The following is a 56,517-nucleotide window of genomic DNA, read 5'->3' as shown; positions in this document are numbered from 1 at the left end:
CCCAGGGTGAAATGCGCCTGGCCTCGCCGGTGCTTGAACAGCCTCGAGCCCCGCAACAGTCGTTTTCCAATGGTGGCAGTGGCGCCGGTTACCAGTATCAGTACACCCCACGTCCCTCGCAGCCGCTGCCGGCCGCAGAGGCACAGGCGGTGTATCGCGAGTTCTATAAGCCGCTGGAAACAGGTGCTGCGCCTGCGACGGCACTGCCCGAAAGCCAGGGCGACATTCCCCCGCTAGGCTATGCCCTGGCGCAGCTCAAGGGTATCTACATCCTGGCCGAGAATGCTGTTGGCCTGGTGCTGGTGGACATGCACGCCGCCCACGAGCGGATAATGTACGAGCGCCTCAAGGTGGCCATGGCCAGCGAGGGCCTGAGCGGCCAGCCGCTGCTGGTGCCGGAGACCCTGGCCCTCAGCCAGCGTGAAGCCGACTGTGCCGAAGAGCATGCACAGTGGTTTCAGCGCCTGGGCTTCGAATTGCAGCGCCTGGGCCCCGAGACCTTGGCGATTCGCCAGATCCCGGCCTTGCTCAAGCAGGCTGAAGCCAACCGCCTGGTGCAGGACGTGCTTGCCGACCTTATGGAGTACGGCACCAGTGATCGCATTCAGGCGCACCTCAACGAGCTGCTCGGCACCATGGCTTGCCACGGCGCCGTGCGCGCCAACCGGCGACTGGCAATTCCCGAGATGAACGCCCTGCTGCGCGACATGGAAAACACCGAGCGCAGCGGCCAGTGCAACCATGGCCGTCCTACCTGGACCCAGATGGGCCTGGACGATCTGGACAAACTTTTCCTGCGCGGTCGATGAAATGAGCGGCAAGCCCCCTGCAATATTCCTGATGGGTCCGACGGCGGCCGGCAAGACCGACCTTGCCATCGAACTGACCACAGTGCTGCCGTGTGAACTGATCAGCGTCGATTCGGCACTTGTCTACCGGGGCATGGATATCGGTTCGGCCAAGCCGTCGAAAGAAGTCCTCGCTGCCCACCCGCACCGGCTGATCGACATTCTCGACCCGGCCCAGAGCTATTCCGCCGCGCAGTTCCGTGCCGACGCGCTGGAGGCCATGGCCGAGATCACCGCGCGCGGCAAGATCCCGCTGCTGGTCGGCGGCACCATGCTCTATTACAAGGCGTTGATCGATGGCCTGGCCGACATGCCGGCCGCCGATGCGGCGGTGCGCGCCGAGCTGGAAGCGCAGGCTGAAGCCCTGGGCCTGGTCGAGCTGCACCGCCAGTTGGCCGAAGTCGACCCGGAGTCCGCAGCACGTATCCACCCCAATGACCCGCAGCGGCTGATCCGGGCATTGGAGGTGTACCGGGTGAGCGGCGAGAGCATGACAGCTCATCGTCGGCGTCAATTCGCGGAAAGTCGCGGCGCAGACGCAGGCGCCGGCGGACATTTGCCCTATACTGTCGCCAGTTTGGCGATTGCTCCTACAGATCGTCACATTTTGCATCAGCGAATTGCGTTACGATTTTCGCAGATGCTGGAACAGGGCTTCGTTGACGAGGTCCGATCGCTGCGAGCCAGAAGTGACTTGCACGCCGGGCTGCCGTCTATACGGGCAGTGGGGTATCGGCAAGTCTGGGATTACCTGGATGGCAAGCTGACTGAGAATGAGATGCGTGAACGCGGTATCATCGCTACCCGGCAGCTCGCCAAGCGGCAGTTCACCTGGTTGCGTGGCTGGCCTGAAGTGCACTGGCTTGACAGCCTGGCCTGCGACAATCTGTCCCGCACCTTGAAATACCTTGGGGCCATCTCCATATTGAGCTGAGTCCCTGCTGATTGCCGTCTATTCTTGCGAAGGGGCGGCCTAATTTATCGATTTTATTGATTTTCTATTATTTATCCTTACAGGAGTGCGGCATATGTCAAAAGGGCATTCGCTACAAGACCCTTACTTGAACACCTTGAGAAAAGAAAAGGTCCCGGTATCCATTTACCTGGTCAACGGTATCAAACTGCAGGGCTCGATCGAATCGTTCGACCAGTTCGTGGTATTGCTGAAGAACACCGTCAGCCAGATGGTCTACAAGCACGCCATCTCGACCGTAGTTCCGGCCCGTCCGGTCCGCCTGCCAAGCCCGACCGACAGCGAGCACGGCGACAGCGAGCCAGGCAACGCCTGATAGGAGCCTGCATTGTTCTTTGAGCGCCACGGTGGTGGTGAGCGGGCGTTGCTCGTTCACTTGGAAGGTCAGAACCCTGAGGCGCGCGAAGACCCGCAGGAGTTTCAGGAGTTGGCATTGTCGGCCGGTGCCGACATCGTCTCGCTGGTCACGGTGACAAGGCATCAGCCTTCCGCCAAATACCTGATTGGCAGTGGCAAGGTCGAAGAGCTGCACGACCTGGTCCATGCCGAACAGGTAGACCTGGTGATTTTCAATCACACCCTCACGCCTAGTCAGGAGCGCAACCTTGAACGTGTGTTCGAGTGTCGTGTGCTCGACCGTACCGGGCTGATTCTCGATATCTTCGCCCAACGGGCGCGTACCCATGAAGGCAAGCTGCAGGTCGAACTGGCCCAGCTGGAGCACATGAGCACGCGGCTGGTGCGCGGCTGGACTCACCTTGAGCGACAAAAAGGTGGTATCGGCCTGCGCGGCCCGGGTGAAACCCAGCTGGAAACCGACCGCCGCCTGTTGCGGGTGCGTATACGCCAGATCAAGTCGCGCCTGGAGAAAGTGCGCAGTCAGCGTGAGCAGGCGCGTCGCGGGCGCAAGCGCGCGGATATCCCCTCGGTGTCGCTGGTGGGTTATACCAACGCCGGCAAGTCCACGCTGTTCAACGCCCTGACCGAATCCGAGGTGTATGCCGCGGACCAGTTGTTCGCCACCCTCGACCCGACCCTGCGCCGGCTCGAGCTCAACGACCTGGGGCCGATCGTGCTGGCCGACACCGTAGGCTTCATTCGCCACCTGCCGCACAAGCTGGTCGAGGCATTTCGGGCTACGCTCGAAGAGTCGAGCAACTCCGACCTGTTGCTGCATGTGATCGACGCCCATGAGCCAGAGCGCATGGAGCAGATCGAGCAGGTGCTGGCGGTGTTGGGCGAGATCGGTGCCGAGGGGTTGCCGATACTGGAGGTGTACAACAAACTCGACTTGCTCGAAGATGTCGAGCCACAGATCCAGCGCAATGCCGATGGCAAGCCGGAACGGGTCTGGGTATCGGCACGCGATGGGCGTGGCCTGGAGCTGGTTGGCCAGGCGGTTGCCGAGTTGCTGGGGGATGATCTGTTTGTCGGTACCCTGTGCCTGGAGCAGCGTTTTGCCCGCTTGCGCGCGCAATTCTTTGCCTTGGGTGCCGTGCAGAGTGAAGAGCATGATGAAGAAGGGCGCAGCCTGCTGAGCGTGCGACTGCCCATGGTCGAACTGAATCGCCTGGTCAGCCGCGAAGGCATGGAGCCGCAAGTGTTTGTCGAGCAACACACTTTGCAATAAATGCTCGTCGAGGTCGCCGGGCAGCAGTGACAGGCATTCTGTAGCATTGGACGGCGCGCCGTGGGCGCGTCTTTGCTTTATCAGATGGAGAGCGCTATGGCTTGGAACGAGCCGGGTGGCAACTCGAACAATCAGGATCCCTGGGGCGGCCGCCGTGGTGGCGGTGGCGGCGGTGGTGACAAGAAAGGTCCACCGGATCTGGACGAGGCCTTCCGCAAACTGCAGGACAGCCTGAATGGCATGTTCGGCGGCAGCAAGAAACGTGGCGGCGGTGATCGCAATGTCGGCAAGGGCGGTGGCCTGGGCCTGCTGGGCATCGGCCTGGCGGTGCTGGCTGCAATCTGGCTGTACAGCGCCGTGTATGTGGTCGACGAGCAGGAGCAGGCGGTTGTGCTGCGCCTCGGCAAGTACTATGAGACGGTCGGTCCCGGCCTGAACATCTACTTCCCGCCGCTTGATCGCAAGTTCATGGAAAACGTCACGCGTGAGCGTGCCTACACCAAGCAGGGCCAGATGCTGACCGAAGACGAGAACATCGTCGAGGTGCCGCTGACCGTCCAGTACAAGATCAGCAACCTGCAGGACTTCGTGCTCAACGTCGACCAGCCTGAGGTGAGCTTGCAGCACGCGACCGAGAGTGCACTGCGTCACGTGGTGGGTTCCACTTCGATGGACCAGGTGTTGACCGAGGGGCGTGAGCAGATGGCCGTGGATATCCGCGAACGCCTGCAGCGCTTCCTCGATACCTACCGTACCGGTATCACCGTTACCCAGGTCAACGTACAGAGCGCGGCAGCCCCGCGTGAAGTGCAGGAAGCCTTCGACGACGTGATCCGCGCCCGCGAAGACGAGCAGCGTGCCCGCAACCAGGCCGAGTCCTATGCCAATGGCGTGGTGCCGGAAGCCCGTGGTCAGGCCCAGCGCATCATCGAGGACGCCAATGGTTACCGCGACGAAGTCATCGCCCGCGCCAAGGGTGAGGCAGACCGCTTCACCAAGCTGCTTGCCGAGTACCGCAAGGCACCTGACGTAACCCGTGAGCGTCTGTATCTGGAGACCATGCAAGAGGTCTACAGCAACTCGAGCAAGGTCATGGTGGCAACCAAGGACGGGCAGAGCAACCTGCTCTACCTGCCGCTGGACAAGATGGTCGAGGGCAGCCGCAGGCCGTCCGTGCCAACCACCAGCGTGTCGCCATCGGCCAACGATGCGGCCGCCCGTGCCGCGCAGGACATGCAACAGCAACAGCAGCCGCTGCGTACTAGGGAGAGCCGCTGATGAGCAATAGATCGCTGATCGCCCTGATCGCCGCCGTGGTCCTGGCCATCGTGGCCTGGAACAGCTTCTACATCGTGTCCCAGACCGAGCGTGCGGTACTGCTGCGCTTCGGTAAGGTGGTCGAGGCGGATGTTCAGCCAGGCTTGCACGTGAAGATTCCATACGTTAACCAGGTGCGCAGGTTCGACGCCCGACTGATGACCCTCGACGCTCCGACCCAGCGGTTCCTGACCCTGGAAAAGAAAGCGGTGATGGTCGACGCCTATGCCAAGTGGCGTGTCAAGGACGCTGAACGCTTCTACACCGCCACGTCCGGCATGAAGCAGATCGCCGACGAGCGTCTGTCGCGTCGTCTGGAAAGTGGCCTGCGCGACCAGTTCGGTAAACGGACCCTGCACGAAGTGGTTTCCGGTGAACGTGACGCGCTGATGGCTGACATCACTGCATCGCTGAACCGCATGGCGAGCAAGGAGCTGGGCATCGAGGTGGTCGACGTGCGCGTCAAGGCCATCGACCTGCCGAAGGAAGTCAACCGCAGCGTGTTCGACCGCATGAGCACCGAGCGTGAGCGTGAAGCCCGCGAGCACCGTGCCAAGGGTAACGAGCTGGCTGAAGGTATCCGTGCCGATGCCGACCGTCAGCGCCGTGTGCTGCTGGCCGAGGCTTATCGCGAAGCAGAAGAAACCCGTGGTGATGGTGATGCCCAGGCGGCCGCTATCTATGCCAAGGCCTACAGCCAGGACGCTGATTTCTATGCGTTCCACCGTAGCCTGCAGGCATACCGCGAGAGCTTCTCGAGCAAGAGCGACGTGATGGTCCTGGATCCGAAGAACGAGTTCTTCCGTTACCTGGACAAGAGCAGGCCTTGATGCTCAGGCCCTGATTTTCATGCAGCGGCGCCCCGCCTGGCAGCTAATGCACCAGGCGGGGTGCATCCTGAATGAAAAGGGGTGTATGATGAGGCAGCCGGGAAATTTCCCGGCTTTTTTGCGTCTGCAAGGTTGATTGGCTCAGCGCCGGTTGACGGTTTGGTCAGCTCGCAAGGCAATTTGAGGGTGTCGGGTACGGTGGCTGCGCTGGGATCAGTGCTGCCCGCTGCTGTGCGCGATACCGGCTTTTCTGACGGTTTGCCTGCTGGCAAGCCGCCCGGACCAGAGGGGAAATGGCGTAATGGCAACGGTAGACCGCTGGCTGCTGCCAGATGGCATCGAGGAAGTACTGCCACCTGAGGCTGCGCGCATCGAGATCGCGCGCCGCCAGGTGTTGGACCTGTTCCAGAGTTGGGGCTACGAACTGGTCGTCACCCCGCATATCGAGTACCTGGAGTCGCTGCTTACCGGCGCCGGCCAGGACCTGGATCAGCGCACCTTCAAGGTAGTGGACCCGCAGTCCGGCCGCCTGATGGGCTTCCGCGCCGACTTCACCCCGCAGGTAGCGCGTATCGATGCGCACACACTGCGCCGTGAAGGCCCGAGCCGGCTGTGCTATGCCGGCAGCGTGCTGCACGCCCAGCCGCGTGCCCTGTCCACCTCGCGCAGCCCGATCCAGCTGGGTGCCGAACTGTACGGCGATGCCAGCCCTACCAGCGACGTCGAAGTCATCAGCCTGATGCTCGCCACGCTGCAACTGGCCGATGTGCCGGATGTGCACATGGACCTGGGCCACGTCGGTATTTACCGCGGCCTGGCCCGTGCCGCCGGCCTGTCTGGCGCGGTCGAACAGCAGTTGTTCGACGCCATGCAACGCAAGGCTGTCGATGAAGTGCAGGCGCTGACCGCCGACCTGCCGAAAGACCTGGGCAGCATGCTGCGCGCTCTGGTCGAGCTATGCGGTGGTCGTGAAGTACTGGCTGAAGCCCGCGTGCGCCTCGGTCGCGCCCCGGCCAGCGTGCTGGCGGCGCTGGACGACCTGCTGGCAATCGCTGATCGCCTGGCGTCGCGCTACCCGGACCTGCCGCTGTACTTCGACCTCGGCGAGCTGCGGGGTTACCACTACCACACGGGCGTGGTGTTCGCCGTGTTCGTGCCAGGCGAAGGCCAATCGATCGCCCAGGGCGGTCGCTACGACGATATCGGCGCCGACTTTGGCCGGGCACGCCCGGCTACCGGCTTCTCCACGGATTTGAAGACCCTGGTCACACTGGGGCGAGCGGAGGTCGTATTGCCAACTGGCGGCATCTGGATGCCGGACAGTGGCGATGCGGCCCTCTGGCAGCAAGTCTGCCAGTTGCGCAACGAGGGCCAGCGTGTGGTTCAGGCTCTGCCTGGCCAGCCGTTGAGTGCTGCTCTCGAGGCGGATTGTGATCGGCAATTGATTCAGCAAGACGGGCGCTGGCAGGTTCTGCCGCTGGCCCAGTGAGTTTCTGCGTCGGCAACAGGCCGGCAACCAAGTTTGCGTGAATGAGGACCAATGTAATGGGTAAGAATGTCGTCGTCCTGGGCACCCAGTGGGGTGATGAGGGCAAAGGCAAGATCGTCGATCTGCTGACCGAACATGCTGCCGCCGTAGTGCGCTACCAGGGTGGCCACAATGCGGGTCACACCCTGGTGATCAACGGTGAAAAGACCGTTCTGCACCTGATTCCGTCCGGCATCCTGCGTGAAGGCGTACAGTGCCTGATCGGTAACGGCGTGGTCGTTGCCCCGGATGCACTGATGCGTGAAATCACCAAGCTGGAAGAGAAAGGCGTACCGGTGCGCGAGCGCCTGCGCATTTCCCCGGCTGCGCCGCTGATCCTGTCGTACCATGTGGCCCTGGATCAGGCCCGCGAAAAAGCCCGTGGCGAAGCCAAGATCGGCACCACCGGCCGTGGTATCGGCCCAGCTTACGAAGACAAGGTGGCACGTCGCGGCCTGCGCGTGGGTGATCTGTTCCACCGCGAGCGTTTCGCTGCCAAGCTGGGTGAGCTGCTGGATTACCACAACTTCCAGCTGGTGAACTACTACAAAGAGCCAGCCATCGACTTCCAGCAGACGCTGGACGAGTGCATGGCTTACGCCGAACAGCTCAAGCCGATGATGCTCGACGTCACCGCCGAGCTGCACAACCTGCGTCGCGCCGGCAAGGACATCATGTTCGAAGGCGCCCAGGGCTCGCTGCTGGACATCGACCACGGCACCTACCCGTACGTCACCAGCTCCAACACCACCGCTGGCGGTATTTCCACGGGTTCCGGCGTCGGCCCGATGTACCTGGACTACATCCTGGGTATCACCAAGGCCTACACCACTCGCGTGGGTTCCGGTCCGTTCCCGACCGAACTGTTCGACGAGACCGGTGCTACCTTGGCCAAGCGTGGCCACGAGTTCGGCTCCACCACCGGCCGTGCCCGTCGTTGCGGCTGGTTCGATGCCGTGATCCTGCGTCGCGCTATCGACGTCAACAGCATCTCGGGCATCTGCCTGACCAAGCTGGACGTACTGGACGGCCTGGAAACCATCAACATCTGCGTTGGCTACAAGAACGAGAACGGTGCCGTCATTGACGCGCCTTCCGATGCCGACAGCTACATTGGCCTTGAGCCGGTGTACGAAGAGATGCCAGGCTGGAGCGAGTCGACTCTGGGTGTGAAAACCCTGGAAGAGCTGCCGCAAGCTGCGCGTGACTACATCAAGCGCATCGAAGAGCTGGTTGGCGCGCCGATCGACATCATTTCGACCGGCCCGGACCGCAACGAGACCATCGTGCTGCGTCACCCGTTCGCCTGATCTGCCCTCCAGGCTGATCTGACGCCGCGGCCCTGAGAAGGGCCGCGGCGTTTTCATTTGTGGGCATGTCTGTGCTGGCCAATATCCACCGGCAATCCACCGTTGCCGCCGCTACCGTATTCGCGGGTAAACCCGCTCCTACGTGGGCACAAAACGGTGGTTGGGCGCAGGCCGTTGTAGGAGCGGGTTTACCCGCGAATGGGCCTGCACACGAAACCCTATTGCTAGACCTTGGCGCATTTCCCTGCTGCCTACGGCACAACCCTTGCTGTAAGAAGTTTCTGTAGATGCCATCAAAATAGTGGCGCCAGAAAACACGAGGGTTACACCGTGTCTGCCATCCTCTCACTGTTACGAAGCCGCCTATTGCGGCCTGTGTTTGTTGCCCTTGGTATCGCTCTTTTGGTGCAGGTGCTGGTTGCCGTTGCGCTCACCCGAAGCACGGTCACCGCCCTGGAGGCCGACCTTGGCGAACGGCTGGGTAATGACAGCCGCCAACTCGCAAGCGATCTGGAGCAAGCCGGGCAAGATGTGCGCTCTGGGCTCGACGGCCTGTCCAGCAGTACCCGTCAGCGCCTGAGCGCAGGGTTGTCGGAGCGCCTGCAAAGCGAACAGCAGCAACTGCGCAGCACCCTGGAAAAGAACCTCAAGGATTCCGCCAACGACATGGCCGAACTGCTGGCTTCGGTTGCCCCGCGGGCGATCTGGGACAACGATGTGCCAGTGCTCTCGGATTTCGCACGACGCGCTCAGCGCAACCCGAACGTGCTGTTCGTGGTGTACGACGACGCTCAGGGTCAGCACCTGACTCGCTACCTCAACCGGCAAAACCCGATCAACCAGGCTTTGATGGAAAAGGGCCAGGGCGAGCGTGCGCTGGACAAGGTGATTGATGCTGCCCGGCGTGACCCGGCGGTGTACTTCGTCGAAGCCTCGATCAGCCCCAATGGCACGGAAATCGGTAAGGTGGTGATGGGGGTTTCCACTGCCGGCATCGACCATGAGCTAAAGGCGCTGGACCAGCGCTTCGCGGCGCTGATCGCTAGCGGAGAGCAGTTGGTTGGCGACAGCCTGGTCGGTGCTGCTGCCGATAGCGGCAAGACCCTGCGTGAGCGCCTTGAGAAGGCGCAGGGCAGTGCTGCCGCCATGCAGGCCAATACCGCGCAAACCGTGCGCGATGCCGCTGCAGAGCTGCGCTGGCGTATCGGTCTGGGCCTTGTGCTGGTCGGCCTCGGGGTGCTGGTAGTGGTGGCTTTGGTGCTAGGCCGCCGGGTACTGAGCAAGCTGCGCCTGTTGATTGCCGCTCTCGATGACCTGGCGGCCGGCGAAGGTGACTTGACCAAGCGCGTGCCGCTCGACAGCCGAGATGAAATCGGCGACATGGCCTCGGCAGTGAACCGCTTTGTCGACAAGTTGCAGCCGATTGTGCGCGAAGCCGGCGAGGTGGCGCAGCGCACGGGTGTGGAGATTGGCGCGATGGCCCAGCGCAACGCTGGCGCAGATGCTGCCGCCGCATTGCAGCGCGATGAAGTGGCCGCCAGCCTGCGCGACCTGTCGAGCATGGCTGATGAAGCACAAGCCGAAAGTCATGCGATGCAGGCGGCGTTGCAGCAAGTGGTGGATATCCGCCAGGCGACCGATGAAAACAGCCGCACCTCGACCCAGCTTGCCGGTTTGATCGAGAACCTGGCTGGGCAGGTGGATGCCGGCTCCCAGGTGATCGAGCGCCTGGCCAAGCAGAGCGAGCAGATCGAAGTGGTGCTGACGGTGATCCACGGTATCGCCGAGCAGACCAACCTGTTGGCCTTGAACGCCGCCATCGAGGCGGCCCGTGCTGGCGAAACCGGACGCGGCTTTGCCGTGGTGGCCGACGAGGTGCGCGCGCTGGCGAGCAAGACGCAAAGCTCTACGGGCGATATCCAGGCGCACATCGCAGCATTGCAGAAGGGCGCCAAGGAAGCTGTGGCCACCATCAGCCAGGCTGGGCTCAAGGCTAGCGAAGGCTTGCTGGTGCTGCGTGACAACGAGCGTCGGCAGCAGTCAGTGCAGGCGGCGGTGGAGCAGGTGCATGCGGCCATTGGCTTGGCTACCCGTGCGGCCGAGCAGCAGGCGAATGGCGCGCAGGCGGTGCGTGGGCGAGTGGAGACTATCCATGCTCAGGCTGAGCGTTCGGCTGAGGTGGTGATGCAGACTACGGCCAGCAGCAAGGTGCTGGATGATCTGGCGGCGCAGCTGCGCGCCAGCCTGGGCCAGTTCCGGGCCTGAATCCTGCGCGGTCTCTTGTGAGAGCAATTGTCTTGCTCAATTTCTAAAAGCTGGCGCGATCCCTGTGGGAGCGGGCTTGCCCGCGAACACGGGCGAAGCCCGTGCCATCCACCACGGTGTTGCTATGCTGTCGGCGACACATAGCAAAAGGAGTTGCTAATGTCCGCCCAACTAATCGCCGCCCAGGCCGACCTGAATTTCCTGCACAGTGACAGCGTAAAGCTCACTGACCCGATGACCGCCCTGCAAGCCTACTGCGCTATGACCTCGGACGTCCCCTACTGGCTGGCCCGGGCCTTCCGCATTCGCGACTTCATCTCACGCCGTTTCAATGTCGCCGATATCCACGGCTTCACTCGCGGCGATCCAACGCATGTGCCAGCCGTCGGTGAGCGCCTGGACTTCTTCACTGTCGAGGCCATCAGCGACCAGCAACTGGTCCTGACCTCGCGTGATACGCACCTGGCTGTGATGGTGAGCGTAGATCTAGATGAGCAGTGGGAAGGGTGTCAGCGCTTGAGCGTGACCACCTCGGTGCAGTGCTTCAACACCTTCGGCCGGCTTTACATGTTGCCGGTCGGCAAGGCCCATGGGCCAATTGTGCGGCGCATGCTGCGTAACATCTGATGGCCTGATCACCGGCAAGCCCCCACAGGTGCAGCGCAGGCCCTGAGACCGGTGCTGTACCTGAGGGCAAGCCCGCGTAGAAGTTCATGCCTTGTTCAGATACATCCGCGTAGTGAGCAGATATACCGGCAACCCCGACACCACGATCAGCAATGCCGCATACGGCGCCGCCGCCGCGAACTCGACATTGGCCGTATGCGCCCATACTTCGGTGGCCAGGGTGGTCATGCCGGTCGGGCTGAGCAGCAGGGTAGCCGTCAGCTCCTTCATGGCATCCAGGAACACCAGTGCAAAGGCCGCTGCCATGGCCGGGAAGATGATCGGCAAGGTCACCCGGCAGAATGCGGCAAAGCTACTGGCGCCAAGGGTGCGCGCAGCTTCTTCCAGCGTTGGTGAGGCCTTGTTCAGTGCGGTGCGCACCGGCGACTGGGCCAGCGGCAGGAACAGCAGTGCGTAGGCCAGCAGCAACAGTGCCGTGGTCTGGTACAGCGCCGGCACGTAGTGCAGGGCGAAGAACACCAGGGTCAGGGCAATCACCAGGCCGGGCAGGGCGTGCAGGAGGTAGGGCAGACGCTCAGCCCAAATCGCCAGGCGGCCTTTGTAGCGCACCACCAGGAAGCTGATAGGCAGAGCCAGCAGCACACAGAAGCCGGCACCGCCCAGCGACACCGACAGCGAGGTGAACAACGCCTTCGAGATGGCCGCCACCGGGAATGCCGCCGACGAACCCACGCTCAGCCAGTAACCGAGCATCGCCAGCGGAATGCCGCTGCCCAGCACCGCCAGGCCCACGCAGAACAGTTGCGCCAGCACCGCCCAGCCGCGTAGCCGCACCGGTTGCGCACGGCGCGCTACGCCCTGGCCGATGCGTACATGGCGGGCTTTGCCGCGCACCCGCAGTTCCAGCCACAGCATTGCCAGGCACATCGCCAGCAGCACGGCAGACAGCATGGCCGCGTTGGCGTTGCTGAACTCCAGTTCGAACTGCTGGTAGATCGCCGTGGTAAAGGTTTGCAGGCCGAGTATCGACAGCGCGCCAAACTCCACCAGCATATGCAGGGCAATCAGTAGCGCACCCCCGAGCATCGACGGCCACAGCAGTGGCAGGGTGACTTTGCTGAACACGCCCCAGCGGCTGCAACCCAGAGTGCGTGCCGACTCCTCCAGCGAGGTGTCGAGGTTGCGCAGGGTCGCAGCAACGGGCAGGAACACCAGCGGGTACTTGGACAGGGCCATGACCATGATCGCGCCACCCAGGCCTTCAAAGTCCGAACTTAGCGACACCCAGGTGAAGCTGCTGACGAACGACGGCACGGCGAATGGCAGGCATAGCACCACGCCCCACAACCGGCGGCCGGCCAGGTTGCTGCGCTCCAGCAGCCAGGCCAGTGCCAGGCCGACCACCATGCAGGTCAGCGTCACGCCGACCATCAGCAGCAGGGTGTTGCGCATCAGCCCCCAGACAAAGGGCCGCCACAGCAGGTGCAAGGCTTCGCGCCAGCCGGCTTCCCAAGCTTTGATGGCGACATAAGCCAGTGGCAGCAAGCTCATTGCCACTAGGAACAGCACAGGCAGCACTACCCAGATGGAAGGGCGCTTGCGGCGCGGTACGAAGCGTACCGGCACCGGTTCGGACAGGGCGGCAGTCATCAGAGCAGGCCGACCTCACGCTCAAGTTCGATGGCTTCCTCGGCATTGCCCAAGTCAGCTGGCGAGATCTTCGGCGGGCGCAGCTCGTCGAACGGTTTCAGGCCGCGGTCAGAAACCATGCCCTTGTGCAGCGGGTACTCGGCGGTGGTCTGGGTGATCACGCGCTGGCCTTCTTCGCTGGCCATCCAGTTGAGCAGGGCCTGGGCTTCTTTCGGATGTTTGCTGGCCTTGACCACGCCTGCGCCGGAGATAGTGACCAGGTTGCCAGCATCGCCGTCGGCCAGGTAGTAGAGCTTGGTGTCCAGCTTGCCGCGTTCGCGTTCAAGCGCGTACCAGTAGTAGTTGTTAACCAGTACCGCAGCCACTTCACCTTTTTCCACGGCTTTGAGGGCGACCATGTTGTTGGTGTAGGTCTTGCCGAAGGCTTTCAGGCCGGTCAACCATTCTTCGGTGGCTTCGCGCCCGTGCATCTTCAGAATGGCCACGGCCTGCTCCTGGAACGCACCGCTGGTAGGGACGTAGCCGACGCGGCCTTCCCACTCAGGGTTGGCGAAGTCCATCACCGTGGTCGGCAGGTCTTTCTCGTCGACTTTCTTCGGGTTGTACACCACGATGCGCGTACGGGCGGTGATACCCATCCAGGTGCCGTTGGCGCCAACGTACTCCTTGGGCATCATGTTCAGCGTGGTGTCGTCAATCTTGGCCAGCAGACCCAGCTCGCCCAGGTTGTTCAGGGGCGGGGACTCTTCGGTATAGATGATGTCGGCCGGCGAACGATCACCTTCCTCGATGATCTGGCTGGCCAGCTGGTTGCTGCTGCCTTTGCGGATGTCGATGTGAATGCCGGTCTTGGCCTCATAGGCCTTGGCAATGGCTTCGCCAATTTCCTTGTGCTGACCGTTGTACATGGTCAGCGTGACCGGTGCGTCTGCCATGGCGGCCGGAGCGCCGATGACCAGGCTCAGCACTGCGGCGGCCAGGGTACGCATCAGCGGTTGCGGGCGGATCGTCATGCGGGTACTTCCTCGCTTACGGCTACATATTTGGAAACAATGGTAAACGAAATTGTTTCTCAAGTGGCCGGGTGACGAGAAATTCATGGTCAGACCATGGTGCAAGGGGGGGGGCTGGGCGTGTGTTGACTTTACGGGCCTCTTCGCGGGTGAACCCGCTCCTACGAAGTGCGCGTATCGGGGGAGGGGGCACAAAAATCGCAGGCAAGAAAAAACCCACTAGCAAGCTAGTGGGTTTTTGTATGGTGCCCAGGAGAAGACTCGAACTTCCACGACCTTGCGGTCACTGATACCTGAAACCAGCGCGTCTACCAATTCCGCCACCTGGGCAAAGCTTTACATCATCTGCAGAAGGCGACTATCGTTCGCTTTCACACAGTAGTAACAGATCCTTGGTCATCTGTTACTTGAAAATATTTGGTGCCCAGGAGAAGACTCGAACTTCCACGACCTTGCGGTCACTGATACCTGAAACCAGCGCGTCTACCAATTCCGCCACCTGGGCACACATTCGAGGTTACTTGATGCTTTACAGCGTCGTTCATCTCTACTACAACTTCGGGGTTGTCCGTCGTTGTGGTGCGCACTATACGGACGCTCCCCTAGGCTGTAAAGCCCCTGATCGAAAAAAAATTCAAAAAATTCAACTTGTTGATTCCACAAGCCTATTTCTGCTGTTTATGCACTGCAGCGGGGGCTGTCCAAGGCAGACATTTCCGGTTTCAATACGCCTATGCCAGAATTCCTATCTATATACCCCAAGGTGAACCCCTTCTGATGGCCGATTGGCAATCCCTCGATCCCGAGGCCGCTCGCGAAGCGGAAAAATACGACAACCCCATTCCCAGCCGTGAGCTGATCCTGCAGCGTCTCGCCGACCGAGGCGAACCTGCTGCCCGCGAGGAGCTGGCAAAAGAGTTCGGTCTGTATGAAGAAGACCAGATCGAAGCCCTGCGCCGCCGCCTGCGTGCCATGGAGCGCGATGGCCAGCTTATCTATACCCGGCGCGGCACTTATGCCCCGGTAGACAAGCTGGACCTGATCTGTGGTCGCGTCTCCGGCCACCGCGACGGCTTCGGCTTCCTTATTCCCGATGACGGCAGCGAAGACCTGTTCCTCAGCCCGTCGCAGATGCGACTGGTGTTCGACGGCGACCGCGGCTTGGCCCGCGTCTCCGGTGTCGACCGCCGTGGCCGCCGTGAAGGCGTGCTGGTCGAAGTCATCTCCCGTGCCCACGAAAGCGTGGTCGGCCGCTATTTCGAAGAAGGCGGCATCGGCTACGTGACCCCGGACAACCCGAAGATCCAGCAGGAAGTGCTGGTGACCGCCGGGCGCAACGGCGGTGCCAAGATCGGCCAGTTCGTCGAGATCAAGATCACCCACTGGCCAACGCCACGCTTCCAGCCGCAAGGCGATGTGGTCGAAGTCATCGGCAACTACATGGCGCCGGGCATGGAAATCGACGTTGCCCTGCGCAGCTACGACATTCCGCACGTCTGGCCCAATGATGTGGTCAAGGAAGCACGCAAGTTCCGCTCCGAAGTCGAGGAGAAGGACAAAGAGAAGCGTGTCGACCTGCGCCATCTGCCGTTCGTCACCATCGACGGTGAAGACGCCCGCGACTTCGACGATGCCGTTTATTGCGAACCGTTGGGCAAGCTGCGTCTGTTCTCCGGTGGCTGGCGTCTGTACGTGGCCATCGCTGACGTCTCCAGTTACGTGCGTCTGGGCTCTGCCCTGGATGTCGAAGCCCAGCAGCGCGGCAACTCGGTTTACTTCCCCGAGCGCGTGGTGCCGATGCTCCCCGAAGAGCTGTCCAACGGCCTGTGCTCGCTGAACCCGCATGTCGACCGGTTGGCCATGGTCTGTGAAATGACCATGAACAAAGCCGGCCAGATGGTCGACTACCAGTTCTACGAAGGCGTGATCCACTCCCATGCCCGCCTGACCTACAACAAGGTCAGCAGCATGCTCGAGCACTCGCGTACCCGTGAGGGCAAGGCGCTGCGCGAAGAGTACAAGGAGGTCGTGCCGGACCTGAAGAACCTGTACAACCTGTACAAGGTGCTGGTGGAGGCGCGCCACACCCGGGGTGCCATCGACTTCGAGACCCAGGAAACCCGCATCATCTTCGGCGAGGAGCGCAAGATCGCCGAAATCCGCCCGACCGTGCGCAACGACGCCCACAAGCTGATCGAGGAATGCATGCTGGCGGCCAACGTGGCCACCGCCGAGTTCCTGCAGAAGCACGGCGTACCGGCCCTGTACCGCGTGCACGACGGCCCGCCGCCGGAGCGCCTGGAAAAACTGCGCGCCTTCCTAGGCGAGTTGGGCCTTAGCCTGCACAAGGGCAAGGACCCGTCGCCGAAGGATTACCAGGCCCTGCTGGCGAGCATCGCCGGTCGCCCGGACTTCCACCTGATCCAGACGGTGATGCTGCGCTCGCTGAGCCAGGCCGTGTACAGCACCGAGAACAACGGCCACTTCGGCCTGAATTACGAGGCGTACACCCACTTCACCTCGCCGATCCGTCGTTACCCGGACCTGCTGGTGCATCGCGCCATCCGCAGCATCATCCGCTCCAAGGTCGATACCCCGCACGTCAAGCGTGCCGGCGCCATGAGCATTCCCAAGGCGCGTATCTACCCGTACGACGAAAACACCCTGGAGCAACTCGGCGAGCAGTGCTCGATGACCGAGCGCCGGGCCGACGAAGCCACCCGTGACGTGGTCAACTGGCTCAAGTGCGAGTTCATGAAAGACCGCGTGGGCGAGACCTTCCCGGGTGTGATCACTGCGGTGACCGGTTTCGGCCTGTTCGTCGAACTGACCGATATCTATGTAGAGGGCCTGGTGCACGTCAGTGCGTTGCCGGGTGACTACTACCACTTCGACCCGGTACACCATCGCCTGGCCGGCGAGCGCACCGGTCGCAGCTTCCGCTTGGGCGACACCATCGAAGTCAAGGTCATGCGTGTTGATCTGGATGAGCGCAAGATCGACTTCGAAGTGTCGGAAAAGACCCTCGCCGCACCGATCGGCCGCAAGCAGCGTGGCGCCGCGCCGGTTGCCGAAAAAGCCGAGCAGCAGCCGGCAACCGAAGCGAAAGCCACGCCCAAGCCACGCAGCCGCAAAAGTGAAGCGTCCGAAGCGTACTTCCCCAAGGATGCTGTGCAGCGAAACGCTGAAGTGCGTAAAAGCCGCGAGATGAAGAAAGCGCTGATGACCGACGCGCGCAGCAGTGCTGGCAGCAAATCGGAGAAAGGTGGCAAGCCGTCCGGCAAACCGACCAAGCACCGTAAAGGCCCGCCGAAGTCCGGCGCTCCACGCAAAAACAAGAGCAATTCATGAGTCAGCTGGAAAAAATCTACGGCGTACACGCCGTGCAGGCATTGCTGCAGCACCATCCAAAGCGAGTCAAGCAGATCTGGCTGTCGGAAGGGCGCAGCGAGCCACGCCTCGAAACCTTGCTGGCGCTGGCCGCGGAAAACCGCGTGCCGGTCGGCCAGGCCGAGCGCCGTGAGATGGATGCCTGGGTCGAAGGCGTGCACCAAGGCGTTGTAGCCGAGGTCAGTCCGAGCCAGGTGTGGGGCGAGCTGATGCTCGAAGAGCTGCTTGAGCGCACAGAAACACCGCCGCTGATCCTGGTGCTGGACGGTGTGACCGACCCGCACAACCTCGGCGCTTGTCTGCGTACCGCGGATGCGGCCGGTGCCACGGCAGTGATCGTACCCAAGGACAAGTCCGCAACGCTGACGCCGGTTGTGCGAAAGGTGGCTTGTGGTGCGGCAGAAGTCATTCCGCTGGTGGCTGTGACCAACCTGGCGCGTACGCTTGAGAAGTTGCAGCAGCGTGGCCTGTGGGTGGTGGGTACCGCTGGCGAGGCCGAGCAGGAGATCTACCAGCAGGACCTGACCGGGCCACTGGTGATGATCATGGGGGCGGAAGGCAAGGGCATGCGCCGGCTCACCCGTGAGCATTGCGACTTCCTGGTGAAGTTGCCGATGGCGGGTAGCGTCAGCAGCCTTAACGTGTCGGTGGCGACCGGGGTTTGCCTGTTCGAAGCCGTGCGTCAGCGCCAGGCCAAGCGCTGATTCTCAACCTGTTCCGGCCTCTTCGCGGGTGAACCCGCTCCTACAGGGTGATTGCGTTCCCCTGTAGGCGCGGGTTCACCCGCGAAAGGGCCCGCAGCCTGTAAATATGTTTCAGGCTGTTCAAATATTCACCAATCACCTTGCTTGTGCGCCCCGGCTTCTCTACAATTGCGCCCCTTGCCGAGCTGGCAGGCGCTCATGTGCCTCCCCTCCGTGCAAGACATACAGTGTCATTCACTCCTTGTCTGACCAGATTCACTGGCAGACTACTAACCCGTAAGGAGCATTCATGCGTCATTACGAAATCATCTTCCTGGTTCACCCGGACCAGAGCGAACAAGTCGGCGGCATGGTTGAGCGTTACACCAAGCTGATCGAAGAAGATGGTGGCAAGATCCACCGCCTGGAAGACTGGGGCCGTCGTCAACTGGCCTACGCAATCAACAATGTTCACAAGGCTCACTACGTGATGCTGAACGTTGAGTGCACCGGCAAGGCCCTGGCCGAGCTGGAAGACAACTTCCGCTACAACGATGCCGTTATCCGTAACCTGGTCATCCGTCGCGACGAAGCCGTTACCGGCCAGTCCGAGATGCTGAAGGCTGAAGAGAACCGCAGCGAGCGCCGTGAGCGTCGCGAGCGTCCTGAGCATGCTGACTCCGCCGAAGGCGACGACAGCAATGACAGCGACTCCAGCGATAACGCTGACGAGTAATCCACGGACCTTTAGAGGAGCCTATTAAATGGCACGTTTCTTCCGTCGTCGTAAATTCTGCCGCTTCACTGCTGAAGACGTGAAAGAGATCGACTTCAAAGATCTCAACACCCTGAAAGCTTACGTATCCGAAACCGGCAAGATCGTTCCAAGCCGTATCACCGGTACCAAAGCTCGTTATCAGCGTCAGCTGGCTACCGCTATCAAGCGCGCCCGCTTCCTGGCCCTGCTGCCCTACACCGACAGCCACGGCCGCTGAGACCGGGTCGTCGACAAGCAGTAAGGGATTAGCATGCGAGCGTTAGCAAGTTTCATCATGCGCGGTCGTGTGCAGGCCACCCTCGTGGTGGTCATCAGCGCGGTACTGCCGCTGCTGTTCTGGTTGAGTGCCGCTGCCGGCAGCCTCGTGCTGCTGCGGCGTGGGTTCAAGGATGCTACATCGGTCATCGCCGGCGGCTTGCTGGCCGGGCTGGCCGTGTGGGTCATGGGCGATCCCATCACCTTTCTGGTGATTGCGGGTGCCTTGGCCTTGGCCGCCATGTTGCGTGCCGAGCACCCCTGGAGCCGGGTGTTGCTCGCCAGTGCCGTGTTCGCCGTGGCTTTCAGCCTCGTGCTTGATCTGGCGCTGGCGCAAACCTTCGATGTGCTGGCCAAGGCGTTTGCCGAAGCCATGCCGAAAATCGAAGGGCAACCGGTGCTCTCCGGTGAGCTGATCCGCCCTGTGCTGGTCGCTTCCACAGCAGTGACGGTGCAATTGTTCAGTGTGCTGGCGTTGATGCTGGCGCGCTATTGGCAGGCAGCGTTGTACAACCCTGGAGGCTTCGGTCGCGAGTTTCGCGAACTGAAGTTGCCGAAACAGACCATGGCGGTCTTGGTGGCAGTGATGGTGGTGGCGCCGTTTATCGGCCCGCAGTTCATCATCCTGGCATCGGCTTCCAGCCTGGTACTGGTGCTGGCCGGCATCGCCTTGATGCACGGGCTGGTGGCACAGGGCCGACTGGCCGGTTTCTGGCTGGTGGGGATGTACGTGACGCTACCGCTGATCATGCAGCTGATTTATCCGTTGCTGATGGTTTTGGCCATTGTCGACAGCCTGATTGATTTTCGCGGTCGCAAGTCCCCTCCGGGGAAAGACTCCGCGAACGGTGAAGGTTAAAAGTTAAGAGGTTTTACCAAATGGAACTGATCCTGCTGGAAAAAGTCGCTAACCTGGGCAACCTGGGCGACAAAGTAAAAGTTAAGGCTGGTTACGGCCGTAACTTCCTGCTGCCATTCGGCAAGGCCACCGTTGCCAACGCCGCCAACCTGGCTGCGTTCGAAGAGCGTCGTGCCGAGCTGGAAAAAGCAGCCGCTGACAAGAAAGCTTCGGCTGAAAGCCGCGCTGCCCAACTGGCCGAGCTGGAAGTGACCATCACTGCCACCGCTGGCGACGAAGGCAAGCTGTTCGGTTCGATCGGCACCCACGACATCGCTGACGCCCTGACCGCCTCCGGCGTTGAAGTGGCCAAGGCTGAAGTTCGTCTGCCGAATGGCACCATCCGTCAGGTTGGCGAATACGACGTAGCCGTGCACCTGCACAGCGACGTTGAAGCCACCGTACGCGTGGTCGTCGTAGCTGCCTAAGCTGCGCTAACTGGCTGGCTCCTTGCGAGTCAGGCGGTTAACATCGGGCACGGTCCTGTTTTCGACAGGCCGTGCCCTTTGTCTTTTTCATCCTCCAGAATTCTTTCGTGGCCATGAACGAGATCACCACCTCCGAACAGCTTGACCTGCAAACCGCAGCCCTGAAGGTACCGCCGCATTCCATCGAGGCCGAACAGGCCGTGCTCGGTGGCCTGATGCTGGACAACAATGCCTGGGAGCGGGTGCTGGACCAGGTGTCGGACGGCGACTTCTACCGGCATGACCACCGGCTGATCTTCCGCGCCGTGCACAAGTTGGCCGACGCCAACCAGCCATTCGACGTGGTGACCCTGCACGAGCAGTTGGACAAGGAAGGCCTGTCCTCGCAAGTCGGCGGCTTGGCTTACCTGGCCGAGCTGGCCAAGAACACCCCTTCGGTGGCCAACATCAAGGCCTACGCTGCGATCATTCGTGAGCGGGCCACGTTGCGCCAGCTGATCAGCATCAGTACCGACATCGCCGACAACGCGTTCAACCCGCAGGGGCGCAACGCTGCCGAGATTCTCGACGATGCGGAACGGCAGATCTTCCAGATCGCCGAGGCACGGCCTAAAACCGGCGGCCCGGTGGGCGTCAACGAGCTGTTGACCATGGCCATCGACCGCATCGATACGCTGTTCAACTCCGACAGTGACATCACCGGTATCTCCACCGGTTACACCGACCTGGACGAGAAGACCAGCGGCCTGCAGGCAGCCGACCTGATCATCGTCGCGGGTCGTCCGTCGATGGGTAAGACCACCTTCGCCATGAACCTGGTGGAAAACGCCGTTCTGCGTACCGACAAGGCGGTGCTGGTGTTCTCCCTCGAGATGCCAGGTGAGTCGCTGATCATGCGTATGCTTTCGTCCCTGGGGCGTATCGACCAGACCAAGGTCCGTTCCGGCCAGCTGGACGACGACGACTGGCCGCGCCTGACCTCGGCAGTGAACCTGCTCAACGACCGAAAATTGTTCATCGACGATACGGCGGGTATCAGCCCCTCGGAAATGCGCGCGCGTACCCGCCGCCTGGCCCGTGAGCATGGCGAGATCGCCATGATCATGGTCGACTACCTGCAGCTGATGCAGATTCCGGGGTCGGCCGGTGACAACCGTACCAACGAAATTTCCGAGATTTCCCGCTCGCTCAAGGCCCTGGCCAAAGAATTCAACTGCCCGGTCATTGCCCTTTCGCAGCTGAACCGCTCGCTGGAACAGCGCCCGAACAAACGCCCGGTGAACTCCGACTTGCGTGAATCCGGTGCAATCGAGCAGGACGCCGACGTGATCATGTTCGTGTACCGCGACGAGGTGTACCACCCCGAGACCGAGCACAAGGGCGTGGCGGAAATCATCATCGGCAAACAGCGTAACGGCCCCATCGGCTTCGTGCGTTTGGCGTTTATCGGCAAGTACACCCGGTTCGAGAACTTGGCGCCGGGGATGTACAACTTCGATGACGACGAATAACTCATTGCGTTAGCAGGGGGCCTTGTAGGGGCTGCTTTGCAGCCCATCGCGACGCAAGGCCCACATTCGTTTCAACTCGGCCAAGGCGGGCAACGGGCAACCATGGCCTTGCAGGTTTGGCACGTTGCAACAAATGTGGGAGCGGCCTTGCGTCGCGATGCGCCGCGCGGGCGGCGCTCGATTTCACAGGCGCTGAAACTGCTGTGTCGAACACCTGGCGCCCTCACCAAACCAACCACCTGACGCCCCCCCCAACTGTCGCTCTCCTCACCAATCCCCACGAATCCAGTCGGATTTGGTCAAAATTTGTGCTATATTCCGCGCCCGCGATTTCCCTGCACACCAGAACCGGTCACTGACATGCAAGCAGCCAAACCACTCTACGACTATCCCAAGTACTGGGCCGAATGCTTCGGGCCAGCACCTTTCCTGCCAATGAGCAGGGAGGAGATGGATCTGCTCGGCTGGGATTCCTGCGACATCATCATCGTGACCGGTGATGCCTACGTCGACCATCCGTCGTTCGGCATGGCCATCATTGGCCGTCTGCTGGAAGCCCAAGGCTTCCGCGTGGGCATCATCGCCCAGCCGAACTGGCAGTCGAAAGACGACTTCATGAAGCTCGGCGAACCGAACCTGTTCTTCGGTGTGGCCGCCGGCAACATGGACTCGATGATCAACCGCTACACCGCGGACAAGAAGATCCGTTCCGACGATGCCTACACCCCTGGTGGCCTGGCCGGCAGCCGTCCGGACCGTGCCAGCCTGGTGTACAGCCAGCGCTGCAAGGAGGCCTACAAGCATGTGCCGATCGTGCTCGGCGGCATCGAGGCTTCGCTGCGCCGCATCGCCCACTACGACTACTGGCAGGACAAGGTTCGTCACTCGATCCTGATCGACGCCAGCGCCGACATCCTGCTGTTCGGCAACGCCGAGCGTGCGGTGGTCGAGGTGGCCCAGCGCCTGTCCAACGGGGAGAAGATCGAGACCATCACCGACGTGCGCGGCACCGCCTTCGTGCGCCGCGATACCCCGCAGGGCTGGTACGAGATCGACTCCACCCGTATCGACCGCCCGGGGCGCGTCGACAAGATCATCAACCCGTACGTGAACACCCAGGACACCCAGGCCTGCGCCATCGAGCAGGCCAAGGGCGACCAGGAAGACCCGAACGAAGCCAAGGTGGTGCAGATTCTCGACAGCCCGGCCGTGACCCGGGAAAAGTCGGTGATCCGCCTGCCATCGTTCGAAAAGGTGCGTAACGACCCGGTGCTCTATGCCCATGCCAACCGCGTGCTGCACCTGGAGACCAACCCGGGCAACGCCCGCGCGCTGGTGCAGAAGCATGGTGAAGTGGATGTGTGGTTCAACCCGCCACCCATCCCCATGAGCACCGAGGAAATGGACTACGTGTTCGGCATGCCATACGCCCGTGTGCCGCATCCGGCCTATGGCAAGGAGCGCATCCCGGCCTACGAGATGATCCGTTTCTCGGTGAACATCATGCGTGGCTGCTTCGGTGGCTGTACCTTCTGCTCGATCACCGAGCACGAAGGCCGCATCATCCAGAACCGCTCGCACGAGTCGATCCTGCACGAAATCGAAGAGATGCGTGACAAGGTGCCGGGCTTCACCGGCGTGGTCTCGGACCTTGGCGGGCCGACTGCCAACATGTACCGCATCGCCTGCAAAAGCCCCGAGATCGAGAAGCACTGCCGCAAGCCGTCGTGCGTGTTCCCGGGCATCTGCGAAAACCTCAATACCGACCACAGCTCGTTGATCGAGCTGTACCGCAAGGCCCGTGCGTTGCCGGGTGTGAAAAAGATCCTGATTGCTTCCGGCCTGCGCTACGACCTGGCGGTGGAATCGCCGGAGTACGTCAAGGAACTGGTCACCCACCACGTTGGCGGCTACCTGAAGATTGCCCCGGAGCACACCGAGCGTGGCCCGCTGGACAAGATGATGAAGCCGGGTATCGGCACCTACGACCGCTTCAAGCGCATGTTCGAGAAGTTCTCGAAAGAAGCGGGCAAGGAGCAGTACCTGATCCCGTACTTCATTGCCGCGCACCCCGGTACCACCGACGAAGACATGATGAACCTGGCCCTGTGGCTGAAGGGCAACGGCTTCCGTGCCGACCAGGTGCAGGCGTTCTACCCGTCGCCAATGGCCTCGGCCACGGCCATGTACCACTCAGGCAAGAACCCGCTGCGCAAGGTGACCTACAAGAGCGAAGGGGTGGAGATCGTCAAGAGCGACGAGCAACGCCGTCTGCACAAGGCGTTCTTGCGCTATCACGACCCGAAGGGCTGGCCGATGCTGCGTGAAGCGCTGCAGCGTATGGGCCGCGCCGACCTGATCGGGCCGGGCAAGCACCAGCTGATTCCGGCGCACCAGCCGCAGACCGACAGCTACCAGAGCGCGCGCCGCAAGAACTCGACCCCGGCGGGGAGCCACAAGGTGGGCAAGGACCAGAAGATCCTGACCCAGCACACCGGCCTGCCGCCGCGTGGCAGCGATGGCAGCAAGCCGTGGGACAAGCGCGAAAAGGCCAAGGCCGAAGCGTTTGCGCGTAACCAGCAGGCGGCCAAGGAGCGCAAAGAGGCGAGCAAGGGCGGCAAGGGCAACAAGAAGCCGCGTCAGCCTGTCATTCCCCGCTGATCTTGAAGGCTACATAGAGCCCTGTGGGAGCGGGTTCACCCGCGAATGCGTCGGTAGATCCACTATCGATTCGCGGGTGAACCCGCTCCTACTGGGTCAGTGTTCGGCCCATCCATCTGGGTCAGTCAGGCTGCTTGTCGACCCACTTAGGCGCGACCGGCGCCACAAAGCTGTCCATCCCGTCCAGCAGCTCGTCCGGCTGCTGCCCCAGCAGCAACATCGCCCGGTGTTGCGGGCGCACGAAACCTTCTTCGACGATATGGTCGAGGAACCCGCCCAGCTTGTCGTAGAAACCGTTCACATCCAGTAGCCCGAGCGGCTTGGCGTGATAGCCCAGCTGCCCCCAGGTCCACACTTCGAACAGTTCCTCCAGCGTACCCAGCCCACCCGGCAAGGCAATGAAGGCATCGCTCAGCTCGGCCATGCGGGCCTTGCGCGCATGCATGCCATCCACCACTTCCAGGCGGGTCAGGCCCTTGTGGCCGACTTCAGCGTCCAGCAGGCTCTGCGGGATGATCCCGACCACTTCTCCACCGGCCGCCATGGCCGCGTCGGCCACCACACCCATCAAGCCGACCGCGCCACCGCCATACACCAGGGTCAAGCCACGGCGGGCAATGGCCTGGCCCAGCGCGACGGCTGCTTCACGGTAGGCAGGGTTGGCGCCCATGCTGGCGCCGCAGAACACACAAACGGAACGTACGGGCATTGCTCATCTCCTGTCACTGAGGCGCACAGGTTACGGCGCATGCCGGTCACTTCCAAGGCCGGTTCATTCTGGACGGGAGAATTCGCAGATGGCTCCTGTGGCCCCGTGGGCGTAGGCGGCGAGCAGGCTATTGAGGAAGTTGGAGATGGGCATTTGGTATTGCTCCTAAATGAGAGGTTGTCTCATCGTCCAATAAAAGGGCATGATGTGCCCTTAGATTTGTTGTATACAATCCATTGAACAATTCTACTGGCTGGCCTCTTGACGCCCCCTTGACCCATATCAGCAAGGGGCTGAACGGTTTCAGGCAGTCTCGCAATTGATAAAACCCTGCCAAGGAGATTCATGATGTTTGCGAAAGCTGTAGCGGTATCTCTGCTGACCCTCGCCAGCGCTTCTGTCTTCGCCGCCGAGTGCTCGGTCACTGTCGACTCGACTGACCAGATGTCCTACACCAGCAAGGAATTCACTGTCGACAAGAGCTGCAAGGAATTCACCGTCAAACTGACCCACTCCGGCAACCTGCCGAAGAACGTCATGGGCCACAACCTGGTGATCAGCAAGACTGCCGATATGCAGGCCATTGCCACCGAAGGCATGAGCCAGGGTCTGGATAAGGACTACCTGAAGGCTGACAACGCCGCCATCATCGCCCACACCAAGATGATCGGCGCGCCTGAGAAAGAAACCGAAGTGAAGTTCGACACTTCCAAGCTGGAAGCCGGTGGTGACTACAGCTTCTTCTGCACCTTCCCGGGCCACATCTCGATGATGAAAGGCAAGGTCATCGTCAAGTAATCAAAGGCTGACGGCGAACCCTGTAGGAGCGGGTTCACCCGCGAATGCGTCGGTGGGTTCACCATCGTATTCGCGGGTGAACCCGCTCCTGCAGGCCACTTATCAAGGGGCGAACGGCAGTTCGCGCTTGTGCTGGGTCTTGCGGTAGGTGGCGACGATGATGTCGAACGCCGCCTGGTCAACCGGCTGCCCATGCAGGAAGGCATCGATCTGCGCGTAGGTCACGCCATGTGACGCCTCGTCCGGCTTGCCCGGCTCCAGGTCTTCCAGGTCGGCCGTTGGCACCTTCTCCACCAGTGCCTCCGGCGCACCGAAGCTACGCGCAATCGCCCGCACCTGATTCTTCACCAGCCCACTCAACGGCGCCAGGTCGCAGGCACCATCACCAAACTTGGTGAAGAAGCCCATTACCGCCTCGGCCGCGTGGTCGGTACCGATCACCAGACCTGCGCGGGCGCCAGCGATGGTGTACTGGGCGACCATCCGGGTGCGTGCCTTGACGTTGCCCACCACGAAGTCCACCAACGTCGGCGAGCCGTTCTTCAACGCCGCCACTTCAGCTGCCAATGCGCGCACTGCCGGGGCGATATCCACCGTGTGAACTTCATCTGCCTTGATCACGTCCAGGCATGCCTGGGCGTCATGCTCGTCATGCTGTACCTGGTACGGCAGGCGCACGGCAATGAAGGTGTAGGCCTTGTCGCCGGTCTCGGCGCGCAGCTCGTTGATGGCACGCTGGGCGAGCAGGGCGGCAGTCAGTGAGTCGACGCCACCGCTGATGCCCAGCACCAAGGTCTTGAGTCGAGCGTTGGCCAGGCAGTCCTTGATGAACGCCACCCGCCGGGCGACTTCGGCCTCGAGCGCTGCCGCGTCGGCGAACGGCGGCTGTACCTTCAGCGCCTGGGCAATCTCTTGCTGAACCGCTTGCATGGGTTACTCCTTGCTGGGGACTTTGAATACGTGACGCATGTAGGCGACGAAGTTCTCGTCGCGGCACTGGGTCTTGGCGGCTTCATCAGAGATCTTGGCCACCGGCGCGCCGTTGCAGTCGGTCATTTTAAGCACGATGTTCATGGGTGCCACACCTGGGATGTCGCAGGTCAGGTTGGTGCCGATGCCAAAGCTGACGTTGATGCGTCCGCGCAGGGCGCGGAAAATTTCCAGCGAGCGGGTCAGGTTGAGGCCGTCGGAAAACACCAGGGTCTTGGTCATCGGGTCGATACCCAGTTTCTGGTAATGGGCAATGGCCTTCTCCGCCCAGGCTACCGGCTCGCCCGAATCATGGCGCAGGCCGTCGAACAGCTTGGCGAAGTACAGGTCGAAATCGTCGAGGAAGGCATCCATGGTGATGCAGTCGGTCAGGGCGATGCCGAGCAGGCCGCGGTACTCGCGTACCCAGCAGTCCAGCGCAGCGATCTGGCTGTCGATCAGCCGTGGGCCGAGCTGCTGGTGGGCCATGATCCACTCGTGGGCCATGGTGCCCAGCGGCTTGATATCCAGTTTCCATGCCAGGTCGACGTTGCTGGTGCCGACAAAACGGCCGGGGAAGTCGTCGCGCAGCACCCTTGCCACTTCCTCCTGCACGCGGCTGGAAAAGCGCCGGCGGGTGCCGAAGTCGGCCACCTGCAGTTCGGCCAGCTCGTCGTCGCTGGCATGCGCACGCAGCCAGTCGAACTTGCGGTACAACTGGTCCCGCGCCTCGGCCAGGCGCATGTGCGGGTGCAGATTGCGGTTGCGTACTTCGCTGATGATGGCCAGCAGCGGCACTTCGAACAGGATCACATGCAGCCACGGACCTTTCAGGCGCAGGAACAGCTGATCATTTTCGATGCCGACGTGCACGTAACGCAGGTTGAAGCGGAACAGGCGCAGAAAGCGTAAAAAGTCGGGCTTGAGGAAGCTGATGCGTTCGAGGAAGGCCAGTTGGCCATCGTCCAGGGTGAGGTCGGCAAGCCGTTCGAGCTGATTGCGAATTTCGCCGAGGTAGGGGCGCAGGTCCTCACCGTTGCGGCAGCGGAATTCCCATTCGACGTCGGCGTCCGGGTAGTTGTGCAGCACACCCTGCATCATGGTGAGTTTGTAGAAGTCGGTGTCGAGCAGGTTGTGCACGATGCGCTCGGCGAATGCGCTTTCGCTCATCAAGGGGGCTCCGGAAGCGGCGATTGGCGGACATTGTGCCAGCCTTTTCCACCTTGTGTGGCTGTTCCGGCCTCTTCGCGGGCACGCCCGCTCCTGCACGGTGCGGGTACTTGCTCCTGTTGTAGGGGCGGGTTTGCCGGCGAAGAGGCCGGAACGGCCAAAACAGAGGTGTTTTTCCGTGCACCAGCTAGCCTTGAAACGGTGCCGCCTGTAGCAGTCGCGCACCAGCAGTGTGCAGTTCGGTGACGTCCGCTGTTACAGGGCGGTTGCACGTAAACACTTGCCAGGGTTGCAATGATGGCACTCGACGGTTGCTCCTTGTCTGTACGTGTGGTGGCGCCTGCCGCGTGGCAGACGGTTGCACGCTCAATAAAGAAAAGGCCGCCCGTCGGCTGCAGGCACCCTTCACAGTGTGTTTTCCCGGAATACAAAACCGATGGCACGGCCCTTGCTCTGAGTACCGGGCTGAGAAGTTGTAGTGCCAACCAAAAAAACTCTAGGAGCACCACCTCATGTCGCAGACGTTTTACAAGAAAGGTTTCCTGGCTCTGGCCGTTGCTACGGCACTGGGTGTTTCTTCGTATGTTCAGGCCGACGTCAAGATCGGTGTAGCGGGCCCCATGACCGGGGCAAACGCAGCGTTTGGCGAGCAGTACATGAAAGGTGCGCAGGCAGCGGCCGACAAGATCAACGCCGCCGGTGGCGTTAATGGCGAGAAAATCGTCCTGGTCAAAGGCGATGACGCCTGTGAGCCGAAGCAAGCCGTGGCCGTGGCCAACCGCCTGGTCGATCAGGACAAGGTGATTGGCGTGGTGGGCCACTTCTGTTCTTCCAACACGATCCCGGCCTCCGAGGTATATGACGAGGCGGGCGTGATCGCCATCACCCCAGGCTCCACCAACCCAGCGGTCACTGAGCGCGGCCTGAGCGCCATGTTCCGCATGTGCGGCCGTGATGACCAGCAGGGGATCGTCGCTGGCGACTACATCGTCGACGTGCTCAAGGGCAAGAAGGTCGCGGTGTTGCACGACAAGGACACCTACGGCCAGGGCCTGGCTGACGCGACCAAGGCACAGCTGAAGAAACGCGGCGTGGAGCCTGTGCTGTACGAAGGCTTGACCCGTGGCGAGAAAGACTTCAGCGCGGTGGTCACCAAGATCCGCTCTACCGGTGCCGACGTGGTCTACTTCGGCGGCCTGCACCCGGAAGCCGGCCCGCTGGTACGCCAGCTGCGCGAGCAGGGCCTGAAAGACGTCAAGTTCATGTCCGATGATGGCATCGTCACCGACGAACTGGTGTCCACCGCCGGCGGCGCGCAGTACGTCGATGGCGTGTACATGACCTTCGGCGCCGACCCGCGCCTGCTGCCAGACAGCAAGGCGGTGGTGGAGGAGTTCCGCAAGGCTGGCACTGAACCTGAGGGCTACACCTTGTACGCCTACGCTTCGCTGCAGGCCCTGGCTGCCGCGTTCAATGGCGCGAAGTCGAACAAGGGCGAAGACGCTGCCAAGTGGCTCAAGGCCAACCCGGTGCAGACCGTCATGGGTGAGAAGAAGTGGGACAGCAAGGGCGACCTGACCGTCTCCGACTACGTGGTCTACCAGTGGGACAAGACCGGTAAATACCACCAGCTGGAAAAACAAAAATAACAACGGCCCGCGGCCCGGGCGGTTGCTCGGGCCCAAGCCCCGCGGTACCTGTCTTTATTCGTAGATCTGCACAGTTCTGCGCTGCGAGGGCCCCGCACAGGTGGCCCGCGCCGTGGTCGGCGCTCGTGCAATCTCAATCAGGTGAGATTGCGTTATGGATGGTATTTTCCTGCAGCAACTGGTCAACGGCCTGACCCTCGGGTCGGTCTATGGCCTGATCGCCATCGGCTACACAATGGTCTATGGCATTATCGGCATGATCAACTTCGCGCACGGCGAGGTGTACATGATCTCCGCTTACCTCGCGGCGATCAGCCTGGCATTGCTGGCTTACTTCGGTGTCGAATCGTTCCCCCTGCTGATGCTGGGCACCTTGTTGTTCACCATCGTCGTCACCGGCGTTTATGGTTTCACCATCGAGCGCATCGCCTACAAACCGCTGCGTAACTCCACCCGCCTGGCACCGCTGATCAGTGCCATCGGCATTTCGCTGATCCTGCAGAACTACGCACAGATCAGCCAGGGCGCCCGCCAGCAAGGCGTGCCAACCCTGCTGGAAGGCGCCATGCGTGTCGAAGTCGGAACCGGCTTCGTGCAACTGACTTATACCAAGATCTTCATCCTGGTGGCGGCCTTCGTCGGCATGGGCCTGCTGACCTACGTGATCAAGTACACCAAGCTCGGCCGCATGTGCCGTGCTACCCAGCAAGACCGCAAGATGGCCTCGATCCTGGGTATCAACACCGACCGGGTAATCTCCTACGTGTTCGTCATCGGTGCGGTGATGGCCGCCCTGGCCGGCGTGCTCATCACCATGAACTACGGCACCTTCGACTTCTACGCCGGCTTCATCATCGGTATCAAGGCGTTCACTGCCGCAGTGCTCGGGGGTATCGGCTCGCTGCCGGGTGCCATGCTCGGCGGGATCATCCTGGGAATTTCCGAGTCGCTGTTCTCAGGCCTGATCAACTCCGACTACAAGGATGTGTTCAGCTTCTCGCTGCTGGTGATGATCCTTATCTTCCGCCCACAAGGCCTGCTGGGTCGCCCGCTCGTGGCTAAGGTGTGAACATGTCCGTTGCCAAAACTGCCTCTATTAGCGAAACCAAGGGTTTCGACCTTAAACGCAGCCTGCTGGAGACCATTGTCGCTGGCCTGCTGGCACTTATCGTGTTTGGTCCGGTCGTTGGTGTGGTGCTCGACGGCTACACCTTCAATGCCGAGCCGCGCCGCGTGGCCTGGCTGGTCGGCGGTGTGATGGTGGGGCGCTTCCTGCTCAGCCTGTTCCTGCAGACTGCCCCCGGGCAGCGCATGCTCCAGGGCTTCGACAGCGGTGGCTCGGGCGTGCATGTGACCGCACCGGACTACAAGTCGCGCCTGCGTTACATCATCCCCGCGCTGATCGTGATTGCCATCGTTTTCCCGATCTTCGCCAACAAGTACCTGCTGACCGTGGTCATCCTCGGCCTGATCTACGTATTGCTGGGCCTTGGCCTGAACATCGTGGTCGGCCTGGCCGGCCTGCTCGACCTCGGTTACGTGGCGTTCTATGCCATCGGTGCCTACGGTCTGGCGCTGGGTTACCAGTACCTGGGGCTGGGCTTCTGGAGCGTGCTGCCGCTGGCGGCCATCGCTGCGGCGCTGGCGGGGTGCATCCTCGGCTTCCCGGTGTTGCGCATGCACGGTGACTACCTGGCGATCGTGACGCTGGGCTTTGGCGAGATCATTCGCCTGGTGCTGAACAACTGGCTATCGTTCACCGGTGGCCCCAACGGCATGCCGGCACCTTCACCCACCTTCTTCGGCCTTGAGTTCGGCCGCCGGGCCAAGGATGGCGGGGTGCCGATCCACGAGTTCTTCGGCTTCGAGTACAACGCCAGCCTCAAGTTCGTGTTCATCTACGCGGTGCTGTTCATGGTCGTGCTGGCAGTGCTGTACATCAAGCATCGCCTGACTCGCATGCCGGTCGGCCGGGCCTGGGAAGCGCTGCGCGAAGACGAGATCGCCTGCCGCTCGATGGGCCTGAACCACGTGCTGGTCAAGCTGTCGGCCTTTACCCTGGGCGCCTCGACTGCCGGTCTGGCGGGGGTGTTCTTCGCCACCTACCAGGGCTTCGTCAACCCGTCGTCATTCACATTCTTCGAGTCGGCGCTGATCCTCGCCATCGTCGTGCTGGGTGGCATGGGCTCGACCGTGGGTGTGGTCATCGCGGCGTTCGTGCTGACCGTGGCGCCGGAACTGCTGCGCAGCTTCTCCGAATACCGGGTGCTGCTGTTCGGCGTGCTGATGGTGCTGATGATGATCTGGCGACCGCGTGGGCTGATCCGCATCAGCCGTACCGGTGTGACCCCGCGTAAAGGAGTGGCGCCATGAGCGACGATATCATTCTCTCGGTCGACAACCTGATGATGCAGTTCGGTGGCATCAAGGCGCTCAGCGACGTCAGCCTGAAGGTCCGGCGCAACCAGATCTTTGCCCTGATCGGCCCCAACGGCGCCGGCAAGACCACGGTGTTCAACTGCCTGACCGGCTTTTACAAGGCCAGTGGCGGACGTATCGAACTGAACGTGCGCGGCAGCCACACCAACGTCATCCAGCTGCTCGGCGAACGCTTCCAGGCGGCCGACTTCGTGTCGCCTGCGCGCTTTGCCAACCGTATGTACTACAAGATGTTCGGCGGTACCCACCTGGTCAATCGCGCCGGCCTGGCGCGCACCTTCCAGAACATTCGCCTGTTCAAGGAAATGTCGGTGGTGGAGAACCTGCTGGTGGCCCAGCACATGTGGGTCAACCGCAACTTGCTGGCCGGGGTGCTCAACACCAAGGCCTACCGCAAGGCCGAAAGCGATGCGCTGGACCACGCCTTCTACTGGCTGGAAGTGGTCGACCTGGTCGATTGCGCCAACCGCCTGGCCGGCGAGCTGTCGTACGGCCAGCAGCGGCGCCTGGAAATCGCCCGGGCCATGTGCACGCGGCCGAAGATCATCTGCCTGGACGAACCGGCGGCGGGCCTTAACCCGCAGGAAACCGAGGCACTCAGCCGCATGATCCGTGTGCTGCGTGACGAGCACGACATCACTGTGGTGCTGATCGAGCACGACATGGGCATGGTCATGAGCATCTCCGACCATATCGTGGTGCTGGACCACGGCAACGTGATTGCCGAAGGTGCGCCGCAGGACATCCGCCACAACCCGACGGTGATTGCCGCCTACCTGGGTGCAGACGAAGAGGAACTGGTATGAGTGCACCCATTCTCGAGCTGAAAGACCTGGACGTGTTCTATGGGCCGATCCAGGCGCTGAAGAAAGTCTCGATGCACATCAACGAGGGCGAGACGGTAAGCCTGATCGGCGCCAACGGTGCCGGCAAGTCGACCCTGCTGATGTCGATTTTCGGCCAGCCGCGGGCGGCATCCGGGCATATCGTGTACCGCGGCACCGACATCACCCGCAAATCCTCGCACTACATCGCCTCCAACGGCATTGCCCAGTCGCCGGAGGGGCGCCGGGTGTTTCCCGACATGACCGTCGAGGAAAACCTGATGATGGGTACCATCCCCATCGGCGACAAGCATGCCGACGAAGACATGCAGCGTATGTACGAGCTGTTCCCGCGGTTGAAGGAGCGGCGTAACCAGCGGGCCATGACCATGTCCGGTGGCGAGCAGCAAATGCTGGCGATTGCCCGGGCGCTGATGAGCCGGCCGAAGTTGCTGTTGCTGGACGAGCCCTCGCTGGGGCTGGCGCCGATCGTGGTCAAGCAGATCTTCTCGACTTTGCGAGAGCTGGCCAAGACCGGGATGACCATTTTCCTGGTGGAGCAGAACGCCAACCATGCGCTGAAACTGTCGGACCGGGCCTATGTGATGGTCAACGGGCAGATTCGCATGACCGGGACCGGGCAGGAACTGTTGGTCAATGAGGAAGTGCGTAACGCTTATCTGGGCGGGCACTGAGTTGTATGCAGGGGCTGCAATGCAGCCCCCTTCTCAATGTGGAAAACTTGTCGTTCCCTTCTCCCGAAACACACCCATATTCCTTCGCAAGCCATTGTTTCCACAGGCCAACTCTTTTCCACGGATAGTGTGGAGCCGCCTGTGGAAAACATGGTGGCATATCGCTCAAGGCCTTGAGTATCAAGCCCTGTAGCGATTTGATCATTTTTTGTTCATATCCCCGTTGTGGATGATTTTCCCAAGCTTTCAAAATCTCTGCGTGTGCTTCAAGTGCAGTGCCAATCCTGTGGATAACTCTGTGTAAAAACCTTGGACAGACCGCTGCAGGCGGCATGTTTGAAAGCCTTGCGCCATCATCGCCAAGATATCCACCGACCACAATCCGCTGAAAGGGTTCCGTGCAGTGGACAAGTTGCCCCCAATCCGTGGGGAAAGCCTTGTGGATAACATGCGCATACCTGGCGGCGAACCCTCTGCTGCAAGGGTTTCACGAGTATGAACAAAAAATGAACAGCCCTTGAGCGGCTTGCTGCCTGCGCCGTGCGCGGGCATGCTGCAAAGCTGCCATGACAACCTACCGTGAGGAACACAGCATGACGTCCACCGTATTCATCACTGGCGCGACTTCCGGTTTCGGCGAGGCCACCGCCCGCCGCTTTGCAGAAGCCGGCTGGAAGCTGGTACTCACTGGGCGCCGCAAAGAGCGCCTGGACGCCCTGTGCGCTGAACTGTCGGCCAAGACCGAAGTGCATGGCCTGGTGCTGGACGTGCGTGACCGCAAGGCCATGGAGCAGGCTATTGCCAATCTGCCGGCCGGCTTTGAAAAGATTCGCGGTCTGGTCAACAACGCCGGCTTGGCGCTGGGTGTGGATGCTGCGCAGAACTGCAGCCTGGACGACTGGGAAACCATGGTCGACACCAACATCAAGGGCCTGATGTACACCACTCGCCTGCTGCTGCCACGGCTCATCGCCCATGGCCGCGGCGCGTCGATCCTGAACGTCGGGTCGGTGGCGGGCAACTACCCGTACCCGGGCAGCAACGTGTATGGCGGCACCAAGGCCTTCGTCGGCCAGTTCTCGCTGAGCCTGCGTTGCGACCTGCGCGGTACCGGCGTGCGTGTGAGCAACATCGAGCCGGGCCTGTGCGAGAGCGAGTTCTCGCTGGTGCGCTTCGGGGGTGACCAGGCCAAGTACGATGCTACCTACGCGGGTGCGGAGCCGATCCAGCCACAGGATATTGCCGAGACCATCTTCTGGATCCTCAACCAGCCGGCGCACATCAATATCAACAGCCTTGAACTGATGCCGGTGAGCCAGGACTGGGCAGGGTTCTCGATCGACCGATCAAAAGGCTAAGCACGAGGCGCGAACCGGAAAGATCCGGTTCGCGGAGCAACGCATCGCTCAGTTGATATAGTAAAAGCCGGTTCTTTCTTTAGGGATGATGCCTAACGCTTGAAGGACATCGTTGATGGCGTCATGCCGGCCCATGTCCTCGGCCGTTGCTTTGCAATTGATGACACGGCGCAGGCTTAGCAGGTAGCTGAGTTTGCCATGGGAGTGCTCGTCATAGCGGTGGCCGTGATCGATTATCTTCTGTGCTGCTCGGTTGATCTGCTCTTCGACAAATGCCTTGAAGGCTTCTGCTTCCATGTTGGTAACTCCTGAACGTTCGAGAAAGGAGCACCAACATAGGCGTGGGGAGATGCTTCCGGCAGAGGGAAACGCTCACCCCTGACAGGTTCGTTGTATGGACAGTCAGAAGTTCGCCTGATTCAGCCCTTCCAGGCAGGTAGCCAAGTGATAAGGCGTGGTCGATGGCATGTCATCCCTGCTCACCGCGCCGTCACCCCCTCGGCACTCATACCAGCCGGCGTCACGCAGGAACCGCGCTGAAAGGGCAACTAATTGCCCCGCGAGCTTTGCTTCACTGCCTTCACGCAATGTAAGCGCCCGCAGGTACTCGGCCTGCGCCCAGATACGCTGGGAGGCATCAAGCACCCGGCCATCCACATTCAGCATGGCCAGTACGGCCGCATCCTTCACCCCGAATTGCTCGGCAAAGCCGAAGGCTCGGTCTATCGACGCATGCAGCGGCGTGTCACGCAGCAGCGGGGAGGTATGCAGCAGATAGAACCACTCGAACTGGTGCCCAGGCTCGAACCAGTTATCCACAGCCCCGCGTGGCTTTTCCAGCATCAGGCCATGGGCCGGTTCAATGAAATGCGCCTCGAGCGCCTGACACAATTGCAGCAGCGACTGGCGGACATGTTCGTCGCCACGCACAGCCATTACTTGCAGGAACGCTTCGGCCAGGTGCATCTGCGGGTTTTGCAGCGGGCCACTGCCGAGGTCGGCCCAGTCTTCGCCCAGGCAGGCTTCGTACAGGCCATCGTCACGGGCGAACTGCTGGTCGATGATGTCCAGCGCGGCATTCAACGTGGACTCCACCAGGTTTTCGCGCACTTTGCCCCAGTAGTGCGCGCAGGCGAACACGATGAAGGCGTGGGTATACAGGTCCTTGCGCCGGTCCAGCGGCTTGCCGTGGGCGTCGATGCTGTAGAACCAGCCCCCGTGCTCGGCATCGTGGAAGTGCTTTTGCAGCGAGCGAAACAGGGCTGCGGCGCGTTCGGCGGCGCCCGGTTGGCCGATACGGCTGCTGAACACGTACAGCTGGCGTGCACAGGCCATGGCCCGGTAGCGCTGCACCGGCAACGGTTGGTGCTGGGCGTCCAGCGCTTCGTAGGGCAGGGCCATGTCGGCGTTCCAGCCCGGGCCTTGCCACAGCGGCACGATGCGTTCGGCGAAGTGCTGGTTGAAGCGGGCCAGTTCGGGCAGGGTGGGGCGGGGGTCGGACATTTGGGCGCTCGTCGCTGTCGGGCAGGGCGCCATGGTAGCAGAAGTGGGGTTTTCAGTAGCCTGGGTTGCCGAGCCCCTGCCAATGCCGCGCCCCGACAAAGATGAAGCGCAATTGCTGGGTGATCTTTTCCTGCGGCGTCAGGGCCTGTGGATAACCCGCTTCCGGGTTGTCGATAAGCTCGGGCAGAGTGGCGAACACGGTCTTCACCACCAGGTCGGCCATCACCGCAAGCGCGGCGCTGTCCAGGTGTTGCCAGCGCTTCATGCGCGCAAGGTCGGTGGCAAGGTCGTCACTGATATCCTGGCGCAGGCGGGCAATGGCCTGGCGCACGGCCTGTGCGCCGCCGTACTGCTCGCGGGCCAGGAACAGGAACTGCGCGCGGTGGGCGGCTACCACGTCGAGGAAGATGCGCACCGAGGCGTCGGTGATGCCGCCCAGTTCGAATTCGTTCTGGCGCACCAGGCGGATGGTCTGGCGGAAGGTGGTGTCGATTTCGGCGACAAGTGCCAGGCCCAGGGCGTCCATGTCGGAGAAATGCCGATAGAAGCCGGTCGGCACGATGCCAGCCGTCTTCGCCACCTCGCGCAGGCTGATACTGCCGAAACCACGGCCACTCTCCATGAGCAGGCAGGCGGCATCGAGCAGGGCCTGGCGGGTCTGTAGCTTCTGTTCGGCGCGCGGTAGCATGGTGCGGGCTTCTGTAACGGTCAGGCTGGGCACTCTAGATAAAAAAACAAAGCCCGGTCAATGGACCGGGCCTGGAGGGGAGCAAGCGTTGTGACAGAAGTTGTTCTTTTCGGCCATGGCGATCAGCTCACACGGCTGAGTTCAACCAGGCGATCCGAGCCACCTTCAGCGACACGGCCAGCTTGTTCGATCAGACGATCGGAGCCGCCTTCGGCAACACGGCCAGCTTGTTCGATCAGACGATCGGAGCCGCCTTCGGCAACACGGCCAGCTTGTTCGATCAGACGATCGGAGCCGCCTTCGGCAACACGGCCAGCTTGTTCGATCAGGCGATCCGAGCCGCCTTCGGCAACACGGCCAGCTTGTTCGATCAGGCGATCCGAGCCACCTTCGGCGACACGGCCAGTACGTTCGATCAGTCGATCGGAACCACCTTCAGCTACGGTTTTCAGCGGCTGGGCAATTTCGGCTGCGCTGGAGCGCGCTTCTGATGTCAGGTGTTGCTCGGACGCAGGCAAGGCGAAAGCGTTGGCGGCCAGAAGGGACAGGGTCAGGGTCAGCAGATGGCGTTTCATGATTTCGGTGCTCCTCTCGGGGGCTGGAAAGTGGGTACGGAGCCAATGCTACGCCGCGTAACGCCAGAGAGAAGTTCATATGGGTAATGGTAACAATCGACCATATTGATAGAGGTTGGAAAGGCCTCTATTCCAAGCCTTGCAGGCGTAATGACAATCCCCTGACCCTGTTGATGGTAGGTAACATGTGCGCCGTGGCGCGACAGATTCCTGAGCAAAAGGCCAGGAAAAACTTCGCTATCATGGCGCCATCGATAAAACCTCACGGGTTTTCATCAGTCGGAGTTATTGAGGCCATCGCTGCGCCTGTTTTCTGTCATGCCGCAAGGAGAATTACGCAATGACGCGTCCCGCCAGAATCCTCGTCTGGACCCTCGCCAGCCTGCTTACCGTGCTGGCGATCCTGGTGGTAGTGATTGCCACCTTCGACTGGAACCGCGTCAAGCCACTGCTCAATGAGAAGGTCTCCGAAGCCTTGCATCGGCCCTTCGCGATCAACGGCAACCTCGCCGTGCACTGGCGTACCGAACCCGAAGAGGGCGGTTGGCGTGCCTGGGTGCCTTGGCCGCACTTCATTGCCGAAGACCTGACGCTGGGCAACCCCGAGTGGCTCAAGGAGCCGAAGATGGTCGGCCTTGAGCGTGTGGAGTTTCGCCTGGCGCCGCTGCCGCTGGTGTTCCAGCAGATCAGCATACCCCGCATCAACCTCACCAAGCCCACTGCCAGCCTCACTCGCCTGGCCGATGGCCGTGCCAACTGGGTCTTCGACTTCGGCCCCAAGGATGAAAACGCCGAACCTTCCAAATGGCAGCTGGACATCGGCGCCATCGGCTTTGACCAGGGCAACGTCAGCTTCGACGACCAGACCCTGAAAACCCGCATGAAGGTGCAGATCGACCCGCTTGGCAAGCCAATCCCGTTCAGTGAGATTGTCGGCAAGACCAGCGCCGAGAAGGCCGGCGGTGCGCAGGACTATGCCTTCGGCCTCAAGGCCCAGGGCCGCTACAAAGGCCAGCCAGTGTCCGGCACCGGCAAGATAGGTGGCCTGCTGGCCCTGCAGGACGCCAGCCAGCCGTTCCCGCTGCAGGCCGACGTGCGCATCGCCGACACCCATGTGGTGCTCGCCGGCACCCTCACCGACCCGCGCAACCTTGGTGCCCTCGACCTGCGCCTGCGTTTGTCGGGTGCCAGCCTGGGCAACCTCTACCCATTGACCGGCGTCACCTTGCCTGACACCCCGGCCTATTCCACCGACGGCCACCTACGCGCCAACCTGCAGGCGGCGCAAGGGGCGTCGTTCAATTACCAGGGCTTCAACGGCAAGATCGGCGACAGCGATATACATGGGGACCTGGCCTTCGTTGCCAGCCAGCCACGGCCCAGACTGTCCGGCAACCTGGTATCGAACCAGTTGCTGTTCAAGGACCTGGCGCCGCTGATCGGTGCCGACTCCAATGCCGAACAGAAGGCCCGTGGCGGTGCCAGCAAGCAGCCTGCAGGCAAGGTGCTGCCAGTGGAGGCGTTTCGCACCGAGCGTTGGCGGGCAATGGACGCTGATGTCACCTTTGCTGGCAAGCGCATCGTGCACAGCGCGCAACTGCCGTTCACTGACCTGTCGGCCCATGTGGTTCTCGAAGACGGCCTGTTGCGCCTGGAGCCCCTGCGCTTTGGCGTGGCCGGCGGCAGCCTGGCCTCCAACATCCGCCTGGACGGGCGCAGCGTGCCCTTGCAGGGGCGCGCGAAGTTGACTGCGCGGGGCTTCAAGCTCAAGCAACTGTTCCCCACCTTCGCGCCAATGCAGACCAGCTTTGGTGAGCTCAATGGCGACGCCGACATCAGCGGCCGTGGCAACTCGGTAGCCGCCTTGCTGGGTACCGCCAATGGCGACCTGCGCATGCTGATCAACGATGGCGCCATCAGCCGTAGCCTGATGGAAATCGCCGGGTTGAACGTGGGCAACTATGTGGTCGGCAAGCTGTTTGGTGATGAGGACGTGAAGATCAACTGTGCGGCAGCCGATGTAGGCATCAAGGATGGCCTGGCGACTACGCGGCTGTTCATCTTCGATACCGAGAACGCGATCATCTACATCGACGGCACGGCGAATTTCGCTTCCGAGCAACTGGATTTGAACATCACCCCGGAATCGAAAGGGCTGCGGTTGTTCTCGCTGCGTTCCCCCCTGTATGTGCGCGGACCGTTCGCCAAGCCGAACGCCGGTGTGCAGGCAGTGCCGCTGGCGTTGCGTGGCGCAGGGATGGTTGCGCTGGGGGTGGTGGCAGGACCGGCGGCGGGGTTGCTGGCGCTGATTGCGCCCAGCAGCGGGGATGACCCGAACCAGTGCACACCGTTGTTGCAGCAGATGAAGGCAGGCAAGGCGCCGGCGGCGGTGAAAGCGCGGAAATAGCAAGGGGCCGCAAAAGCGGCCCCTTGAGGGTGTCAGAAATCAAAGGCCTTGCAACAGGTCGGACATATCGTCCGCGTGCTCCTCTTCCTGCGCCAGGATGTCTTCGAAGATACGACGGGTAGTCGGGTCTTTATCCCCGATGTACTGAATGATCTCGCGGTAGCTGTCGATGGCAATGCGCTCTGCCACCAGGTCTTCCAGCACCATCTCTTTCAGCGAATTGCCGGCCACGTACTGGGCATGCGAGTGCTTGGTCAGGTTGTCGGGGTTGAAGTCCGGCTCCCCGCCCAGTTGCACGATGCGTTCGGCCAGCTTGTCGGCATGTTCGGCTTCCTGGTTGGCATGTTCCAGAAACTCCTCGGCAGCCACACTGGCTTTGATGCCGCTGGCCATGAAGTAGTGGCGCTTGTAGCGCAGCACACAGACCAGCTCGGTGGCCAGCGATTCATTAAGCAGGCGCAGGATCTGTTCACGGTCGGCGTGGTAACCCTCGGTCACTGCGCCTTGCTCCACATGCTGGCGTGCACGCTCGCGCAGGGTTTTCACATCGGTCAGTTCAACATTGCTCATGGTTATCTCCAGCAGGGGTCAGGGTCGGGTCGGAACACAGGCTTACGCGCCATGCAGGGCGTCGCTGTCCTCCTGGCGTTGCTTGCAGGTCTTGAAGCCTTTGGCATCCACATGGCCGGTGGCATCGAAGCGCACGTAATAGGGCTGCTGCTTGCCGTCGTTGTTGAGGATGTAGTCGTTGCAGGTGCCCCCGTGCGGCAGGTCGATCACGCTCGACGGGCTGCCGCCAATGGCGATGACCTTCTGCATGGTCATACCGTTCTCCACCTGCTTGACCAGCGGCTCATCGCGGTAGGTGACGTAATCCACCGGGTTTTCCGGGCGGCTGCCGCAGGCGGCCAGGGTGGCGCTTGCCAGAAGGATTGCCAGGGTCTGCTTGTACATGGTCCCGCTCCTTGCAAAGGGTCTGTGTGGTTTTGAACCACAGCGCGCGCCAGGAGTTCGATTGCGATGGTCATCATGGCCGCTGTAGTGTTGGCCCGTCGTACACGCAAAGGAGCTGCGGCAATGCAGCAGGATTTGGCCACGCGATACCCGCTGGTGCTGGTGCCGGGCATGCTCGGGTTTGTCCGGATGGTGCTCTACCCCTACTGGTTCGGCATTGTGCCGGCCTTGCGCAAGGGCGGGGCGCAGGTGTTTCCGGTGCAGGTTTCGCCGCTGCATTCCAGCGAGGTACGCGGCGAGCAGTTGCTGGCGATCATCGAAGATATCTGCCAACGTACCGGCGTCGACAAGGTCAACCTCATCGGCCACAGCCAGGGCGCACTGAGCGCGCGTTACGCAGCGGCCAAACGGCCGGGGCGGGTGGCGTCGGTCACCTCGGTGGCGGGGCCCAACCATGGCTCCGAGCTGGCCGACCACCTGGAACGCACGGCACCGGGCGATTCACCCCAGGGGCGCATCCTCAAGGCCGTGCTGCATGGGTTTGCCGTGCTGCTGGTGTGGCTGGAAACCGGCTGGCGTCGCGACCCGCTGCCGGTAGATGTGCACGCCTCGCACCAGTCGCTGACCAGCGCCGGGGTGGCACTGTTCAACCAGGCTTATCCACAGGGCCTGCCGCAAACCTGGGGTGGGGAAGGGGCCTATGAGGTCAATGGCGTACGCTATTACTCCTGGTCCGGCACCTTGCAACCCGGCCTGACAGACCAGGGGCGCAACCGCTTCGACGGCAGCAGCCGCTTCTGCCGCCTGTTCGCACGCAGTTTCATCAAGGAAAAGGGCCATTGCGACGGCATGGTCGGGCGTTTCAGTTCGCACCTGGGGCAGGTGATCGGCGACGATTACCCGCTCGATCACCTGGACATCGTCAACCAGTCGCTCGGTGCCGTGGGCAAAGGCGCGGAGCCTGTGCGGCTATTCACCGAACATGCCGCCCGGCTCAAGGCGGCGGGGCTTTAGCTCAAGTGCCTTGGCGGCGGATCGGCGTGGTCCAGCGTTCGGCCAGCACTACGCCGGCCAGGGTCAGCAAGCCGCCGACCAGGTGGTAACCGGCCAGTTGTTCGTCGAGCACCACGGCGGCGATCAGCGCGGTGACCAGCGGCAGCAAGTTGAAGAACAGTGTGGTGCGGCTGGGCCCCAGGCGGTGCACGGCCTGCATCCACACCAGCGGCGCGATCATCGAAGCCAGTACGCAGGCATACAGGACCAGGCCGATGTTGTGGCTGTTCAGGCCGGTCTTGTCTGACAGCAGGAACAGCGGTAGCAACACGACGATGGCCACCAGCACCTGAAGGTACAGCAGCTGCATCGGCGGCAGGCGCAGCTGCCATTTCTTCAGCAGGAAGCTGTACAGCGCATAGGCCAATGTAGCCACCAGCATCAACAGGTCGCCGCTGTTCAGCCCTTGCTGAAGCAGGCTGGCGGGGTGGCCGGCACTGACCACTTCAAGCACGCCGAAGAATGACACCACCGCGCCCAGCAGGGCACCGTAGCTCAGGCGCTGGCCAAGCCAGGCGATGGACAGCGCCAGTGACATCAGCGGCATCAGCGAGAGGATGATGCCCATGTTGGTGGCACTGGTGATGCCGGCGGCGAAGTAGGCCAGGCTCTGGTACATCGCCATGCCCAGCACGCCGAGCACGAACACCTTGGCCAGGTGCGGGCGGATGGCTGCACGGTTGCGCCACACGGCGGGCAGCAGGAACGGCGTGAACAGCAAGGCGGCCAGCAACCAGCGGTAGAAGCCGATCTCCGCAGGGTGGATGGCACCGGCGGACATCTTGGTGACCACGGTGTTGCCGGCCCAGATGAGGATGGCGGTGAGGGGGAACAGGTAGTTCATGCAGCAGGGTACTCGCTGGGGGCTGGAATGGGGCTGCTTTGCAGCCCTTCGCGGGTGAACCCGCTCCTACGGGGGATACACAGGCCTGGAGGCTGGCGCAGATCCTGTGGGAGCGGCGAGCCCGCGAAGGCCTGCAAGGCAGGTCCCCGATAGGCCTGTATTATCGAATGTCTGTCTACAAGCCTATACTTCTATCCAGACAACCGACCCTGCAAAGCAGACAGCATGCCGCGTAAATACCTCGATATCCCCCAGTTCACCCAACTGCCGGCCCCGGTGTACTTCCGCCACGACGAGTTCGTTGCCGACACCCACAGCGCCGTGCATCAACACGCCTGGGGCCAGCTGAACTACACCGCCCACGGCGTGATGCAATTGGATGTGGCCGGCCAGCGCTTCCTGTCGCCGCCGCACTACGCCGTCTGGGTGCCGCCCGACACCGAGCACGGCTGCTACAACCCCCAGGCCATCGTCTACCGTTCTATCTATCTCGACCGCAGCCTGTGCGCAGCGCTGCCACCGCACCCGTGCAGCCTGATGATCAGTGACATCCTCAAGGCCATCCTCGGTGACTTCGCCCGGCGCAATCTCAAGGTGGCCGAGGACGAGCGTGACCAGCGCCTGGTACAGGTACTGCTTGACCAGTTGCTGCTGGCGCCCACCTTGGCCTGCTACCTGCCGTTTGCCCACAGCGATGGCTTGCGCCAGGTGCTCGACGCGCTCAGCGCCGAGCCGGGGGACAACCGCCCGCTGGCCGACTGGGCCGCACGCGTACACGTCAGCGAACGCACCCTGGCCCGCCAGTTTCTGCGCGAGCTGGGCATCAGCTTTGGCGAATGGCGCCTGCGCCTGCGTTTTCTGCGTGCCATCGAAGCGCTGGAAGCCGGCCTGCCGATTCAGGCCATTGCCTTCGACCTTGGCTACAGCAGCGCTTCGGCGTTCATCGCCATGTTCCAGCGCCAGGCCCGGTGTACGCCCGAGCAGTACCGCCGGCAGGCGCGGGCGGGGCGCTGAACATTCTTGGCTACACTCAGCTCGATCCCCGTGCATCGGGCGCGGAGCCAAGGAGACCACTCCATGAAAGTGCTGCAAATCCCGTTACTGGCGCTGGCGGTGTTGTTCAGTGCCCAAGGTTTCGCTGCCAATACCGCGCAGCAGGAAAAGATGAAAACCTGCAACGCCGACGCCACCGCCAAGGCCCTCAAGGGCGATGAACGCAAAGCGTTCATGAGCACCTGCCTGAAAAAGGATGTGCCCCAAACCCAGCAAGAGAAAATGAAGACCTGCAATGCTGACGCCACCACCAAAGCCCTGAAGGGGGACGAGCGCAAGGCCTTCATGAGCGATTGCCTGAAGAAGAAATGACCTGCGCCTATGCCTGCGCCGCCAAGGCTGGCAGACTGCGGCATTCCCGCTGTCTGCCGTCGAGGCTGTATGACCTTTACCCCCCGTCAGATCACCCTGGCCAGCCTGATCATCGTCATGGCCGGGTTGCTGCTGGCTTTGCCCCTGAAGTTGCTGCCCAGCCTGCTGGCCGGTCTGCTGGTGTTCGAACTGGTCAACATGCTGACCCCGCGCCTGCAACCGCTGCTTGCTGGCCAACGCGCGCGCTGGCTGGCCGTGGCGCTGCTCGGCACGCTGGTGGTCAGCACCCTGACACTGCTGATTGCCGGTGCCTTCAGCTTCCTGCTGCACGAGGCGGAAAACCCCGGCGCCTCGTTGGACAAGTTCATGGCCTTGGTCGAGCGAGCCCGCAGCCAGTTGCCCCCTTTCATCGAGGGCTATCTGCCTGCCAGTGCCGCAGAGTTCAAGGTGGCCATCGGCGACTGGATCAAGAGCCACCTGAGCGATTTGCAGCTGGTGGGCAAGGGCATGGCGCACATGTTCGTGACGATGCTCATCGGCATGATCCTCGGCGCCATCATCGCTTTGCAGCGCATTCCCGATATTTCCCGGCGCAAGCCCCTGGCGGCGGCGCTGTTCGAACGTCTTAGCCTGCTGGTGAAAGCGTTTCGCAACATCGTGTTCGCGCAAATCAAGATCTCGCTGCTCAACACGATCTTCACTGGCATTTTCCTGGCCGTGGTGATGCCACTGTTCGACGTACACCTGCCGCTGACCAAGACGCTGATCGTGCTGACCTTCCTGCTGGGCTTGCTGCCGGTGATCGGCAACCTGATGTCCAACACCTTGATCACCATCGTCGGCCTGTCGCTGTCGATCTGGGTGGCGGCAGCGGCGCTGGGTTACCTGGTCGTCATCCACAAGATCGAGTATTTCCTCAACGCGCGGATCGTGGGTGGGCAGATCAGTGCCAAGGCGTGGGAATTGCTGCTGGCGATGCTGGTATTCGAGGCGGCGTTCGGGCTGCCTGGTGTCGTGGCGGGGCCCATCTACTATGCCTATCTGAAGAGTGAGCTGAAGCGGGCGGAGCTGGTCTGATCATGTAGTGGCCTGTACCGGCCCTTTCGCGGGTAAACCCGCTCCTACAGGGGCCTGCGGCCAATCACCGATGTGTGTCCACCCCCGATCGGGCGTAGGAGCGGGTTTACCCGCGAATACGGTAGCGGCGGCAACGGTGAACGGCGGGTGGTAATTGGCCAGCAAGCCCGGCCTCTTCGCGGGTAAACCCGCTCCTACACGCGGCCTGCGGCCAATCACCGATGTGTGTCCACCCCCGATCGGGCGTAGGAGCGGGTTTACCCGCGAATACGGTAGCGGCGGCAACGGTGAACGGCGGGTGGTAATTGGCCAGCAAGCCCGGCCTCTTCGCGGGTAAACCCGCTCCTACACGCGGCCTGCGGCCAATCACCGATGTGTGTCCACCCCCGATCGGTGCGTAGGAGCGGGTTTACCCGCGAATACGGTAGCGGCGGCAACGGTGAACGACTGGTGGAGATTGGCCAGCAGCCCCAGCCCGTTCGCGGCTACAGGCTAATCGACAAATCAGGCCGCGCCGTAACGCTTGCGCGCCTCGATGGCCAGCCCGCTACCAATGCTGCCAAAGATATTGCCTTCCACATGCCGTGCATTCGGCAGCATCGCCGAAACACTGTTGCGCAGCGCCGGAATGCCGCTGGAGCCACCGGTGAAGAACACCGTATCGACCTGGCCTTCGCTTACCCCAGCCTTGGCCAGCAGTTCGGTCACGCTACCGCGCACGCGCTCCAGCAGTCCTTCGATCGCCTCTTCGAACAGCGTGCGGGTCAGTTCCGCAGTCAGCTCGGGCTCGACGCGGCGCAGGTCGATGTGGCGGCTGTCATGCTCGGTCAGCTCGATCTTGCTGGCTTCCACTTCCATCGCCAGCCAGTGCCCGGCGCGCTGTTCGATCAATTTGAACAGGCGATCGATGCCGAAGCTGTCCTCGATGTCATAGCGCATGCTGCCCAGCGCCAACTGTGACTTCTGCGAATACAAGGCGTTGATGGTGTGCCAGGTGGCCAGGTTGAGGTGGTAGCTGGTCGGCATCAGCGCACCGCTCTTCATGCGGCTGCCATAGCCAAACAACGGCATCACGCCCTGAAGGCTCAGTTGCTTGTCGAAGTCGGTACCGCCAATGTGCACACCGCCGGTGGCGAGGATGTCGCTTTGGCGCTCGGCGACCAGATGGCGCTCGGGCGACAGGCGGATCAGGGTGAAGTCCGAGGTACCACCGCCGATGTCGACGATCAGTACCAGCTCTTCGCGGCTGATGCTCGACTCATAGTCGAAGGCCGCGGCAATCGGCTCGTACTGGAACGACACGTCCTTGAAGCCGATTTTGCGCGCCACTTCGGCCAAGGTGTCCTCGGCCTCCTGGTCGGCAGCCGGGTCTTCGTCGACGAAGAACACCGGGCGGCCCAGCACCACCTGGTCGAATTCTCGGCCAGCGGCCGCCTCAGCGCGCTTCTTGAGCTCGCCGATGAACATGCCCAGCAGGTCCTTGAACGGCAGGGCGCTGCCCAGCACGCTGGTGTCGTGCTTGATCAGCTTCGAGCCCAGCAGGCTTTTCAGCGAGCGCATCAGGCGGCCTTCGTAGCCTTCCAGGTACTCGTGCAGCGCCAGGCGGCCATACACCGGGCGCCGCTCTTCGATATTGAAGAACACCACCGAGGGCAAGGTGATCTTGCCGTCTTCCAGGGCAATCAGCGACTCGACGCCAGGCCGATGCCAGCCGACCGTGGAGTTGGAGGTGCCAAAGTCGATGCCCAGGGCGCGGGCCGGGGATACGTCAGACATGGGAAATGGGCTTCCGGAGGCAAAACGGCCGCGCAGTGTATGCCAGTTGGCTACAGAATCAAGACCAGTCGTCTGCCTTGAGGCAAACCCAAGTCGGTCTTGAAAGGCTATGCTTGACCCCTATCTTCAGTTGCAACATGCACATTCACATTGGTGATCCATAAATGGACTTCAAAGACTATTACAAGATACTCGGCGTAGAGCCCACTGCGGACGACAAGGCGATCAAGGCCGCGTACCGCAAACTGGCGCGCAAGTATCACCCGGATGTCAGCAAGGAGCGCGACGCCGAGGAAAAATTCAAGGAGGCCAACGAGGCCTATGAGGTGCTGGGCGACGCGCAGAAACGTGCCGAGTTCGACGAAATTCGCAAGTACGGCGGCCAGCATGGCCGGCCGTTCCAGGCACCACCGGGTTGGGAAAACCGCGGCGGTGGCGGCGGTTTCGAAGGCGGTGACTTCTCCGACTTCTTCAGCTCGATCTTCGGTGGGCGCAGTGCTGGTGGCAACCCCTTCGGTGGCGCCCGGCAGCAGCAACGCAGTGCTGGCAGGCGGGGGCAGGACGTGGAGCTTGAACTGGCAGTGTTCCTTGAAGAGACCCTGAGCAAGGAGTCCAAGCAGATCAGCTTCCAGGTGCCGCAAACCAATGCCATGGGCCAGCGCACCGGCTTCACCACCAAGACCTTGAACGTGAGGATTCCGGCTGGGGTGACCGACGGCGAGCGCATCCGCCTCAAGGGCCAGGGCGCGCCCGGCAGCGGTGGCGGGGCCAACGGTGACCTGTTCCTGACCATCCGCATGGCACCGCACCCGCTGTTCGATGTCGAAGGTCATGACCTGATCATCACTGTGCCGTTGGCACCGTGGGAGGCGGCCCTGGGCGCCAAGGTGGCGGTTCCGACCCTGGATGGCAAGATCAACCTGACCATCCGTCCTGACAGCCAGAGCGGCCAGCGCCTGCGTGTACCGGGCAAGGGCCTGGCGAACAAGCAGGGAGAGCGCGGCAACCTTTATGCGCAGCTCAAGGTGGTCATGCCACCAGCGTCGGACGAATCTGCCCGCGAACTCTGGACCAAGCTTTCCGAGAAAGCTGCGTTCAACCCGAGGACACAATGGAGTAAGTGATCATGAGCAGCACCCTGATCGTTCAACTGGACATGCGTACCCTGTGTCAGGAAGCCGATGTCACGGCTGAATGCGTGATCGAAATCGTCGAGCACGGCATTGTCGAACCTTCCGGGCGAACGCCGGAGGACTGGCTGTTTGACGATCAGGCGCCGTTGGTGACCAAACGAGCGGTGAAGCTGCACCAGGAGCTGGAACTGGAGTGGGAAGGGGTGGCGCTGGCGCTGGAGCTGTTGCAGGAAGTGCAGCAGTTGCGCAGTGAGAACAGCATGCTGAAGCAGCGTCTGGGCCGGTTTATTCAGATGTAGGTTGCCTTGCCGGCATCTGTGGGAGAGGCCTTGTGTCGCGATGGGCTGTGCAGCAGCCCGAGATCTTTGCTCCACCGCAAAATTGCCGGGGCTGCTTTGCAGCCCTTTCGCGACACAAGGCCGCTCCCACAATGGACCGCATTTCAGGTCGGTTCGGCGCCCGGGTTCAGCACCAGTTGCATGAAGGTCAGATCAAGCCAGCGGCCAAACTTAACCCCCACCTGCGGCATCTGGCCGGTCACCACGAAGCCCAGCCGCTCATGCAGGCGCACCGAAGCTGCATTGCCACGCTCGATCGCTGCCACCATCACATGCTTGCCACATCCGCGCGCGCGTTCGACCAGCGCCGCCATCAACACCGGCCCGAGCCCTTTGCCACGCTGGTCGCTGCGCACGTACACCGAGTGCTCAACGGTCAGGCGAAAGCCCTCGAAAGGCCGCCAGTCGCCAAACGAGGCATACCCCAGCACGCCGGTTTCATCGACCGCCACCAGAATCGGGTAGCCCTGCTGCGCACGCGCTTCAAACCAGGCCTGGCGGTTGTCGAGGTCCACCGGGGTTTCGTTCCAGATCGCCGTGGTGTTGAGCACCGCGTCGTTGTAGATGTCGAGTATGCCTGGCACGTCGGTGTGCAGGGCATCGCGAATTTCGTAGCTCATGACAGCGTCTCGCAAGGTCGTTGCTCGCAGATTAAATGGTTACCAGACCGCGTACACCTTCGGCTTGCATGTTTTCGCCGCGGCCGCGCTGGATGATTTCGCCACGGGCCATGACCAGGTACTGGTCAGCCAGCGCTTCGGCAAAGTCGTAGAACTGCTCCACCAGCAAAATCGCCATGTCGCCACGTTCGGCCAGGCGGCGGATGACCGCGCCGATTTCCTTGATCACCGAGGGCTGGATGCCTTCGGTCGGCTCGTCGAGAATCAGCAGGCGGGGGCGGCTGGCGAGGGCGCGGCCGATGGCCAGCTGTTGCTGCTGGCCGCCAGACAGGTCGCCACCGCGGCGCTGTTTCATCTGCTCCAGCACAGGGAACAGTTCGTAGATGAAGGCCGGTACCTCGCGGGCTTCACGGGCGGGGAAGCGCGACAGGCCCATCAGCAGGTTTTCCTCGACGGTCAGGCGCGGGAAGATCTCGCGGCCCTGGGGCACATAGGCGATGCCGGCCTGCACCCGTTGCTGCGGTTTGAACGCGGTGATCGGCTTGCCTTCCCATTCGATGCTGCCGTCGCGGGCGGGCACCAGGCCCATCAGGCAGCGCAGCAAGGTGGTCTTGCCCACGCCGTTGCGGCCCAGCAGGCAGGTCACTTCGCCGATCTTGGCTTCGAAGGACAGGCCGCGCAGGATGTGGCTGCCGCCGTAGTACTGGTGCAGGGTGTCGATCTTGAGCATGTGAGAGTTCCTGAAAGGGATGCTGTGCCTGTGCCGGCCTCTTCGCGGGCAAGCCCGCTCCTACGACGGGAACCGCCCATGGCATTACGCCCACTGTAGGAACGGGTTTACCCGCGAAGAGGCCGGCACAGGCGCCAAAAATTCAAATCCGGTCAGCGGCCCAGATACACCTCGACCACCCGCTCATCTGCCTGCACCTGCTCCAGCGAGCCTTCCGCCAGCACGCTCCCCTGGTGCAGCACGGTCACATGGTCGGCAATGCTGCCGACGAAGCCCATGTCATGTTCCACCACCATCAGCGAATGCTTGCCGGCCAGGCCCTTGAACAGCTCGGCGGTAAACTCGGTCTCGGCATCAGTCATGCCGGCCACCGGTTCATCCAGCAGCAGCAGTTGCGGCTCCTGCACCAGCAGCATGCCGATCTCCAGAAACTGCTTCTGCCCATGGGACAGCAAGCCGGCCTGGCGCTGGGCCAGCGGCAGCAGGCGCAAGGTGGTCAGCACGTCCTCGATGCGCTGGCGCTGGTCACCGCTCAGGCGCGCGGCCAGGCTGGCCCACACCGACTTGTCGGTCTTCAGCGCCAGCTCCAGGTTCTCGAACACGGTCAGCGCTTCGAACACTGTGGGCTTCTGGAACTTGCGGCCAATGCCGGCCTGGGCGATCTGGTATTCGCTCATGCGGGTCAGGTCGAGGGTATCGCCGAAGTAAGCCGTGCCGCTGTCGGGGCGGGTCTTGCCGGTGATTACGTCCATCATCGTGGTCTTGCCGGCGCCGTTGGGGCCGATGATGCAGCGCAGCTCGCCCACCCCGATGTACAGGTTCAGCGTGTTGAGCGCCTTGAAGCCATCGAAGCTGACGCTGATGTCTTCAAGGCTCAGCACCGTACCGTGGCGGGTATCCAGGCCGGCCTTGCGGCTTTGGCCCAGGCCGATGGCATCGCGCCCGGCACCGAGGTTGTCGAATACCGGTTCCAGCATGAATTCCGGGTGGACTGGGGGCACGCCTCTCATGGCTGGCTCCTTTTCTTCAACAGGCCGACCACGCCCTTGGGCAGGTACAGGGTAACGAGGATGAACAACGCGCCGAGGAAGAACAGCCAGAACTCGGGGAAGGCCACGGTGAACCAGCTTTTCATGCCGTTGACCAGGCCGGCACCGAGCAGCGGGCCGATCAGCGTGCCGCGCCCGCCCAAGGCTACCCAGACGGCGGCTTCGATCGAGTTGGTCGGCGACATCTCGCTGGGGTTGATGATGCCCACCTGCGGCACGTACAGCGCACCGGCCAGGCCGCACAGCACGGCGCTCAGTACCCACACCAGCAGCTTGAAGCCGCGCGGGTCGTAGCCACAGAACATCATGCGGTTTTCAGCGTCACGCACGGCGGTGAGCAGGCGGCCGAACTTGCTGCGGGTCAGGCGCCAGCACAGGTACAGGCTGGCCAGCAGCAGGGCCACGGTCAGCAGGAACAACACCGCGCGGGTGCCCTGGGCTGCAATGTCGAAGCCGAGGATGGTGCGGAAGCTGGTGAAGCCGTTGTTGCCGCCGAAGCCGGTTTCGTTGCGGAAGAACAGCAGCATGCCGGCAAAGGTCAGGGCCTGGGTCATGATCGAGAAGTACACGCCTTTGATCCGCGAGCGGAAAGCGAACCAGCCGAACACCAGCGCCAGCAGCCCGGGCGCCAGCACCACCAGGCACAGGGCCCAGGCGAAATGCTGGGTACCGGCCCAGTACCAGGGCAGTTCGGTCCATGACAGGAAGGTCATGAACCCGGGCAGGCCGTCGCCGGCGGCCTGCCGCATCAGGTACATGCCCATGGCATAGCCGCCCAGGGCGAAGAACAGGCCATGGCCCAGTGACAGCAGCCCGGCATAGCCCCAGACCAGGTCCAGGGCCAAGGCGACGATGGCGTAACAAAGAATCTTGCCGACCAGGGTCAGGGTGTAGGCCGACACGTGTAGGGCATGGTCTGCCGGCAGCAGTGAGCACAGTGGCAAAGCCACCAGCAGCAGGACGACGACGGCACCGATGGCAAGGGTCAGGCGTGGGCCGGCCTTTTGCGTAGCAGTGACAAGCAGTGGCTGGTTCATCAGTCGATTACCCGTCCCTTGAGGGCGAACAGGCCTTGCGGGCGTTTCTGGATGAACAGAATGATCAACGCAAGGATGAGGATCTTGCCGAGTACGGCACCGATCTGCGGCTCCAGCAGCTTGTTGGCGATGCCCAGGCCGAACGCGGCCCAGAGGCTACCGGCCAGCTGCCCGACGCCGCCGAGCACCACCACCAGGAACGAATCGATGATGTAGCTTTGGCCCAGGTCCGGGCCGACATTGCCCACCTGGCTCAAGGCCACGCCACCGAGCCCTGCGATGCCCGAGCCAAGGCCAAAGGCGAGCATGTCGACGCGCCCGGTGGACACGCCGCAGCAGGCGGCCATGTTGCGGTTCTGGGTGACTGCGCGCACGTTCAGGCCCAACCGGGTACGGTTGAGCAGCAGCCAGGTAAGCAGCACCACGGCCAGGGCGAAGCCGATGATGACCAGGCGGTTGTACGGCAGCACCAGGTTGGGCAGCAGCTGGATGCCGCCGGACAGCCAGGCCGGGTTGCTCACTTCGACGTTCTGCGCGCCGAACAGCAGGCGGATGGCCTGGATCAGGATCAGGCTGATGCCCCAGGTGGCCAGCAGGGTTTCCAGTGGCCGGCCGTACAGGTGGCGGATCACCGTGCGCTCCAGCGCCATGCCTACCCCGGCACTGACGGCGAAGGCCACCGGCAGGGCAATCAGCGGGTAGAACTCGATGGCGCCTGGGGCGAAGCGCTGCAGCAGTACCTGGACCATGTAGGTGCTGTAGGCGCCGAGCATCAACATCTCGCCATGGGCCATGTTGATCACCCCGAGCAGGCCGAAGGTGATCGCAAGGCCCAGCGCTGCCAGCAGCAGGACCGAACCCAGCGACAGGCCGCTGAAGGCCTGGCCGAGCAGTTCGCCTACCAGCAGTTTGCGCTTGACCTGGGCCAGGCTCGTTTCGGCGGCTGTGCGCACGCCCGGGTCTAGTTCTGCATCGGGCTGCAGCAGGGCTTCGAGGCGGGTGCGGGCCAGCGGGTCGCCGGTTTCACCCAGCAGGCGCACGGCGGCCAGGCGTACCGCAGGCTCGCTGGCGCCCAGTTGCAGGTTGGCCAGGGCCAGGCCGAGGGCGGCCTGTACGGCGGCGTCCGGCTCGGCGGCGAAGCGCCGGTCGAGGAAGGCCATTTGCGCGGGTTGTGCGCTTTTCTGTAATTGCTGGGCTGCGGCCAGGCGGGTGTCGCTGTTGTCGCTGAGCAACTGGTGGCTGGCCAGGGCGTTGTCGATCAGGCCGCGCAGGCGGTTGTTCAGGCGCACCTTGCGCGTGTCATCGGTGGCGATGCGGCCTTGGCGCAGGTTTTCCAGCAGCGGCAGGCGCGCGGCATCGGGTTGTGCTGCCCAGCCTTCGAGCAGGCCGGCCTGCTCGGCGGGCTTGGCGGTGAGAAAGAATTCGCCCTCGCTGGCGTGGGTTGCCAGGGGGATTAGCAGGAGAAGTGTGAGCAGGAGTCTGAGCATGCGGGCAATCCTGGAAATCGGTGTTGGATTCTTCGCGGGTGAACCCGCGCCTACACAGAGACGGTGCAAGGTTTGAAACCTGCGCGGTCCTTGTAGGAGCGGGTTCACCCGCGAATGGGCTGCAAAGCAGCCCCATGCACTCAGTTACCTTTCACGGCGTAATCTGGCCGCTTGTCATTGCCCGGAATGAACGGGCTCCATGGCTGCGCCCGCAGTGGCTGCTCGGTTTCCCACACCACGCTGAACTGCCCGTCATCCTGAATTTCGCCAATCATCACCGGCTTGTGCAGGTGGTGGTTGGTCTTGTCCATGGTCAGGGTGAAGCCCGACGGTGCCTCGAAGCTCTGCCCGGCCAGTGCTTCGCGGACCTTGTCGACGTCGGTGGACTTGGCTTTCTCCACCGCTTGTGCCCACATGTGGATGCCTACATAGGTGGCTTCCATGGGGTCGTTGGTCACGGCCTTGTCGGCACCCGGCAGGCCCTTGGCCTTCGCGTAGGCCTTCCAGTCGGCGACAAATTTCTGGTTGACCGGGTTATCCACCGATTCGAAGTAGTTCCATGCCGCCAGGTGGCCCACCAGCGGTTTGGTGTCGATGCCGCGCAGTTCCTCCTCGCCCACCGAGAAGGCCACCACCGGCACGTCGGTGGCCTTCAGGCCCTGGTTGGCCAGTTCCTTGTAGAAGGGCACGTTGGAGTCACCATTGACTGTGGAAATGACCGCGGTCTTGCCGCCGGCGGAGAACTTTTTGATGCTGGCGACAATGGTCTGGTAATCAGCGTGGCCAAACGGCGTGTACACCTCTTCGATGTCCTTGTCGGCCACGCCTTTGCTGTGCAGGAATGCGCGCAGGATCTTGTTGGTGGTGCGCGGGTAGACGTAGTCGGTGCCCAGCAGGAAGAAGCGCTTGGCGCTGCCGCCGTCCTCGCTCATCAGGTATTCCACGGCCGGGATGGCTTGCTGGTTCGGGGCGGCGCCTGTGTAGAACACGTTCGGCGACATCTCTTCGCCCTCATACTGCACCGGGTAGAACAGCAGGCCGTTGAGTTCTTCGAACACCGGCAGAACGGACTTGCGCGACACGGAGGTCCAGCAGCCGAACACCACGGCCACTTTGTCCTGGGTCAGCAGTTGACGGCTCTTTTCAGCGAACAGCGGCCAGTTGGACGCCGGGTCGACCACCACCGGTTCCAGCATCTTGCCGTTCACGCCACCCTTGGCGTTGATCTGCTCGATGGTCATCAGCGCCATGTCCTTGAGCGATGTCTCGGAAATGGCCATGGTCCCGGAAAGCGAATGCAGGATACCGACCTTGATGGTCTCGGCGGCCTGGATACTCCAGCTCAGGCCCATCGCCGCGATCGATGCGCTGAGGGTAAGGGCCTTGATCAGACTGCGACGCTTCATGTGCTCTCTCCGCTGAGTTTTTTATGGTGTTGGGCAAGCGGGGAGGGCGTTGCAAGGGCTGTGCCTAGTGGCGAAAGGTACGGTTTAGAGGGGCTGTGCGAGGTGTTGGGGCGTTGGTTGGATCCAGGTTGGTGCCTGATGGATTTGTGTGCACAGGATTGGGGCCGCGGTGCGGCCCATCGCGACACAAGGCTGTTCCCACAGCGGACGGCGTACACCGTTGCCTTCGTGGGAACAGCCCCCGAGGCGATCAGCCGTTATGCACAGCCGTGCGGGGATGGCGCCTGCTGCGTACGAGCTGGTAGGTCACCGCCAGCACGACAAACCAGATCGGTGTCACTACCAGTGCTGAACGCGTATCCGCTTCCAGGCTCAGCAACACCAGGATGAACGCAAAGAACGACAGGCACACGTAGCACATGAAGCGCCCGCCCGGCATCTTGTAGTTCGACGCCTGATGCAGCCCCGCGCGGTCTTTGCGGTACTTCAGGTATGACAGCAGGATCAGCGTCCACACGAACATGAACAGTACCGCCGACACGGTGGTGACCAGGGTGAATGCCTCGACCACGTTTGGCACCAGGTAGATCAGCACCGCACCGAGCAACAGGCAGGTACACGAGAAATACAGGCCGTTGGCCGGCACCGAACGGCTCGACAGCTTTTCGAAGGCCTTGGGCGCGTCACCTTCCTGCGACAGGCCGTAGAGCATTCGGCTGGTGGAGAACACGCCGCTGTTGGCCGACGAAGCCGCCGAGGTCAGCACCACGAAGTTGATGATGCTTGCCGCCGCCGGCAGGCCTGCCAGCACGAACAACTCAACGAACGGGCTTTTGCCGGGCACCACATCGCGCCACGGGGTCACGGCCATGATCGCGATCAGCGCCAGCACATAGAACACGATGATACGGACCGGGATCGAATTGATCGCCCGCGGCAGGGTGCGTTCCGGGTTCTTCGCTTCGGCGGCGGTGGTACCCACCAGCTCGATGCCGACGAAGGCGAACACGGCGATCTGGAAACCGGCGAAGAAGCCCATCAGGCCATGGGGGAACATGCCGCCGTCATTCCACAGGTTGGCCAGCTGGGCGGTGCGCCCGCTGGGCGAGGTGAAGCCGGTGATGACCATGTACAGGCCGGTAGCGACCAGGCCGAGGATGGCAACGATCTTGACCAGGGCGAACCAGAACTCCAGTTCGCCGAACATTTTCACGGTGACCAGGTTCAGCGACAGCAGCAGCCCTACGCAGGTCAGCGCCGGTATCCACT

At 62.2% G+C, this 56,517-nt stretch carries 51 protein-coding genes, 2 tRNA genes and 2 pseudogenes (2 of these 55 cut by a window edge); 33 read left to right on the top strand and 22 right to left on the bottom strand.

Going from position 1 to position 56,517, the window contains the following annotated elements:
* From mutL to PRJ_RS24755, 11 genes and pseudogenes are all read left to right on the top strand, one after another.
* A protein-coding gene (mutL, locus tag PRJ_RS24805; RefSeq protein WP_104962646.1) for a DNA mismatch repair endonuclease MutL crosses the window boundary here: on the top strand, nt 1-809 show its 3' end. 1,090 nt of this gene lie to the left of the window's left edge; the window shows 809 of its 1,899 coding nt (coding positions 1,091-1,899); its start codon lies off the left edge, out of view; the stop codon is at nt 807-809.
* A gap of 1 nt (nt 810) precedes the next feature.
* On the top strand, nt 811-1,782 hold the full coding sequence (miaA, locus tag PRJ_RS24800) for a tRNA (adenosine(37)-N6)-dimethylallyltransferase MiaA (protein ID WP_104962645.1): 972 nt from the start codon (nt 811-813) through the stop codon (nt 1,780-1,782).
* A 94-nt stretch (nt 1,783-1,876) separates the two neighbouring features.
* Nucleotides 1,877-2,137 (top strand): RNA chaperone Hfq, encoded by a 261-nt coding sequence (gene hfq / locus PRJ_RS24795; RefSeq protein WP_003249532.1) that lies wholly within the window; start codon nt 1,877-1,879, stop codon nt 2,135-2,137.
* 12 nt (nt 2,138-2,149) lie between these two features.
* On the top strand, nt 2,150-3,451 hold the full coding sequence (gene hflX / locus PRJ_RS24790) for a ribosome rescue GTPase HflX (protein WP_012274456.1): 1,302 nt from the start codon (nt 2,150-2,152) through the stop codon (nt 3,449-3,451).
* 96 nt (nt 3,452-3,547) lie between these two features.
* Entirely contained in the window at nt 3,548-4,729 is a 1,182-nt protein-coding gene (gene hflK, locus PRJ_RS24785; protein WP_104962644.1) for an FtsH protease activity modulator HflK, read from the top strand.
* A complete protein-coding gene (hflC, locus tag PRJ_RS24780; RefSeq protein ID WP_014592592.1) occupies nt 4,729-5,598 on the top strand; it encodes a protease modulator HflC in 870 nt (289 codons plus the stop codon). Before hflK ends, hflC begins: the two co-directional genes overlap by 1 nt.
* A gap of 301 nt (nt 5,599-5,899) precedes the next feature.
* The gene (locus PRJ_RS24775) at nt 5,900-7,087 is read left to right on the top strand and encodes an ATP phosphoribosyltransferase regulatory subunit (protein ID WP_010955481.1); all 1,188 of its coding nucleotides are present in this window, start codon (nt 5,900-5,902) and stop codon (nt 7,085-7,087) included.
* A gap of 56 nt (nt 7,088-7,143) precedes the next feature.
* Nucleotides 7,144-8,436: an adenylosuccinate synthase gene (locus tag PRJ_RS24770; RefSeq protein WP_003249542.1), complete on the top strand. Its 1,293-nt coding sequence runs from the start codon at nt 7,144-7,146 to the stop codon at nt 8,434-8,436.
* A gap of 666 nt (nt 8,437-9,102) precedes the next feature.
* Nucleotides 9,103-9,795: pseudogene (locus PRJ_RS30775) on the top strand (methyl-accepting chemotaxis protein); the annotation flags it as partial.
* 360 nt (nt 9,796-10,155) lie between these two features.
* Nucleotides 10,156-10,701 (top strand): annotated as a pseudogene (locus PRJ_RS30770) (methyl-accepting chemotaxis protein); the annotation flags it as partial.
* 159 nt (nt 10,702-10,860) lie between these two features.
* Complete coding sequence (locus PRJ_RS24755) at nt 10,861-11,328, top strand: DUF2867 domain-containing protein (protein ID WP_104962642.1); 468 nt, start codon at nt 10,861-10,863, stop codon at nt 11,326-11,328.
* Between the two features lie 84 nt (nt 11,329-11,412).
* On the opposite strand, the gene PRJ_RS24750 is transcribed toward PRJ_RS24755, so the two are convergent.
* From PRJ_RS24750 to PRJ_RS24735, 4 genes are all read right to left on the bottom strand, one after another.
* Nucleotides 11,413-12,978, bottom strand: a complete 1,566-nt coding sequence (locus PRJ_RS24750; protein WP_020192088.1) for an iron ABC transporter permease — start codon at nt 12,976-12,978, stop codon at nt 11,413-11,415.
* Nucleotides 12,978-13,991: an extracellular solute-binding protein gene (locus PRJ_RS24745; RefSeq protein ID WP_104962641.1), complete on the bottom strand. Its 1,014-nt coding sequence runs from the start codon at nt 13,989-13,991 to the stop codon at nt 12,978-12,980. The genes PRJ_RS24750 and PRJ_RS24745 overlap by 1 nt, the downstream gene beginning before the upstream one ends.
* Nucleotides 13,992-14,234: 243 nt before the next feature.
* A tRNA-Leu gene (locus tag PRJ_RS24740) sits at nt 14,235-14,321 on the bottom strand.
* A gap of 88 nt (nt 14,322-14,409) precedes the next feature.
* Nucleotides 14,410-14,496: transfer RNA gene (locus PRJ_RS24735), tRNA-Leu, on the bottom strand.
* Between the two features lie 272 nt (nt 14,497-14,768).
* Between PRJ_RS24735 and rnr the strand changes: the two genes are divergently transcribed.
* From rnr to PRJ_RS24695, 8 genes are all read left to right on the top strand, one after another.
* Nucleotides 14,769-17,342 carry a ribonuclease R gene (rnr, locus tag PRJ_RS24730; protein ID WP_010955474.1) on the top strand — a complete coding sequence of 858 codons (2,574 nt, stop codon included), beginning with the start codon at nt 14,769-14,771 and terminating at the stop codon, nt 17,340-17,342.
* The gene (rlmB, locus tag PRJ_RS24725) at nt 17,339-18,085 is read left to right on the top strand and encodes a 23S rRNA (guanosine(2251)-2'-O)-methyltransferase RlmB (RefSeq protein WP_003249554.1); all 747 of its coding nucleotides are present in this window, start codon (nt 17,339-17,341) and stop codon (nt 18,083-18,085) included. The genes rnr and rlmB overlap by 4 nt, the downstream gene beginning before the upstream one ends.
* Before the next feature lie 289 nt (nt 18,086-18,374).
* Nucleotides 18,375-18,800 carry a 30S ribosomal protein S6 gene (rpsF, locus tag PRJ_RS24720; protein WP_003249557.1) on the top strand — a complete coding sequence of 142 codons (426 nt, stop codon included), beginning with the start codon at nt 18,375-18,377 and terminating at the stop codon, nt 18,798-18,800.
* A gap of 28 nt (nt 18,801-18,828) precedes the next feature.
* Nucleotides 18,829-19,059 (top strand): 30S ribosomal protein S18, encoded by a 231-nt coding sequence (gene rpsR, locus PRJ_RS24715; protein WP_003249563.1) that lies wholly within the window; start codon nt 18,829-18,831, stop codon nt 19,057-19,059.
* Between the two features lie 33 nt (nt 19,060-19,092).
* Nucleotides 19,093-19,956, top strand: coding sequence for a hypothetical protein (locus PRJ_RS24710; RefSeq protein ID WP_003249565.1), 864 nt, complete (start codon nt 19,093-19,095; stop codon nt 19,954-19,956).
* A gap of 20 nt (nt 19,957-19,976) precedes the next feature.
* On the top strand, nt 19,977-20,423 hold the full coding sequence (gene rplI, locus PRJ_RS24705; protein ID WP_003249568.1) for a 50S ribosomal protein L9: 447 nt from the start codon (nt 19,977-19,979) through the stop codon (nt 20,421-20,423).
* Nucleotides 20,424-20,536: 113 nt separating this feature from the next.
* On the top strand, nt 20,537-21,934 hold the full coding sequence (dnaB, locus tag PRJ_RS24700; protein WP_010955472.1) for a replicative DNA helicase: 1,398 nt from the start codon (nt 20,537-20,539) through the stop codon (nt 21,932-21,934).
* Between the two features lie 360 nt (nt 21,935-22,294).
* The gene (locus tag PRJ_RS24695; RefSeq protein WP_003249577.1) at nt 22,295-24,595 is read left to right on the top strand and encodes a YgiQ family radical SAM protein; all 2,301 of its coding nucleotides are present in this window, start codon (nt 22,295-22,297) and stop codon (nt 24,593-24,595) included.
* 121 nt (nt 24,596-24,716) lie between these two features.
* Here the strand turns inward: PRJ_RS24695 and PRJ_RS24690 are convergent, their stop codons facing one another.
* Nucleotides 24,717-25,304 (bottom strand): TIGR00730 family Rossman fold protein, encoded by a 588-nt coding sequence (locus tag PRJ_RS24690; RefSeq protein WP_003249578.1) that lies wholly within the window; start codon nt 25,302-25,304, stop codon nt 24,717-24,719.
* 348 nt (nt 25,305-25,652) lie between these two features.
* Here PRJ_RS24690 and azu point away from each other — a divergent pair, with 348 nt between their 5' ends.
* Nucleotides 25,653-26,102: an azurin gene (azu, locus tag PRJ_RS24685; RefSeq protein ID WP_003249580.1), complete on the top strand. Its 450-nt coding sequence runs from the start codon at nt 25,653-25,655 to the stop codon at nt 26,100-26,102.
* Between the two features lie 102 nt (nt 26,103-26,204).
* Here the strand turns inward: azu and nadE are convergent, their stop codons facing one another.
* Together nadE and pncB are read right to left on the bottom strand one after the other, a co-directional pair.
* On the bottom strand, nt 26,205-27,032 hold the full coding sequence (nadE, locus tag PRJ_RS24680; RefSeq protein WP_104962640.1) for an ammonia-dependent NAD(+) synthetase: 828 nt from the start codon (nt 27,030-27,032) through the stop codon (nt 26,205-26,207).
* 3 nt (nt 27,033-27,035) lie between these two features.
* Entirely contained in the window at nt 27,036-28,241 is a 1,206-nt protein-coding gene (gene pncB / locus PRJ_RS24675; RefSeq protein ID WP_020190387.1) for a nicotinate phosphoribosyltransferase, read from the bottom strand.
* A 512-nt stretch (nt 28,242-28,753) separates the two neighbouring features.
* Here pncB and PRJ_RS24665 point away from each other — a divergent pair.
* The 6 genes from PRJ_RS24665 (at nt 28,754) to PRJ_RS24640 (ending at nt 35,206) form a co-directional block, all read left to right on the top strand.
* Nucleotides 28,754-29,890, top strand: coding sequence for a branched-chain amino acid ABC transporter substrate-binding protein (locus PRJ_RS24665; RefSeq protein ID WP_014860425.1), 1,137 nt, complete (start codon nt 28,754-28,756; stop codon nt 29,888-29,890).
* A 154-nt stretch (nt 29,891-30,044) separates the two neighbouring features.
* Nucleotides 30,045-30,959 carry a branched-chain amino acid ABC transporter permease gene (locus tag PRJ_RS24660; protein ID WP_014592581.1) on the top strand — a complete coding sequence of 305 codons (915 nt, stop codon included), beginning with the start codon at nt 30,045-30,047 and terminating at the stop codon, nt 30,957-30,959.
* Between the two features lie 2 nt (nt 30,960-30,961).
* A complete protein-coding gene (gene livM / locus PRJ_RS24655; RefSeq protein ID WP_104962639.1) occupies nt 30,962-32,263 on the top strand; it encodes a high-affinity branched-chain amino acid ABC transporter permease LivM in 1,302 nt (433 codons plus the stop codon).
* Nucleotides 32,260-33,135, top strand: coding sequence for an ATP-binding cassette domain-containing protein (locus tag PRJ_RS24650; protein ID WP_010955466.1), 876 nt, complete (start codon nt 32,260-32,262; stop codon nt 33,133-33,135). Before livM ends, PRJ_RS24650 begins: the two co-directional genes overlap by 4 nt.
* A complete protein-coding gene (locus tag PRJ_RS24645) occupies nt 33,132-33,848 on the top strand; it encodes an ABC transporter ATP-binding protein (RefSeq protein WP_004576969.1) in 717 nt (238 codons plus the stop codon). The genes PRJ_RS24650 and PRJ_RS24645 overlap by 4 nt, the downstream gene beginning before the upstream one ends.
* A 593-nt stretch (nt 33,849-34,441) precedes the next feature.
* Nucleotides 34,442-35,206 carry an SDR family oxidoreductase gene (locus tag PRJ_RS24640; protein WP_003249597.1) on the top strand — a complete coding sequence of 255 codons (765 nt, stop codon included), beginning with the start codon at nt 34,442-34,444 and terminating at the stop codon, nt 35,204-35,206.
* A 48-nt stretch (nt 35,207-35,254) separates the two neighbouring features.
* On the opposite strand, the gene PRJ_RS24635 is transcribed toward PRJ_RS24640, so the two are convergent.
* The 4 genes from PRJ_RS24635 to PRJ_RS24620 all read right to left on the bottom strand — a co-directional run bounded on the left by PRJ_RS24635 (nt 35,255) and on the right by PRJ_RS24620 (nt 37,972).
* Nucleotides 35,255-35,503: a hypothetical protein gene (locus PRJ_RS24635; protein ID WP_064492504.1), complete on the bottom strand. Its 249-nt coding sequence runs from the start codon at nt 35,501-35,503 to the stop codon at nt 35,255-35,257.
* 105 nt (nt 35,504-35,608) lie between these two features.
* Entirely contained in the window at nt 35,609-36,709 is a 1,101-nt protein-coding gene (locus tag PRJ_RS24630; protein ID WP_104962638.1) for an AGE family epimerase/isomerase, read from the bottom strand.
* 52 nt (nt 36,710-36,761) lie between these two features.
* Nucleotides 36,762-37,397 carry a TetR family transcriptional regulator gene (locus tag PRJ_RS24625; protein ID WP_003249603.1) on the bottom strand — a complete coding sequence of 212 codons (636 nt, stop codon included), beginning with the start codon at nt 37,395-37,397 and terminating at the stop codon, nt 36,762-36,764.
* A 122-nt stretch (nt 37,398-37,519) separates the two neighbouring features.
* Nucleotides 37,520-37,972, bottom strand: coding sequence for a phage infection protein (locus tag PRJ_RS24620; RefSeq protein WP_104962637.1), 453 nt, complete (start codon nt 37,970-37,972; stop codon nt 37,520-37,522).
* 340 nt (nt 37,973-38,312) lie between these two features.
* Here PRJ_RS24620 and PRJ_RS24610 point away from each other — a divergent pair, with 340 nt between their 5' ends.
* On the top strand, nt 38,313-40,379 hold the full coding sequence (locus PRJ_RS24610) for an AsmA family protein (RefSeq protein WP_104962636.1): 2,067 nt from the start codon (nt 38,313-38,315) through the stop codon (nt 40,377-40,379).
* Nucleotides 40,380-40,418: 39 nt separating this feature from the next.
* Here the strand turns inward: PRJ_RS24610 and PRJ_RS24605 are convergent, their stop codons facing one another.
* On the bottom strand, nt 40,419-40,949 hold the full coding sequence (locus PRJ_RS24605; RefSeq protein ID WP_004576962.1) for a bacterioferritin: 531 nt from the start codon (nt 40,947-40,949) through the stop codon (nt 40,419-40,421).
* Between the two features lie 42 nt (nt 40,950-40,991).
* Nucleotides 40,992-41,333, bottom strand: coding sequence for an osmotically-inducible lipoprotein OsmE (osmE, locus tag PRJ_RS24600; RefSeq protein ID WP_104962635.1), 342 nt, complete (start codon nt 41,331-41,333; stop codon nt 40,992-40,994).
* Nucleotides 41,334-41,456: 123 nt separating this feature from the next.
* On the opposite strand from osmE, the gene PRJ_RS24595 reads away from it, so the two are divergent.
* Nucleotides 41,457-42,347, top strand: coding sequence for a triacylglycerol lipase (locus tag PRJ_RS24595; RefSeq protein ID WP_020192926.1), 891 nt, complete (start codon nt 41,457-41,459; stop codon nt 42,345-42,347).
* A 1-nt stretch (nt 42,348) separates the two neighbouring features.
* Here PRJ_RS24595 and PRJ_RS24590 read toward each other — a convergent pair whose 3' ends face one another.
* Nucleotides 42,349-43,230, bottom strand: coding sequence for a DMT family transporter (locus tag PRJ_RS24590; RefSeq protein WP_104962634.1), 882 nt, complete (start codon nt 43,228-43,230; stop codon nt 42,349-42,351).
* A 225-nt stretch (nt 43,231-43,455) separates the two neighbouring features.
* Here PRJ_RS24590 and PRJ_RS24585 point away from each other — a divergent pair, with 225 nt between their 5' ends.
* The 3 genes from PRJ_RS24585 (at nt 43,456) to PRJ_RS24575 (ending at nt 45,672) form a co-directional block, all read left to right on the top strand.
* Nucleotides 43,456-44,244 (top strand): helix-turn-helix transcriptional regulator, encoded by a 789-nt coding sequence (locus PRJ_RS24585; RefSeq protein ID WP_064492499.1) that lies wholly within the window; start codon nt 43,456-43,458, stop codon nt 44,242-44,244.
* A 63-nt stretch (nt 44,245-44,307) separates the two neighbouring features.
* Nucleotides 44,308-44,595, top strand: coding sequence for a PsiF family protein (locus tag PRJ_RS24580; RefSeq protein WP_014592571.1), 288 nt, complete (start codon nt 44,308-44,310; stop codon nt 44,593-44,595).
* Between the two features lie 69 nt (nt 44,596-44,664).
* The gene (locus PRJ_RS24575) at nt 44,665-45,672 is read left to right on the top strand and encodes an AI-2E family transporter (protein ID WP_014592570.1); all 1,008 of its coding nucleotides are present in this window, start codon (nt 44,665-44,667) and stop codon (nt 45,670-45,672) included.
* 504 nt (nt 45,673-46,176) lie between these two features.
* Here PRJ_RS24575 and PRJ_RS24565 read toward each other — a convergent pair.
* Complete coding sequence (locus PRJ_RS24565) at nt 46,177-47,448, bottom strand: Hsp70 family protein (RefSeq protein ID WP_010955455.1); 1,272 nt, start codon at nt 47,446-47,448, stop codon at nt 46,177-46,179.
* Between the two features lie 164 nt (nt 47,449-47,612).
* On the opposite strand from PRJ_RS24565, the gene cbpA reads away from it, so the two are divergent.
* Entirely contained in the window at nt 47,613-48,572 is a 960-nt protein-coding gene (gene cbpA / locus PRJ_RS24560) for a curved DNA-binding protein (RefSeq protein WP_019437188.1), read from the top strand.
* A gap of 2 nt (nt 48,573-48,574) precedes the next feature.
* Nucleotides 48,575-48,880, top strand: a complete 306-nt coding sequence (locus PRJ_RS24555; RefSeq protein ID WP_020191746.1) for a chaperone modulator CbpM — start codon at nt 48,575-48,577, stop codon at nt 48,878-48,880.
* Nucleotides 48,881-49,023: 143 nt separating this feature from the next.
* Here PRJ_RS24555 and PRJ_RS24550 read toward each other — a convergent pair whose 3' ends face one another.
* The 7 genes from PRJ_RS24550 to cycA all read right to left on the bottom strand — a co-directional run.
* Nucleotides 49,024-49,539, bottom strand: a complete 516-nt coding sequence (locus PRJ_RS24550; RefSeq protein WP_010955452.1) for a GNAT family N-acetyltransferase — start codon at nt 49,537-49,539, stop codon at nt 49,024-49,026.
* Nucleotides 49,540-49,570: 31 nt separating this feature from the next.
* Nucleotides 49,571-50,269, bottom strand: coding sequence for an urea ABC transporter ATP-binding subunit UrtE (gene urtE / locus PRJ_RS24545; RefSeq protein ID WP_104962633.1), 699 nt, complete (start codon nt 50,267-50,269; stop codon nt 49,571-49,573).
* Nucleotides 50,270-50,421: 152 nt separating this feature from the next.
* Nucleotides 50,422-51,279, bottom strand: a complete 858-nt coding sequence (gene urtD / locus PRJ_RS24540; RefSeq protein ID WP_010955450.1) for an urea ABC transporter ATP-binding protein UrtD — start codon at nt 51,277-51,279, stop codon at nt 50,422-50,424.
* Nucleotides 51,276-52,355 (bottom strand): urea ABC transporter permease subunit UrtC, encoded by a 1,080-nt coding sequence (gene urtC / locus PRJ_RS24535; protein ID WP_010955449.1) that lies wholly within the window; start codon nt 52,353-52,355, stop codon nt 51,276-51,278. The genes urtD and urtC overlap by 4 nt, the downstream gene beginning before the upstream one ends.
* On the bottom strand, nt 52,355-53,842 hold the full coding sequence (urtB, locus tag PRJ_RS24530) for an urea ABC transporter permease subunit UrtB (protein WP_104962632.1): 1,488 nt from the start codon (nt 53,840-53,842) through the stop codon (nt 52,355-52,357). Before urtB ends, urtC begins: the two co-directional genes overlap by 1 nt.
* A gap of 140 nt (nt 53,843-53,982) precedes the next feature.
* Nucleotides 53,983-55,248, bottom strand: a complete 1,266-nt coding sequence (urtA, locus tag PRJ_RS24525; protein WP_003249642.1) for an urea ABC transporter substrate-binding protein — start codon at nt 55,246-55,248, stop codon at nt 53,983-53,985.
* A 250-nt stretch (nt 55,249-55,498) separates the two neighbouring features.
* On the bottom strand, nt 55,499-56,517 hold the 3' portion of the coding sequence (gene cycA / locus PRJ_RS24520; RefSeq protein WP_104962631.1) for a D-serine/D-alanine/glycine transporter. 388 nt of this gene lie beyond the right edge of the window; 1,019 of the gene's 1,407 nt are visible here — the last part of the coding sequence; its start codon lies off the right edge, out of view; the stop codon is at nt 55,499-55,501.

This window comes from Pseudomonas sp. XWY-1, from assembly GCF_002953115.1.
Lineage (GTDB): Bacteria > Pseudomonadota > Gammaproteobacteria > Pseudomonadales > Pseudomonadaceae > Aquipseudomonas > Aquipseudomonas alloputida.
This window is presented reverse-complemented; position numbering and strand designations above follow the sequence as displayed.

Excerpts from the sequence above, each read along its gene's own strand:
- urtA (WP_003249642.1), bottom strand. The coding sequence starts at position 55,248 with ATGAAGCGTCGCAGTCTGATCAAGGCCCTTACCCTCAGCGCATCGATC.
- PRJ_RS24690 (WP_003249578.1), bottom strand. The coding sequence starts at position 25,304 with ATGCCCGTACGTTCCGTTTGTGTGTTCTGCGGCGCCAGCATGGGCGCC.
- PRJ_RS24620 (WP_104962637.1), bottom strand. The coding sequence starts at position 37,972 with ATGAAACGCCATCTGCTGACCCTGACCCTGTCCCTTCTGGCCGCCAAC.
- PRJ_RS24695 (WP_003249577.1), top strand. The coding sequence starts at position 22,295 with ATGCAAGCAGCCAAACCACTCTACGACTATCCCAAGTACTGGGCCGAA.
- PRJ_RS24585 (WP_064492499.1), top strand. The coding sequence starts at position 43,456 with ATGCCGCGTAAATACCTCGATATCCCCCAGTTCACCCAACTGCCGGCC.
- hflC (WP_014592592.1), top strand. The coding sequence starts at position 4,729 with ATGAGCAATAGATCGCTGATCGCCCTGATCGCCGCCGTGGTCCTGGCC.
- azu (WP_003249580.1), top strand. The coding sequence starts at position 25,653 with ATGTTTGCGAAAGCTGTAGCGGTATCTCTGCTGACCCTCGCCAGCGCT.
- PRJ_RS24775 (WP_010955481.1), top strand. The coding sequence starts at position 5,900 with ATGGCAACGGTAGACCGCTGGCTGCTGCCAGATGGCATCGAGGAAGTA.
- PRJ_RS24580 (WP_014592571.1), top strand. The coding sequence starts at position 44,308 with ATGAAAGTGCTGCAAATCCCGTTACTGGCGCTGGCGGTGTTGTTCAGT.
- PRJ_RS24575 (WP_014592570.1), top strand. The coding sequence starts at position 44,665 with ATGACCTTTACCCCCCGTCAGATCACCCTGGCCAGCCTGATCATCGTC.
- PRJ_RS24565 (WP_010955455.1), bottom strand. The coding sequence starts at position 47,448 with ATGTCTGACGTATCCCCGGCCCGCGCCCTGGGCATCGACTTTGGCACC.
- PRJ_RS24595 (WP_020192926.1), top strand. The coding sequence starts at position 41,457 with ATGCAGCAGGATTTGGCCACGCGATACCCGCTGGTGCTGGTGCCGGGC.
- PRJ_RS24755 (WP_104962642.1), top strand. The coding sequence starts at position 10,861 with ATGTCCGCCCAACTAATCGCCGCCCAGGCCGACCTGAATTTCCTGCAC.
- PRJ_RS24650 (WP_010955466.1), top strand. The coding sequence starts at position 32,260 with ATGAGCGACGATATCATTCTCTCGGTCGACAACCTGATGATGCAGTTC.
- rplI (WP_003249568.1), top strand. The coding sequence starts at position 19,977 with ATGGAACTGATCCTGCTGGAAAAAGTCGCTAACCTGGGCAACCTGGGC.
- urtD (WP_010955450.1), bottom strand. The coding sequence starts at position 51,279 with ATGAGAGGCGTGCCCCCAGTCCACCCGGAATTCATGCTGGAACCGGTA.
- miaA (WP_104962645.1), top strand. The coding sequence starts at position 811 with ATGAGCGGCAAGCCCCCTGCAATATTCCTGATGGGTCCGACGGCGGCC.
- PRJ_RS24665 (WP_014860425.1), top strand. The coding sequence starts at position 28,754 with ATGTCGCAGACGTTTTACAAGAAAGGTTTCCTGGCTCTGGCCGTTGCT.
- PRJ_RS24645 (WP_004576969.1), top strand. The coding sequence starts at position 33,132 with ATGAGTGCACCCATTCTCGAGCTGAAAGACCTGGACGTGTTCTATGGG.
- livM (WP_104962639.1), top strand. The coding sequence starts at position 30,962 with ATGTCCGTTGCCAAAACTGCCTCTATTAGCGAAACCAAGGGTTTCGAC.
- rpsF (WP_003249557.1), top strand. The coding sequence starts at position 18,375 with ATGCGTCATTACGAAATCATCTTCCTGGTTCACCCGGACCAGAGCGAA.
- rlmB (WP_003249554.1), top strand. The coding sequence starts at position 17,339 with ATGAGTCAGCTGGAAAAAATCTACGGCGTACACGCCGTGCAGGCATTG.
- hflK (WP_104962644.1), top strand. The coding sequence starts at position 3,548 with ATGGCTTGGAACGAGCCGGGTGGCAACTCGAACAATCAGGATCCCTGG.
- PRJ_RS24630 (WP_104962638.1), bottom strand. The coding sequence starts at position 36,709 with ATGTCCGACCCCCGCCCCACCCTGCCCGAACTGGCCCGCTTCAACCAG.
- urtE (WP_104962633.1), bottom strand. The coding sequence starts at position 50,269 with ATGCTCAAGATCGACACCCTGCACCAGTACTACGGCGGCAGCCACATC.
- PRJ_RS24590 (WP_104962634.1), bottom strand. The coding sequence starts at position 43,230 with ATGAACTACCTGTTCCCCCTCACCGCCATCCTCATCTGGGCCGGCAAC.
- PRJ_RS24610 (WP_104962636.1), top strand. The coding sequence starts at position 38,313 with ATGACGCGTCCCGCCAGAATCCTCGTCTGGACCCTCGCCAGCCTGCTT.
- PRJ_RS24605 (WP_004576962.1), bottom strand. The coding sequence starts at position 40,949 with ATGAGCAATGTTGAACTGACCGATGTGAAAACCCTGCGCGAGCGTGCA.
- urtC (WP_010955449.1), bottom strand. The coding sequence starts at position 52,355 with ATGAACCAGCCACTGCTTGTCACTGCTACGCAAAAGGCCGGCCCACGC.
- PRJ_RS24660 (WP_014592581.1), top strand. The coding sequence starts at position 30,045 with ATGGATGGTATTTTCCTGCAGCAACTGGTCAACGGCCTGACCCTCGGG.
- PRJ_RS24750 (WP_020192088.1), bottom strand. The coding sequence starts at position 12,978 with ATGACTGCCGCCCTGTCCGAACCGGTGCCGGTACGCTTCGTACCGCGC.
- PRJ_RS24625 (WP_003249603.1), bottom strand. The coding sequence starts at position 37,397 with ATGCTACCGCGCGCCGAACAGAAGCTACAGACCCGCCAGGCCCTGCTC.
- PRJ_RS24710 (WP_003249565.1), top strand. The coding sequence starts at position 19,093 with ATGCGAGCGTTAGCAAGTTTCATCATGCGCGGTCGTGTGCAGGCCACC.
- urtB (WP_104962632.1), bottom strand. The coding sequence starts at position 53,842 with ATGCTCAGACTCCTGCTCACACTTCTCCTGCTAATCCCCCTGGCAACC.
- PRJ_RS24555 (WP_020191746.1), top strand. The coding sequence starts at position 48,575 with ATGAGCAGCACCCTGATCGTTCAACTGGACATGCGTACCCTGTGTCAG.
- nadE (WP_104962640.1), bottom strand. The coding sequence starts at position 27,032 with ATGCAAGCGGTTCAGCAAGAGATTGCCCAGGCGCTGAAGGTACAGCCG.
- PRJ_RS24770 (WP_003249542.1), top strand. The coding sequence starts at position 7,144 with ATGGGTAAGAATGTCGTCGTCCTGGGCACCCAGTGGGGTGATGAGGGC.
- PRJ_RS24745 (WP_104962641.1), bottom strand. The coding sequence starts at position 13,991 with ATGACGATCCGCCCGCAACCGCTGATGCGTACCCTGGCCGCCGCAGTG.
- dnaB (WP_010955472.1), top strand. The coding sequence starts at position 20,537 with ATGAACGAGATCACCACCTCCGAACAGCTTGACCTGCAAACCGCAGCC.
- rpsR (WP_003249563.1), top strand. The coding sequence starts at position 18,829 with ATGGCACGTTTCTTCCGTCGTCGTAAATTCTGCCGCTTCACTGCTGAA.
- PRJ_RS24550 (WP_010955452.1), bottom strand. The coding sequence starts at position 49,539 with ATGAGCTACGAAATTCGCGATGCCCTGCACACCGACGTGCCAGGCATA.
- pncB (WP_020190387.1), bottom strand. The coding sequence starts at position 28,241 with ATGAGCGAAAGCGCATTCGCCGAGCGCATCGTGCACAACCTGCTCGAC.
- osmE (WP_104962635.1), bottom strand. The coding sequence starts at position 41,333 with ATGTACAAGCAGACCCTGGCAATCCTTCTGGCAAGCGCCACCCTGGCC.
- hfq (WP_003249532.1), top strand. The coding sequence starts at position 1,877 with ATGTCAAAAGGGCATTCGCTACAAGACCCTTACTTGAACACCTTGAGA.
- cbpA (WP_019437188.1), top strand. The coding sequence starts at position 47,613 with ATGGACTTCAAAGACTATTACAAGATACTCGGCGTAGAGCCCACTGCG.
- rnr (WP_010955474.1), top strand. The coding sequence starts at position 14,769 with ATGGCCGATTGGCAATCCCTCGATCCCGAGGCCGCTCGCGAAGCGGAA.
- PRJ_RS24635 (WP_064492504.1), bottom strand. The coding sequence starts at position 35,503 with ATGGAAGCAGAAGCCTTCAAGGCATTTGTCGAAGAGCAGATCAACCGA.
- PRJ_RS24640 (WP_003249597.1), top strand. The coding sequence starts at position 34,442 with ATGACGTCCACCGTATTCATCACTGGCGCGACTTCCGGTTTCGGCGAG.